The 57,671-nt window shown below is 65.3% G+C and carries 41 protein-coding genes and 4 pseudogenes (2 of these 45 running past the window's edge); 20 read left to right on the top strand and 25 right to left on the bottom strand.

Annotated features, from left to right (window positions below; translation table 11 throughout):
- Positions 1-6,044, top strand: partial view of an autotransporter-associated beta strand repeat-containing protein gene (locus WIX41_RS17310; protein ID WP_339449769.1) — the end only. Its footprint begins 8,011 nt before the window's first position; the window shows 6,044 of its 14,055 coding nt (coding positions 8,012-14,055); its start codon lies beyond the left edge, outside the window; it ends in the stop codon at positions 6,042-6,044.
- 35 nt (positions 6,045-6,079) lie between these two features.
- On the opposite strand, the gene WIX41_RS17305 is transcribed toward WIX41_RS17310, so the two are convergent.
- From WIX41_RS17305 to WIX41_RS17295, 3 genes are all read right to left on the bottom strand, one after another.
- A complete protein-coding gene (locus WIX41_RS17305; RefSeq protein WP_409187535.1) occupies positions 6,080-6,754 on the bottom strand; it encodes a hypothetical protein in 675 nt (224 codons plus the stop codon).
- A gap of 159 nt (positions 6,755-6,913) precedes the next feature.
- Positions 6,914-7,186 (bottom strand): hypothetical protein, encoded by a 273-nt coding sequence (locus WIX41_RS17300; RefSeq protein ID WP_339449767.1) that lies wholly within the window; start codon positions 7,184-7,186, stop codon positions 6,914-6,916.
- A gap of 137 nt (positions 7,187-7,323) precedes the next feature.
- On the bottom strand, positions 7,324-8,100 hold the full coding sequence (locus WIX41_RS17295; protein WP_339449766.1) for a hypothetical protein: 777 nt from the start codon (positions 8,098-8,100) through the stop codon (positions 7,324-7,326).
- Positions 8,101-8,417: 317 nt separating this feature from the next.
- Here WIX41_RS17295 and WIX41_RS17290 point away from each other — a divergent pair, with 317 nt between their 5' ends.
- Positions 8,418-17,129, top strand: coding sequence for a GH36-type glycosyl hydrolase domain-containing protein (locus WIX41_RS17290; protein ID WP_339449765.1), 8,712 nt, complete (start codon positions 8,418-8,420; stop codon positions 17,127-17,129).
- Positions 17,126-17,386 (top strand): hypothetical protein, encoded by a 261-nt coding sequence (locus WIX41_RS17285; protein ID WP_339449764.1) that lies wholly within the window; start codon positions 17,126-17,128, stop codon positions 17,384-17,386. The genes WIX41_RS17290 and WIX41_RS17285 overlap by 4 nt, the downstream gene beginning before the upstream one ends.
- 32 nt (positions 17,387-17,418) lie before the next feature.
- Here WIX41_RS17285 and WIX41_RS17280 read toward each other — a convergent pair whose 3' ends face one another.
- Both WIX41_RS17280 and WIX41_RS17275 read right to left on the bottom strand, forming a co-directional pair.
- Complete coding sequence (locus WIX41_RS17280; RefSeq protein ID WP_339449762.1) at positions 17,419-18,411, bottom strand: aldo/keto reductase; 993 nt, start codon at positions 18,409-18,411, stop codon at positions 17,419-17,421.
- 87 nt (positions 18,412-18,498) lie between these two features.
- Positions 18,499-18,630 (bottom strand): annotated as a pseudogene (locus WIX41_RS17275) (flavodoxin); the annotation flags it as partial.
- A gap of 95 nt (positions 18,631-18,725) precedes the next feature.
- On the opposite strand from WIX41_RS17275, the gene WIX41_RS17270 reads away from it, so the two are divergent.
- Positions 18,726-19,619 (top strand): LysR family transcriptional regulator, encoded by an 894-nt coding sequence (locus WIX41_RS17270; protein WP_339449760.1) that lies wholly within the window; start codon positions 18,726-18,728, stop codon positions 19,617-19,619.
- A gap of 10 nt (positions 19,620-19,629) precedes the next feature.
- Here WIX41_RS17270 and WIX41_RS17265 read toward each other — a convergent pair whose 3' ends face one another.
- The 14 genes and pseudogenes from WIX41_RS17265 to WIX41_RS17205 all read right to left on the bottom strand — a co-directional run bounded on the left by WIX41_RS17265 (position 19,630) and on the right by WIX41_RS17205 (position 32,994).
- Positions 19,630-20,070: a carboxymuconolactone decarboxylase family protein gene (locus WIX41_RS17265; RefSeq protein ID WP_431197076.1), complete on the bottom strand. Its 441-nt coding sequence runs from the start codon at positions 20,068-20,070 to the stop codon at positions 19,630-19,632.
- 15 nt (positions 20,071-20,085) lie between these two features.
- A pseudogene (locus WIX41_RS17500) lies at positions 20,086-20,265 on the bottom strand (carboxymuconolactone decarboxylase family protein); the annotation flags it as partial.
- 30 nt (positions 20,266-20,295) lie between these two features.
- Positions 20,296-20,784, bottom strand: a pseudogene (locus WIX41_RS17260) ((R)-mandelonitrile lyase); the annotation flags it as partial.
- Positions 20,781-21,839, bottom strand: coding sequence for an alpha/beta hydrolase (locus WIX41_RS17255; protein ID WP_409187528.1), 1,059 nt, complete (start codon positions 21,837-21,839; stop codon positions 20,781-20,783). The pseudogene WIX41_RS17260 and the gene WIX41_RS17255, both read right to left, overlap by 4 nt.
- Positions 21,836-22,951: an alpha/beta hydrolase gene (locus WIX41_RS17250; protein ID WP_409187527.1), complete on the bottom strand. Its 1,116-nt coding sequence runs from the start codon at positions 22,949-22,951 to the stop codon at positions 21,836-21,838. Before WIX41_RS17250 ends, WIX41_RS17255 begins: the two co-directional genes overlap by 4 nt.
- 311 nt (positions 22,952-23,262) lie before the next feature.
- The gene (locus WIX41_RS17245; protein ID WP_409187534.1) at positions 23,263-24,111 is read right to left on the bottom strand and encodes a S1 family peptidase; all 849 of its coding nucleotides are present in this window, start codon (positions 24,109-24,111) and stop codon (positions 23,263-23,265) included.
- Positions 24,112-24,278: 167 nt separating this feature from the next.
- A pseudogene (locus WIX41_RS17240) lies at positions 24,279-24,781 on the bottom strand (hypothetical protein); the annotation flags it as partial.
- A gap of 140 nt (positions 24,782-24,921) precedes the next feature.
- Entirely contained in the window at positions 24,922-25,569 is a 648-nt protein-coding gene (locus WIX41_RS17235; RefSeq protein WP_339449754.1) for a response regulator transcription factor, read from the bottom strand.
- 10 nt (positions 25,570-25,579) lie between these two features.
- Positions 25,580-28,624, bottom strand: coding sequence for a sensor histidine kinase (locus WIX41_RS17230; RefSeq protein ID WP_339449752.1), 3,045 nt, complete (start codon positions 28,622-28,624; stop codon positions 25,580-25,582).
- A 190-nt stretch (positions 28,625-28,814) separates the two neighbouring features.
- Positions 28,815-29,426: an isochorismatase family protein gene (locus WIX41_RS17225; protein ID WP_339449751.1), complete on the bottom strand. Its 612-nt coding sequence runs from the start codon at positions 29,424-29,426 to the stop codon at positions 28,815-28,817.
- A gap of 10 nt (positions 29,427-29,436) precedes the next feature.
- On the bottom strand, positions 29,437-29,904 hold the full coding sequence (locus WIX41_RS17220) for a cupin domain-containing protein (RefSeq protein WP_339449750.1): 468 nt from the start codon (positions 29,902-29,904) through the stop codon (positions 29,437-29,439).
- Positions 29,901-30,818 (bottom strand): alpha/beta fold hydrolase, encoded by a 918-nt coding sequence (locus tag WIX41_RS17215; protein ID WP_339449748.1) that lies wholly within the window; start codon positions 30,816-30,818, stop codon positions 29,901-29,903. The genes WIX41_RS17220 and WIX41_RS17215 overlap by 4 nt, the downstream gene beginning before the upstream one ends.
- 449 nt (positions 30,819-31,267) lie before the next feature.
- Entirely contained in the window at positions 31,268-32,203 is a 936-nt protein-coding gene (locus WIX41_RS17210; protein ID WP_339449746.1) for a patatin-like phospholipase family protein, read from the bottom strand.
- Between the two features lie 47 nt (positions 32,204-32,250).
- The gene (locus WIX41_RS17205) at positions 32,251-32,994 is read right to left on the bottom strand and encodes an SDR family oxidoreductase (RefSeq protein WP_339449744.1); all 744 of its coding nucleotides are present in this window, start codon (positions 32,992-32,994) and stop codon (positions 32,251-32,253) included.
- 98 nt (positions 32,995-33,092) lie between these two features.
- Between WIX41_RS17205 and WIX41_RS17200 the strand changes: the two genes are divergently transcribed.
- Positions 33,093-34,013, top strand: coding sequence for an AraC family transcriptional regulator (locus tag WIX41_RS17200; protein WP_339449742.1), 921 nt, complete (start codon positions 33,093-33,095; stop codon positions 34,011-34,013).
- Between the two features lie 214 nt (positions 34,014-34,227).
- Positions 34,228-34,398, top strand: a complete 171-nt coding sequence (locus WIX41_RS17195) for a LysR substrate-binding domain-containing protein (RefSeq protein WP_409187526.1) — start codon at positions 34,228-34,230, stop codon at positions 34,396-34,398.
- A 349-nt stretch (positions 34,399-34,747) separates the two neighbouring features.
- Here the strand turns inward: WIX41_RS17195 and WIX41_RS17190 are convergent, their stop codons facing one another.
- From WIX41_RS17190 to WIX41_RS17170, 5 genes are all read right to left on the bottom strand, one after another.
- On the bottom strand, positions 34,748-35,038 hold the full coding sequence (locus WIX41_RS17190; RefSeq protein WP_339449740.1) for a hypothetical protein: 291 nt from the start codon (positions 35,036-35,038) through the stop codon (positions 34,748-34,750).
- A gap of 118 nt (positions 35,039-35,156) precedes the next feature.
- The gene (locus tag WIX41_RS17185; RefSeq protein WP_339449738.1) at positions 35,157-35,777 is read right to left on the bottom strand and encodes a hypothetical protein; all 621 of its coding nucleotides are present in this window, start codon (positions 35,775-35,777) and stop codon (positions 35,157-35,159) included.
- Positions 35,778-35,899: 122 nt separating this feature from the next.
- Positions 35,900-37,282 carry an aldehyde dehydrogenase family protein gene (locus WIX41_RS17180; RefSeq protein WP_339449736.1) on the bottom strand — a complete coding sequence of 461 codons (1,383 nt, stop codon included), beginning with the start codon at positions 37,280-37,282 and terminating at the stop codon, positions 35,900-35,902.
- Between the two features lie 35 nt (positions 37,283-37,317).
- Positions 37,318-38,973, bottom strand: coding sequence for an acetolactate synthase large subunit (locus tag WIX41_RS17175; RefSeq protein ID WP_339449734.1), 1,656 nt, complete (start codon positions 38,971-38,973; stop codon positions 37,318-37,320).
- Positions 38,974-39,424: 451 nt separating this feature from the next.
- A complete protein-coding gene (locus WIX41_RS17170) occupies positions 39,425-40,426 on the bottom strand; it encodes a glycoside hydrolase family 43 protein (RefSeq protein WP_339449732.1) in 1,002 nt (333 codons plus the stop codon).
- Positions 40,427-40,536: 110 nt separating this feature from the next.
- On the opposite strand from WIX41_RS17170, the gene WIX41_RS17165 reads away from it, so the two are divergent.
- The 12 genes from WIX41_RS17165 (at position 40,537) to WIX41_RS17110 (ending at position 54,360) form a co-directional block, all read left to right on the top strand.
- Positions 40,537-41,466 (top strand): 2-dehydro-3-deoxygalactonokinase, encoded by a 930-nt coding sequence (locus WIX41_RS17165; protein ID WP_339449730.1) that lies wholly within the window; start codon positions 40,537-40,539, stop codon positions 41,464-41,466.
- A 94-nt stretch (positions 41,467-41,560) separates the two neighbouring features.
- The gene (locus WIX41_RS17160; RefSeq protein WP_339449729.1) at positions 41,561-42,706 is read left to right on the top strand and encodes an aldose epimerase family protein; all 1,146 of its coding nucleotides are present in this window, start codon (positions 41,561-41,563) and stop codon (positions 42,704-42,706) included.
- Between the two features lie 113 nt (positions 42,707-42,819).
- Positions 42,820-43,968 (top strand): cellulase family glycosylhydrolase, encoded by a 1,149-nt coding sequence (locus WIX41_RS17155; RefSeq protein WP_339449727.1) that lies wholly within the window; start codon positions 42,820-42,822, stop codon positions 43,966-43,968.
- A 73-nt stretch (positions 43,969-44,041) separates the two neighbouring features.
- Positions 44,042-46,786 carry a TonB-dependent receptor gene (locus WIX41_RS17150; protein WP_339449725.1) on the top strand — a complete coding sequence of 915 codons (2,745 nt, stop codon included), beginning with the start codon at positions 44,042-44,044 and terminating at the stop codon, positions 46,784-46,786.
- 102 nt (positions 46,787-46,888) lie between these two features.
- Positions 46,889-47,605, top strand: a complete 717-nt coding sequence (locus WIX41_RS17145; RefSeq protein ID WP_339449723.1) for a FadR/GntR family transcriptional regulator — start codon at positions 46,889-46,891, stop codon at positions 47,603-47,605.
- Between the two features lie 10 nt (positions 47,606-47,615).
- The gene (locus tag WIX41_RS17140) at positions 47,616-48,251 is read left to right on the top strand and encodes a 2-dehydro-3-deoxy-6-phosphogalactonate aldolase (protein WP_339449721.1); all 636 of its coding nucleotides are present in this window, start codon (positions 47,616-47,618) and stop codon (positions 48,249-48,251) included.
- Positions 48,248-49,396: a galactonate dehydratase gene (dgoD, locus tag WIX41_RS17135; RefSeq protein WP_339449719.1), complete on the top strand. Its 1,149-nt coding sequence runs from the start codon at positions 48,248-48,250 to the stop codon at positions 49,394-49,396. Before WIX41_RS17140 ends, dgoD begins: the two co-directional genes overlap by 4 nt.
- A gap of 5 nt (positions 49,397-49,401) precedes the next feature.
- Positions 49,402-50,166 (top strand): SDR family NAD(P)-dependent oxidoreductase, encoded by a 765-nt coding sequence (locus WIX41_RS17130; protein WP_409187525.1) that lies wholly within the window; start codon positions 49,402-49,404, stop codon positions 50,164-50,166.
- Positions 50,163-51,167: an SMP-30/gluconolactonase/LRE family protein gene (locus tag WIX41_RS17125; RefSeq protein ID WP_339449715.1), complete on the top strand. Its 1,005-nt coding sequence runs from the start codon at positions 50,163-50,165 to the stop codon at positions 51,165-51,167. Before WIX41_RS17130 ends, WIX41_RS17125 begins: the two co-directional genes overlap by 4 nt.
- Entirely contained in the window at positions 51,164-52,723 is a 1,560-nt protein-coding gene (locus WIX41_RS17120) for a sodium/sugar symporter (protein WP_339449713.1), read from the top strand. Before WIX41_RS17125 ends, WIX41_RS17120 begins: the two co-directional genes overlap by 4 nt.
- A 5-nt stretch (positions 52,724-52,728) precedes the next feature.
- A complete protein-coding gene (locus tag WIX41_RS17115) occupies positions 52,729-53,778 on the top strand; it encodes a sialidase family protein (RefSeq protein ID WP_339449711.1) in 1,050 nt (349 codons plus the stop codon).
- A gap of 135 nt (positions 53,779-53,913) precedes the next feature.
- Positions 53,914-54,360, top strand: a complete 447-nt coding sequence (locus tag WIX41_RS17110) for a hypothetical protein (RefSeq protein WP_339449709.1) — start codon at positions 53,914-53,916, stop codon at positions 54,358-54,360.
- A 141-nt stretch (positions 54,361-54,501) separates the two neighbouring features.
- Here the strand turns inward: WIX41_RS17110 and WIX41_RS17105 are convergent, their stop codons facing one another.
- Positions 54,502-55,467, bottom strand: coding sequence for an alpha/beta hydrolase (locus WIX41_RS17105; RefSeq protein ID WP_409187524.1), 966 nt, complete (start codon positions 55,465-55,467; stop codon positions 54,502-54,504).
- 113 nt (positions 55,468-55,580) lie between these two features.
- On the opposite strand from WIX41_RS17105, the gene WIX41_RS17100 reads away from it, so the two are divergent.
- Together WIX41_RS17100 and WIX41_RS17095 are read left to right on the top strand one after the other, a co-directional pair.
- A complete protein-coding gene (locus WIX41_RS17100; protein ID WP_339449705.1) occupies positions 55,581-57,002 on the top strand; it encodes an FAD-containing oxidoreductase in 1,422 nt (473 codons plus the stop codon).
- 5 nt (positions 57,003-57,007) lie between these two features.
- Positions 57,008-57,671 carry the 5' portion of an alpha/beta hydrolase gene (locus tag WIX41_RS17095; RefSeq protein ID WP_339449703.1) on the top strand. 434 nt of this gene lie beyond the right edge of the window, so 664 of the gene's 1,098 nt are visible here — the first part of the coding sequence; its start codon is at positions 57,008-57,010; its stop codon lies off the right edge, out of view.

Genomic DNA, 57,671 nt, shown 5'->3' with positions numbered 1-57,671 from the left:
GTGCCGGTTACGTTGCCACCCTCAATACCGTGCTCAGCGGCCCGGTGGGAATCAACAAGACCGATCTCGGCACGCTGGTGCTCGGTGGCGCCAACACCTACACCGGCGGCACGACGATCTCTGGCGGCACCGTGTCGGTGGGGGCGGATGCAAACCTGGGGGGTGCCGCAGGCATCGTGACGCTGGATGGCGGCACACTGGCGACCAGCGCCAGCTTCACCCTGCCCCGCGCCTTCACGATCACCGCCAACAATGGCAGCCTCCAGACCGATACCGGCACCACCCTGACCTCCAACGGCATGATGTCCGGCCCCGGCGGGCTGACCAAGACCGGTGCCGGCACGCTGCTGCTGATAGCGGACAACACCTACGGCGGCGGCACCACGATCACTGCAGGGACCCTGCAGCTGGGTAACACGACCGGCCTCACCGGTTCCCTCACGGGGGATGTCGTCAACAATGCCACGCTGGCGCTGGGCCATGGCAATGCCTGGACCTTCGGCGGTGCGATCAGCGGTTCGGGCAACGTCAATCAGACCGGCTTTGGCACCACCACGCTGACCGCGGACAACACCTACACCGGCGGCACCACGATCAGCGCCGGTACGCTGCAGATCGGCAACGGTGGCACCACTGGTTCGGTCGTGGGCGACATCAGCAACAACGCCGCGCTGGTGTTCAACCGCAGCAATGCGCTGAGCTACGCGGGCACCCTCACCGGCACCGGCTCGCTGACCCAGGCTGGCGCCGGCACCACGTCGCTGACCGGCGCAGGTTCCTCGGTCGGCAGCGCAAACGTCACGGCCGGTGTACTCAGCCTGGAGAATACCGGCGCATTCAACGTTGCCGGCGGCTATGCGACCGGTACCGGGGCGACCACCCGGATCGCGGCCGGTACCACGCTGTCGGTGGGCGGTGCGTTCACGCAGGCAGGCACCAGCACGCTCGATGTCGCATTGGGCGGCGCCCAGCCGCTCATTTCGGCGGCCACGGCCACTCTAGGCGGCGCCCTCACCATCACCGGGTTCAGCGCGGGCGCGCCGGCCAGCGCCAGTGCGCTGCCCAGCACGTACTACAACGTCATCCACACCACCGGTGGCATCACCGGCGACTTCGCGACCGTCAACCTCGGCAGCGCGGCAAGTCCGGCCGATTACCTCACCCTCTCGGGCCAGGTATCGGCCGATACGCTGGACTACGACGTCGGCCTGCGTCTGACCTGGCTGGCCGGCGCGACGCTGGGCAACGGCGTGTTCACCCTGGCCACTGCCGGTGACACCTTCAATGTGGACGTGGCGCTGGCCAACCAGGCCGCCTCGGCCACCGGCTGGGACGGCACCACGCTGACCAAGGAAGGCGCCGGCACCCTGGTGCTGTCGGCGGCCAACACCTACACCGGCCCGACGTTGATCAATGCAGGCACGCTGCAGACCGGCATCGCCGATGCCTTTGCCTCCAGCAGTGCGGTGAACGTGGCCAGTGGTGCCACGCTGGACCTGAACTCCTTCAACCAGACCGCCAACAACCTCACCGGTGCCGGCAACGTGGCGCTGGGCAGTGCCGCACTCACGGTCAACAACAGCGCCGATACCACCTTTGCCGGCGTGATCGGTGGCGGTGGCCAGGTGATCAAGGCCGGCGCTGGCACCTTCACGCTCACCGGCAGCAACACCTACACCGGCGGCACCACCATCAATGCCGGTACGTTGCAGGTCGGTGCCGGCGGCACCGCCGGCACCCTGGTCGGCAACGTCACCAACAACAGCATCCTGGCCTTCAACCGCGCCGACGCGCTGACCTTCGGCGGTGTGCTCAGTGGTGCCGGCATTCTCAACCAGATCGGTGCGGGAACCACCCTGCTCACCGGCAACAGCAACGCGTTTGCAGGGACCACCAACGTCACCAACGGCATCCTGCGCGTGGATGGAACGCTGGGCTCGGCAGCCAGCACGATGCTCGTCTCCAATGGCGGCACGATCGGTGGCAATGGCACCATCGGTGGCAACGTCTCGATCACCGACGGCATCCTCGCACCCGGCGCCTCGCCCGGCACCCTGACCATCGGCGGCGACCTGGCGCTGGCCGCCCCGTCGATCCTCAACTACGAGCTGGGACAGGCCAATGTCGTTGGCGCCGCGCTCAACGACCTGACCGTGGTCGGGGGCGACCTGACACTGGATGGAACGCTCAACATCACCGCGTCGGCGGGCGGCAGCTTCGGGCCGGGCTTGTACCGCATCATCTCCTACGACGGGGCGCTGACCGACAATGGACTGGACCTGGGCGTCATTCCCGCTGGCACGAGTGTCTTCGTCCAGACCGGTTTTGCGGGCCAGGTCAACCTGGTCAACAGCGCCGGGCTTCTGCTCAACTTCTGGGATGGCGCGGGCCCGAAGTTCGATGGCGTGGTCAACGGTGGCGACGGCGTGTGGCAAGCCAGCGCAGGCAACGACAACTGGACCGAGGCCACGGGTTCCCTCAATGCCTCCTACGAGAACGGCGCCTTCGCCATCTTCGCCGGTGCACCGGGTACGGTGGACGTCGATGACAGCCTCGGGGCGATCACCTCCTCTGGGATGCAGTTCGCCACGGGCGGCTATGTCATTGAAGGGGCGCCCATCAGCCTGGTGGCAGGGGCCAACACGTTCCGTGTCGGTGACGGCACCGCGGCAGGCGCCGGCTACGTGGCAACCATCGTTTCCGCGCTGACCGGCGCAGGCGGCGTGGACAAGACCGATACCGGTACGCTGATCCTGACGGCGGACAACACCTATGTGGGCGGCACGACGATTTCTGCGGGTACGCTGCAGCTGGGCGATGGCGGTACCACCGGCACCCTCCTGGGCGACGTGGTCGACAACGGCACATTGGCCTTCAATCGTTCCGATGCCGTGGCGTTCGGCAGCGTGATCAGCGGCTCCGGCACACTCCACCAGATGGGCGCTGGCACCACCACGCTGACTGCGGACAACACCTACACCGGTGGTACGACCGTCTCGGCCGGCGCCCTGCAGATCGGCGACGGGGTGTCGTCAGGCTCCATCGTGGGTGATGTTGTCGACAATGCCACGCTCATCTTCAACACCCCGCTGGATGCCGCATTCGCAGGCGCGATCAGCGGCACCGGCGAGGTGGTCAAGTCCGCGACCAACGTGTTGATGCTTACCGGCGAGAACACCTATAGCGGCAGTACGACCATCAATGCCGGCACCCTGCAGATCGGCGATGGCGGCACCAGCGGCAGCATCGTGGGTGACGTCACCAACAACGGCACGCTGGCCTTCAACCGCTCCGATGCGTTGATCCATGCAGGCGCCATCAGTGGCGGCAACGTGGTGCAGGCCGGGGCCGGAACGACCACGTTGACCAACGCGGGCAGCGCGGTGACCAGCACCCAGGTCAACGCCGGCACGCTAGACCTCGCGCAGGCGGGCGCCTTCACTACGGGCACCCTCACCACCGCATCCGGCGCCACCACCCGCATCGCCGCCGACGCGAGCCTGGCCGTCGCAGGCGCGTTCACCCAGGACACCGGCAGCACGCTCGCCATTGCGCTGGGCAGCACCCAGCCCGTCGTCTCCGCAGCCACCGCCGATCTGGGTGGCACGCTGGACATCGTGGGCTTCAGTGCCACCCTGCCCGACACCGCCAGTGCCCTGACCAGCACGCTGTTCAATGTGATCCACACTACCGGCGGTATTACCAACGACTTCTCGACGGTCACCGTGAGCGGGTCCGGCGATGATCGCGATTTCCTCACGTTGTCGGGAATCACCTCCGCCGATGCGATGGACTACAACGTGGGCGTCGGCCTGACCTGGCTGGCGGGTCCGACGCTGGGCAATGGCGTGTTCACCCTGGTGGATGCGTCTGACACCTTCGATGTCGATATCGCGCTCGGCAACCAGGCGTCTTCCAGTACCGGATGGAACGGCACCACCCTGACCAAGAACGGCGCAGGCACCCTGGTGTTGTCGGCAGCCAACACCTACACGGGCGCTACCCTCGTCAATGCAGGCACCTTGCGGGCGGGCACCGACAACGCATTGGCCAGCAGCAGCGCAGTGAACGTTGCCAGCGGTGCCACGCTGGATCTGGACGGGTTCGACCAACGGGCGCACGACCTCGCCGGCGACGGCAGCGTGACCCTTGGCAGCGCGGCCCTGACCGCACAGAGCGATGCAGACACCACCTTCGGCGGCGTGATCAGCGGCACAGGAAGCCTGGTCAAGGACGGCGCCGCCACACTGACGTTGACCGGCGACAACACCTATGCCGGTGGCACTGTCGTCAACGCCGGTACCCTGCAGCTCGGCAATGGCGGTACCGGTGGCAGCATCGTCGGCGACATCACCAACCATGCGGCGCTTGTCATCAACCACTCGGGCGCGGTGGATATGGCCGCCGTCATCACCGGCACCGGCTCGCTCACTACGCTGGGCACGGGCGTGGTGTCCCTCACTGCGGTGAACACCTACAGCGGCGCAACCCAGGTCCAGGTCGGCACCCTCAAGGCCGGTGTGGTCAATGCCTTCAGCGCCTCCTCCGCGCATACCGTGGCCAGCGGGGCCACGCTGGATACCGGCGGCTTCAACCAGACCCTCGCGGCGTTGGACAACGCCGGCACAGTGCGCCTGCGCAGTGCAACGCCGGGCAGCACCCTTACCATCACCGGCGCCTATGTGGGCCGCGGCGGCACCCTGCAGCTGGGTACCCGGCTGGATGGCAGTGGCAGCCCGAGCGACCGACTCGTGATCGATGGTGCGGGTGCGAGCGCCAGCGGTACCACCCGCCTGGCGATCACCAACCTCGGCGGCCTTGGTGCCCTGACCAGCGGCGACGGCATCGAGGTGGTCAGTGCCCTCAACGGCGCCACCACCACCGCACAGACCAGCAAGGACGCCTTCGAACTGGCCGGCGGCTCGGCCATCGCCGGTGCCTCCATCGGTGGCATCACGCTGCAGGTTCCCCACATCGATGCCGGCGCCTACGAATACCGCCTATATGCCGCCGACGCCAACGGCGCGGGCCAGAACTGGTACCTGCGCTCGACCTCGACGGACGGTCCGCCGGGGCTCCCGCCTCCCACCTACCGTGCCGAAGTCCCCATGTTTGCCAGCATGCCTTCGCTGCTGCGCCAGACCGATCTTGCGATGCTCGGCAACCTGCACCTGCGGGTCGGCGACGAGGATACGGCCGGGTCGGAGGCCTGGCGCGACCGGCGCGCCTGGGCTCGCGTGGTCTACACCGATCTCGACATCCGGCAGGAAGGCACGGTCGGCCCGCGCAGCGACGGCCACGCCGGCGGCATGCAGATCGGTACCGACCTGTGGGCCGACAGTGCCTGGCGCGCGGGCGTGTACCTGGGCTACCTGCAGGGCGGGTCCGACATCACCGGCGATGCGCGCGGAACCTTCGACCGCGTCGGCCACGGCGACTGGCGGTCAAGCACGCTGGGGGGTTACGCCACCTGGCTGCGCGATGACGGTCTGTATGTGGATATGGTTCTGCAGGGCACGAGCCAGCGCTACACGCTGCGGCCGGATTTCAATCCCAACGTGTCGGGCAAGGCCACCAGCCTTACCGGCTCGATCGAAGCGGGCGCGCCCTTCAAGCTGTCGGACACCTGGAGCCTGGAGCCGCAGCTGCAGGTGATCTATCAGGGGAGCGATTTCGATGACGTGGAGATTGGTGGGGCAACGGTGGAGCAGCACACCGACGGCGGCTGGATCGGCCGGCTCGGCCTGCGCATCAAGGGCGACATGGCCACCTCTGGCGGTCGCTTCCAGCCCTACCTCCGCGCCAACCTGTACTACGGCACCGCCGGCACGGATGTCGCACGCTTCATCTCGTCAGGGGCCGTCACCGACATCGCCAGCCGCACCGGCTATACCTCCACGGAACTGGCCGCGGGCATGACGCTGACGGTCAACGAGCACGCCAGCCTGTATGGCGAGGTGGGACACCTGTTCAGCAATTCCGGCGATGCGCGCGTGCGTTCGTCCGTGCTGGGCAGCGTAGGCGTGAGAGTGTCGTGGAAGTAAGGCGGGCGCGACTGGGAACAGCGCGCCGGCCATACTCACCTGGGGGCGGTGCGCTGTTCCGCCCCACGGCTCTGCGCGAAGTCCGGGAAGGTTTCCGCAAGGGACTGTTTGTCCGGCAGGATGTAGAACACGCCGCCCTTCTCGAACGTCGGCTGGATGATCCGGGCGTAGAAATCCGGATTGACATTGATGCAGCCATGCGTGACGCGATTGTCGTCCGGCGAGGGCGAAGCCAGGCGCTCGACACGTTTTTCGGCCGGAACGCCCGTAGCGGTGGGATGTATGGAAACCGCGGTGTCGTAGTCCACCCACAGCACGCGACCGGCGTCGAGTGAGGGACCGTAACCGCCGATGAAGCGGCCCGCTGGGGTAGTACGGTCGCGGCCCGGAATTTCCTTCAGTGCCAGACCGGCCACGCCCGGTGCCGAATGGTCGCCGACGGCAGAGCCAAACAGGCCCGGTGCGGCGCCGAGAAGTCGGCCTTTACCGTCGAATACGAAGATCTGGGCAGCGGTCTTGTCCATCACCGCGAACGGATAGCCCTCGGTGTCCCTGCTTGCCTTGATCCAGCCGGCAAGCTGAATGACGGTGTCCGAAACGGCTTGGTCCGGCGGCAATTGATCGTTGGGCGCGGCGGGCTGCTGCTCGGCGGGCTGCTCGGCCGGATCCTGTGCGCGGGCCAAGGCGGAGCCGGCGAACACCAGCGTCAGCGCCAGTGCGCCACACGTGGCGCGGATAGCGGGAGGAATAGGCATGTTGATGGGGGAATTCCTTGGAGCGACGACAGAGTAAAGCAAAGAAACCGGTGGCCAGTAAAGGCCACCGGGTCCCGGGTTCCAGACATTCGTTACACAGTACGCAAAAACCGATTAACCGCGCGGCTGACGCTTCGCCGGGACCGACTCAAGCCGCTGCACACGGCTTTCGATCTGATCCAGGCGCTGGTTGGCCTGCTGCGCCGACTGGTTGGCCGATTCGGCGCTCTGGGCTGCGCCCTGCACCTTCGTGTCCAGCGAATCGAGGCGTGAGTTGATCGTTGCAAACTCATCCTTATACGTGGCGCAACCGCCAAGGCCCAGGGCGGCGACGAGTGCCACGCCCAGCGTACGCGTCACCACCATATTCTTCTTGGTCATAATCATTCCAGTGCTCCTTCTCGGGTCTCGGTCAAACGGTTAAATAGCGCCCCCTCTGCCGGACCAATCATGACTCTGCGATACGTAGATGGATTGTGAAGAAGCTGAACGTTGCAAATTCCGGCCATCACGCTGGTCAGGCATCACTGCTGCGCGGCTTCCGGTGCCAGCGTATGGATCACCTTGCCCTGCGCATTCAGGAACTCGATGGCCCCGTACCCCTCCGGGGTCACGGTCAGGCGAAGCCTGGCGCGATCCTGCTGGTCATTGAGCGCGATGGCCGGCGTGCCATCGGCCGCTACCACCATCTGGATCCGCGTCGGCGTCTGCACGCCGGGAATCAGCCGATTGTCCAAGCGCGGCTCGCGAATCAATGGCGGTGCCTGGTTGATCGAGAACCGGACCTCACCATCCGGCGAAACGCGCCAGCCAATGGCATCCATGGCGGGGTGGTCCAGCGCGAGCACGGCCATGCCGCCCTCCACGTCTGCGGTACCAAAGCCGCCGCGCTCACTGCCCTTGTCGTCGTACAGCACCATGCCCGCAACGTTGAAGGCGCGCTTGTACTGGATGCCGTCGATGATGGGCGCTGGGGTCTCGCCCGAGAGGGTCATGCGGATCACCCCCTTCTCATCGACGATATCGATACGGCGCGCGGTAATGCGCTCGCTGTCCGGCGCTTCCACTCGCGTCTGCGGTGACTTGCTGATGATGACCTTCTGCAACTGCTCAACGGAAGGACGCTTGGGGCCGGCCGCTTCCTGCGCGTGTGCATGCACGGTCAGGAAAGACAGGGCGATGGCGATGATGCAGTTCAGGGATTTCATAGGCTTGCGCTTGCCACCGGCGGCGTGACGGTTCATTGCCACCAGCATGCCCAGCACGCCAACCGCCACCACTCCACAGATCTGCTTCGCCATCATGGGCGTTCCTTGCGTGTGTCCGGCCGTCATGATATCCCGCGACGGTCGGACATGCGAAAGTGATTCAGAGCATCTTGAGCTCCCTGAGCCGTCGCAGAACCCACGCGGGGAAGAATCAATAGGCAGAAAGCCGCAAGTGCGGCAAGACAGGCAGCGCGCATCCTCGTCGATTCCTTTATCGCGGCGAACCATCGCCCGGCGCTGCAGATCAGGCCGTATCGAGCACCAACGGCGCCAACCGAGGCCGGCCTTCACGGCTTCCACGGCACCTCAAATGCAACTATGCAGGACGCAATCTGCCTCCTCGGTAACCTATGCCCCACCTTCGTCGTCTTTTTGGCCGTTGGCTGCGTCTGCGTCGTCGCGTGCGTTGGCGCTGGCGTGAGCGCCAAGCGTCGGCCCCGGCCATCGAGGCCACCGAGGGCCCACTGCGTGCCGCGCTGTACAGCGTTGAACAGATGGAGGTGTACGGCCGCGCGCTTGCGCGCCAGCATCGCGTGCGGACCCGGCCTGGCTCGGAGCGCTTGCTCGATCGCCTGCAAGCCAACGAACGTGTCCTGGAAGACGCCAACACTCTGCTCAGTAGCGTGGTGCGCGAGCAGCGGCCGGTTACCCCGGCTGGGGAATGGCTGCTCGACAACTACTACCTGATCGAAGAACAGATCCAAACCGCGCGACGCCACCTTCCGCGTGGCTACAGCCGGCAATTGCCTTCGCTTTCCTCCGGCCCATCTGCCGGGTTACCACGCGTGTATGAACTGTCGATGCAGGCCATCGCGCACGGCGATGGCCGCATTGACGCCGATACGCTGGGCCGTTTCATCGCCTCGTACCAGTCGCTCGCGCCCCTGAGTCTGGGCGAACTGTGGGCAGTTCCCATCATGCTGCGCCTGGCACTGCTGGAGAATCTGCGGCGCATGGCTGCGCGGGTGATGCGCGATGGGACTGACCGTCGCTTGGCTGCGCAATGGGCTGACAACCTCAATCGCGCGGCTTCCGACACCCCTACCGATGTGGTCCTGGTGGTTGCCGACATGGCACGATCCGCGCCGCCCTTGACCGGCGCGTTCATCGCCGAGCTGACTCGCTCGCTGCATGGGCGCGGCGGCGCCTGGGCCATGCCCATCGCCTGGCTGGAACAGTGGGCGGCAGCGGCTGGGCAGCGCATCGACGAACTGGTCGCCGCCGAGGGACAGCAGCAAGCGGCCGATCAGGTATCCATCGGCAACAGCATCGGCAGCCTGCGCTTTCTCTCCACCATGGATTGGCGCACCTTTGTCGAAGATATGAGTGTGGTCGAGCAGCGGCTACGGGAAGACCCCATGGCCGTCTATCCGCAGATGGATTTCGGCACTCGCGACGCCTATCGCCACGTGGTAGAGAAAATCGCTCGCGGTAGCCGCGTAGCGGAGGAGCGCGTTGCAACCATCGCGCTGGACCTGGCACGCGCGGCTACGCCGCTCGACGGGCCACGCACGCACGTGGGCTACTGGCTCGTTGGCGAAGGCCTGCAATCCACCGTTGAAGCGGTGGCCGACGCGGCACCGCACCACCGCAAGGCGCGGCGACTGGCTCATCGCGTGCCGCTTGCGCTGTACCTGCTGCCGATCGTCCTGCTGGCGGTGCTGGCCACCCTTGGCCTGCTGGCAACCGGCAGTGGCCCGGTACCCGTCTGGCTGGCCGCGCCACTCGGGCTGCTGGTGTTCAGTGAGCTGGGCATCGTACTGGTGAACTGGACCGCGACGGTGCTGGTCGCACCCAGGCCGCTTCCCAAGCTCGATTTCAGCAAAGGTATCCCTGCCGCCTGCGCCACCGTGGTCGCGGTCCCGTCGATGCTGTCCAGCATCGACGGAATCGACGTTCTGGTCGAAGCGCTGGAGGTCCGCTTTCTGGCCAACCGCGATCCTCAGCTGCGCTTCGTGCTGCTGACGGACTTTCTCGACGCCGCGGCAGCCAAGGTGCCGATGGACGACACCCTGCTTGCGCACGCCGTGGAGCGGATCGAGGAGTTGAACAATCGTTACGCGTCCGAGCGCGGCGATCGCTTCTACCTGCTGCACCGCCCCAGGCAATGGAACCCAGGCGAAGGTGTGTGGATGGGACACGAGCGCAAGCGCGGCAAGCTGGCAGCGCTCAATGCCCTGCTCCACCAAGGCGATGCGGCCGCGTTCATGCGCATCGTCGGTGACGCGGCTGCCCTGGTCGGCGTCCGCTACGTCATCACCCTGGATGCGGACACGCAACTTCCGCGAGATGCGGCACGTGCTTTCGTCGCCACCTTGGCGCACCCGCTCAACCGCCCGCGCTTCGATCCGAAGCTGCAACGCGTGGTGGAGGGCTACGGCATCCTGCAGCCCAGCGTCGGCACCAGCCTGGGCAGGCGCCGCACCTCGCGTTTTGCCAGGATGTTCGGCAGCGAGCCCGGCATCGATCCGTACACGCGCATGGTATCGGACGTCTACCAGGACCTGTTCGACGAAGGCTCGTTCGTGGGCAAGGGCATCTATGACGTCGAAGCCTTCGAGCATGCGCTCGAGGGCCGCCTGCCCGAGAACCGCATCCTCAGCCACGACCTGCTGGAAGGCTGCTATGCACGCGCAGGCCTGGTCAGCGACGTGCGCCTGTACGAGGACTATCCCGAACGCTATGCCGCCGACGCCAAGCGCCGTGCGCGCTGGATCCGCGGCGACTGGCAGCTGTTGCCCTGGTTGTTGCCGTGGACACCGCGCCCGGGATCAGGATGGGAACGCAACCGGCTCAGTCTGCTGGCGCGCGGCAAGTTGCTGGACAACCTGCGCCGGAGCCTGGTGCCGATCGCTGCCCTGGCCTTGTTGGTGACGGGCTGGCTGTATGCCGAAAACGCTGCTGCATGGACCGCATGGGTGTTGGCACTGTGGTTCGCGCCGCCGCTGATAGGAATGCTGCGCGATGCCCTGAGCGTTCCGGAAGACACACCGCTGGAAGCCCATTACATCAAGGTCGGGCGCGGTACGCTGCAGTCGTTGCTGCGCGCATCCACCCAGATTGCCTGCCTGCCCTACGAAGCGCTGCTGGCCGGTGGCGCGGTGCTGCGCACGCTTTGGCGCATGGCCATCACACACCGTCACCTGCTGCAATGGAACCCCTCCAGCGAAGTCGAGCGCGGCCTCGGCGCCGACCGCGGCGCGGAATGGCGGGTGATGGCGCCGGCGTCGCTGTTGGCGCTCGCACTGGTGGCTGTGGTGGCCGGCCTGCGTCCGCAGCTGCTGCCGCTTGCCCTGCCCTTCCTGTTGGCGTGGACCTTCGCGCCCGCGTTGATGGCTTGGCTGGGCAGGCCGCCGGCCGCGATCGTGGCCGAACTGTCCGGTACGCAGCGGGCGTTCCTTGGCCGGCTGGCGCGGCGCACCTGGTCTTTCTTCCAGGCCTGGGTACGCGAGCAGGATCATTGGTTGCCGCCGGACAACATCCAGGAGCATCCAGCGCAGGTGGTCGCGCGGCGCACCTCGCCGACCAACATCGGCCTGTCCCTGCTGGCCAATCTGTCTGCGTGGGATTTCGGCTATCTCCAGCAGGGCGCGGTAGCTGAACGTACGGCCCGCACGTTCGATACGCTGGACCAGCTGCCGCGCCATCGCGGCCACTTCCTGAACTGGTACGACACCGAAACCCTGGCGCCGCTGCCGCCGCGCTACGTCTCCACCGTGGATAGCGGCAACCTTGCCGGCCACCTGCTTACGCTGCGCCAGGGCCTGCTCGCGCTGGCGGACGCGCCGGTGTTGGCCCCGCACACGTTCGAGGGCTTGGCCGATACGCTCGGCGTGCTGGAAGAGGAACGGCAGCGCCATCGCCCCGGCGATGCGCAACTGGGCGAGGCGCTCAACCACCTTCGCCAACGCCTGGTGTCAACCCGTGTCGACCGCCCCCGCGGGACGGCGCAGGCGCTCGCCCGGTTGCAGGAGCTGGTCGGTCTGGCCGACGCCGTGCTGGCGCAGTGGCCGGCACCGCAATCGCCCGAGGAAGGGGAGCTGCACTGGCCGGCCCTGTTCGCTGCCGAATGCCATGCCGCCCAGGCTTCGCTCGCCGACATCCCTGCCGATGCCAGCGCGGCCGTCGATGTGTCGGTGCCAAGCCTGCGGCAGCTGGCCGCCCTGCCCGGTACGGCCGGTGAGGACGCACGCGCGCGCATCGAGCAACTGCAGGACCTGGCGCACCGTGCCGGGCAGTTTTCGCTGATGGAATACGGGTTCCTGTTCTCCCGTACCCGCAACCTGCTCTCGATCGGATACAACGTAGACGATCACCGCCTCGACAACAGCTTCTACGACCTGCTGGCCTCTGAAGCGCGGCTGTGCGCCTTCGTGGCCATCGCCCAGGGCCAGTTGGCACAGGAGAGCTGGTTTGCGCTCGGCCGGATGCTCACCGAGGTCAACGGCACGCCGACGCTGTTGTCATGGAGTGGCTCGATGTTCGAGTACCTCATGCCGCAGCTGGTGATGCCCAGCTATCCGGACACGCTGCTCGACCAGACCGCGCGGCACGCGGTCGAGGCGCAGATCGTCTACGGTCGTACCCTGAACCTGCCGTGGGGCGTGTCCGAGTCCGGCTATAACGCCGTCGATGCCCGCCTGAACTACCAGTACCGAGCGTTCGGCGTGCCGGGATTGGGTCTCAAGCGCGGTCTGGGCCAGGATCGGGTCATCGCGCCCTATGCCAGCATGATGGCGCTGATGGTGGCGCCGGAAGCGGCCTGCCAGAATCTCCAGGCGCTTGAGGGATTGGGGTTTGCCGGGCGCTTTGGCATGTACGAGGCGATCGACTACACCCCCGCCCGGGTGCCGCCGGGGCAGGATCACGTGCTGCTGCGTTCGTTCATGGCCCACCACCAGGGCATGGGCCTGCTGTCGCTGGATTACCTGTTGCGCGACCAGCCGATGCAGCGCCGGTTCGTGGCCGATGTCGAGTTCCAGGCCACTCTGTTGCTGCTGCAGGAACGCATTCCGCGCATCGGCGTATTCCATCCGCATGAGGTCGAGGCCCTGGGCGAGCACGCCGCCATGGCCCAGGACGAGACATCGCTGCGCGTGCTGCGCAAGCCGGGTGGCCCGCGCCCGGAAGTGCAGCTGCTGTCCAACGGCCGCTACCACGGCATGCTCACCCATGCTGGCGGCGGCTACAGCCGCCACGGCGACCTGTCGCTCACCCGCTGGCGTGAGGACGGCACCACCGATGCCTGGGGGACGTTCTGCTACCTGCGCGACGTGGACAGCGGCGAGTTCTGGTCTGCCGCGTACCAGCCCACCTGCGTGGCGATGGACAATTACGAGGCGATCTTCTCTGACGCCAAGGCAGAATTCCGCGGCGCGCACCACGGCTGCGAGAGCCACCTTCAGGTTGCCATCTCCGCCGAGGACGACATCGAGCTCAGGCGCCTGCGCCTGACCAACCGCAGCCGTCGCCCGCGCACGGTAGAGATCACCACCTATGCCGAAGTGGTACTGGCACCTGCGGCGGCCGACGATGCGCATCCGGCCTTCAGCAACCTCTTCGTGCAGAGCGAGATCCTGGCGGCCAAGCAGGCCGTGCTATGCACGCGCCGGCCACGTTCGCACGACGAGGTGCCACCGTGGATGTTCCATCTGGTCGCGGTGCATGACGCGGAGGTGGTGGCGATCTCCTACGAAACCGACCGTGCGCGCTTCCTGGGTCGTGGCAACACACCGCGGACGCCGCGGGCGTTGACCACCGATACCGACCTCTCCGGCACTGACGGCTCGGTACTCGACCCGATCGTGGCCATCCGCGTCCGCGTGGTGCTTGAGCCCGAGCAGACCGTGCAGCTGGACATGGTTTATGGCATCGGCGCCGACCGCCCCGGCTGCGAGGCACTGGTAGACAAATACCGTGATCGCCGCCTGGCCGACCGCGTCTTCGACCTGGCCTGGACGCACAGCCAAGTGGTGCGCCGGCAGATCAACGCAAGCCAGGCCGAGGCGTCGCTATACGAGCGCCTGGCCAGCCACGTGTTGTATGCCAGTCCGCTGCTGCGCGCGGGCGCCGGCGTCCTCCAGCAGAACCAGCGAGGACAATCCGGACTGTGGGGCCATGCCATCTCGGGCGACCTGCCCATCGTCCTTCTCAAGGTAACCGACGCGGACAACGTGGAACTGGTCAGGCAACTGGTGCAGGCGCATGCTTATTGGCGCCAGAAGGGACTCAACACCGACCTGGTCATCTGGAACGACAGCAAGGCCGGCTATCGGCAGGAACTGCAGGACCAGATCCTGGGGATGGTGGCCGCCAGTTCGGAGACGGGCCTGCTCGATCGCCCTGGCGGAATTTTCGTACGGCCGGTGCAGAACATGACCCACGAGGACCGCATCCTGTTGCAGGCGGTGGCACGGGTGGTGATCAGCGACGAGGACGGCACGCTGGTCGCGCAGGTGGGGCGCCAATCCCCGCCCGCGCGCCGGATCCCGCCCCTGGTGCCGCTGGCGGTGCAGGAGGAACTGGCACTGTCGATGGAGGAGACGCCTGGGCTGCCCACCGCCGCCGACCCGGGACCCAACCCCGGAATGCCCTCGGGCGCCGAGCACGACGAAGACGTGGACGACCCGTGGCCTTTCCTTCCGTACCGCGGCGCAGGCCAATTCGACAACGGTACCGGCAGTTTCAGCGAGGACGGCCGCGAATACGTCGTAGTGCTGCGCGAAGGTGCCCCGACACCGGCGCCATGGGCCAACGTGATCGCCAATGCCCGTCTGGGCACGGTCGTCAGCGAAAGCGCGCCGGGCTACACCTGGTTCGAGAATGCACACGAATTCCGCTTGACGCCCTGGCTCAATGACCCGGTGTCCGACACGGGTGGCGAGGCCTTCTACGTGCGCGACGAGGACACAGGCCGTGTCTGGTCGCCGATGCCGCTCCCGCGCCGGGGTACCGGGGGGTACCGTACGCGTCACGGATTCGGCTACACGGTCTACGAGCATATCGAGGATGGCATCGTCAGCGAGTTGTGGGTTTTCGTCGACGTCGCCGCACCACTGAAGTACTCGGTCCTGCGGTTGCACAATCTGTCGGGCAGGCCACGGCGGCTTTCCGCCATCGGTTACGTTGAATGGGTCATGGGTGACCTGCGCGCGAAGTCGCGCATGCATGTGGTCACCGAACGCGACTCGCAGACAGGCGCGCTGCTGGCGCGCAATACCTACAGCACCGATTTTGGTGGCCGCATGGCGTTCTTCGACACCGATGCCGAGGGCTGCGGCTGGACCTGTGACCGCCTGGAGTTCATCGGCCGCAACGGCGGCCTGCACGCACCGGCGGCGTTGCGTCGCGAACGTCTGGGTGGACGCGCGGGCGCGGGCCTGGATCCCTGCGCGGCGCTGCAGGTGCCGCTGGAGCTGGCGCCGGGCGAGCGCAGTGAAACCACGTTCCGCCTTGGCGCGGGCCGCGACCGCGAGGAAACGCTCGCGTTGGTACGAGGCCGCCAAGGCGCCAATGAGGCAAACGATGCGCTGGACGCGGTGCGCATCCACTGGCGCCATGTGCTGGCCAGCGTCCAGGTGCGCACGCCGGACCCGGCGTTGGACGCTCTGGCCAATGGCTGGCTGGTCTACCAGACCCTGGGCAGCCGCTACCTGGCGCGCAGTGGCTACTACCAGTCGGGCGGCGCGTTCGGCTTCCGTGACCAGCTGCAGGACGTGCTCGCGCTGGTACACGCCCGCCCGGAACTGGCCCGCGAACACCTGCTGCTCTGCGCTGCACACCAGTTCGCCGAAGGCGATGTGATGCACTGGTGGCACCCGCCGCAAGGTCGTGGCGTGCGCACCCGCTGCTCGGACGACTATCTCTGGTTGCCCCAGGGCGCATGCCGCTACCTGGAGATCACCGGCGACACCAGCGTGCTGGACGAAATGGTTGGCTTCATCGAAGGGCGCGCGGTGACACTGGAAGAGGAAGGGTATTACGACATGCCCACCCTTTCGGCACTGCGCGGCACCCTGTATGCACACTGCGTCCTCGCCCTCGAGCGCGGTTGCCGGTTGCTCGGCGAGCGCGGTCTTCCGTTGATGGGCAGCGGCGATTGGAACGACGGCATGAACCGCGTTGGCGACCAACAGCGCGGCGAAAGTGTGTGGCTGGGCTTCTTCCTCCATGACACGCTTCGCCGCTTCACCGCACTGGCCAACGCGCGCGGCGATGAACACCGTGCGCACTGGTGCCAGGAGCAGGCCGACAGCCTGCGCCAGAACCTGGAACAGCATGCCTGGGACGGGGAATGGTATCGCCGCGCGTGGTTCGACAACGGCATCCCGTTGGGCTCGGCGCAGAGCGAAGAATGCCGCATCGATTCGATCTCCCAGAGCTGGTCGGTACTGTCCGGCGTTGCCGCGCCCGATCGTGCCCGGCAAGCGCTGGATTCGCTCTATACGCACCTGGTGCGCAAGGACGCCAAGCTGATCCAGCTGCTCGATCCGCCCTTCGATAGAACCACGGAGGACCCCGGTTACATTCGGGGTTACGTGCCGGGCGTGCGCGAGAATGGCGGCCAGTACACCCACGCGGCCGTGTGGGCGGCCATGGCATTTGCACACCAGGGAGATGCGACGCGAGCCTGGGAACTGGCCGGCATGATCAACCCGCTCAACCATGCACTGGATCCGGAGGCGGTCCAGACCTACCGCGTCGAACCCTATGTGTTGGCGGCGGATGTCTACGCCGTGTCTCCGCACGTGGGGCGAGGCGGCTGGACGTGGTACACCGGCTCGGCCGGTTGGATGTATCGCCTGCTGGTCGAATCCCTGCTCGGCATACGTCGCCAGGGCGATCGTCTGTCGCTTGCACCTTGCCTGCCGGATCACTGGCCGTCATTCGAACTGAGCTACCGCTTCGGCCGCAGCCGCTACGAGTTCGTGGTGACGCGGAATGCGCGGGATCAGCCGACGCTGCATGTGGATGGCGTGTTGCAGCCGGACCTCACCGTCCTGCTCCGCGACGACGGTCATCATTACCGTGTGGCGCTTGACCTGGGTGCGCCCCCGGGATGAGCGTTCGCCCCGAAATACAGGCACGGCTGGATGCGCTGGATGAAATGCTGGCGCACTGGTTGGCGCAGGTGCGCCATCCGGCGCAGTTCTGGCCGCAGTTTGAAATGCTGGCTGCAGAGATTCTGGACCAGTGCACGTACACGGAGAGGGTCCAAGCGCGTGCGCGCATCGAAGCCATGCTCAAACGCCACGCGCTGGAGCTCCCGCCCTGGCACGAACGTGACGACAGCCCGCCGCCGAGGAAGCCAGGAGAGTGATGCCCAGTACCATCCGCCAGACAAGTACACACCTAGTTGCCCGTCATCTTCAGCGCAGCGTCCGGCAAGCGCGCGCCAGTGATGCGGATCTGAGCAACATCCTCATCGATGCGTATCAGGTCGGCCTGGTCCAGCATCAGATCCAGGGCACCCAGGTTCTCGTCAAGGCGATGCAGCTTGGTGGTCCCGGGAATCGGTGAGATCCACGGCTTCTGCGCCAGCAGCCAGGCTAACGCCACCTGCGCAGGCGTGACGCCCTTCCCAGTTGCCATCGCTTTCACCACGTCCACCAACGCCATGTTGGCCCGACGTGCCTCAGCGGAGAAGCGCGGCACCACGTTGCGGAAGTCGCTCGCGTCGAACTGCGTGTGCTCGTCGATCTTGCCCGTCAGGAAACCCGCCCCCAGGGGACTGAACGGCACGAAGCCAATGCCCAGCTCCTCCAGCAGCGGCAGCAGCTCATTTTCCGGCTCGCGCCAGAACAGCGAGTACTCACTCTGCACGGCAGTCAGCGGCTGCACGGCATGCGCCCGGCGGATGGTCTGCAATCCTGCTTCGGACAGCCCGAAGTGCCCAACCTTTCCTTCCGCAATCAGTTCCTTCACCGCACCGGCTACGTCCTCAATCGGCACTGCCGGGTCTACCCGATGCTGGTACAGCAGATCGATGCGGTCGGTGCGCAACCGCTTGAGGCTGGCCTCCACCGCCGCCTTGATATGCGCCGGCTGGCTGTTGGTGCCCGGCCCGCGCGCACCGGTCACCGGGTCGATATCGAAGCCGAACTTGGTGGCGATCACGACCTGATCGCGCACCGGCGCCAGCGCCTCACCCACCCGTTCTTCATTGGCGAACGGACCATAGGCTTCAGCGGTGTCGAAGTGGGTAATCCCGCGCTCCACCGCTGTGCGGATCAGCGCGATCATCGCGCGCATGTCCGCCGCCGGGCCATAGCCCGAACTCATGCCCATGCAGCCCAGGCCGAGGGCGGAGACTTCAAGGCCTTGTCCAAGAATGCGGGTTTTCATCGTGGGTTCCTCATCGAACAGTGGGCGGAGTGTCCAACCAGGCCTTGACGGTCTCCATGGTTCTGCGCTCCTGAACAGCAGCGTACAGATGATCGGCGGCGCGGTTTCACCCCAGATCGGAAAGCCCAGGTACACCGTGTCGTAGCGGGCGATATCAGCAATGCCTGCGCGCAACGCAGGCTCAACGCCGTCGTCGCGCTCCTGCCGCCCGGCGGCCAGGGTTTGGGGATGGAATCGTCATGGATGCAATCTACGCCCCACGATGCATGCTTGCAGAGGCATAATCGGATATCGCTTATATCCGGAGCGCATCAATGAGTGTCGAGAACTACGACCAACTGGCGATGTTCGCCCTGGTGGCACGTGAGCGCAGTTTTACCCGCGCCGCCGCCCAGCTGGGCATGTCCCAGCCGGCGCTGAGCCGGTCCATGCGCCAGTTGGAAGAGCGCCTTGGCGTGCGCCTGCTCGCCCGCACCACCCGCAGCGTTTCCCCCACCGAAGCGGGCGAGCAGCTGTTGCGGGTGATCGCGCCGCGCTTCGAGGAAATCGATATCGAGCTGGCCCAGCTCAACGCCTTCCGCGACAAGCCCGCCGGCCGCCTGCGCATTACTGCCGGCGAACACGCCGCGCTCACCGTCATGCAGCCGGTGCTGGGCAGACTGCTGCCCGGGCACCCGGACCTCAACATCGAAGTGATCGTCGACTACGGCCTTACCGACATCGTGGCCGAAGGCTTTGATGCCGGCATCCGCATGGGCGAACAGGTGGCCAAGGACATGATCGCCGTGCGCGTCGGGCCCGACCTGCGCATGGCCGTGGTGGGCTCGCCTGCCTACTTCCAGCGCCACCCGAAGCCGAAGTCCCCGCACGATCTCACCCGACACAACTGCATCACCATCCGCCTGCCCACCCACGGCGGCATCTTCGCGTGGGAGTTCGAGAAGAAGGGCCAGGAGCTCAAAGTCAGGGTGGAGGGCCAGCTGGTGTTCAACAACATCGCCCTGCGCCTGGGCGCGGCACTGGAAGGGCTGGGTCTGGCCTACATGCCCGAGGACCTGGTACGCCCACACGTGCAGGCCGGCACACTGGTGCACGTGCTGCAGGACTGGTGCCCCTCCTTCCCCGGTTACCACCTGTACTACCCCAGCCGCCGGCAATCCTCGCCGGCGTTCACGCTGTTGCGCGATGCGCTGCGCTACCGGAGCTGAGTGCAGTTGATCAGGGCGAAGGTGCCCGGGTTTGTTCCAGCGCCTGCGCGGCACGGACGGATGCCGCTGCGTCGCCGCTATGGGCCAGCAGCTCGGCTACATGTTCCAGCTGCGCCCGGCTCAGCCCCACGCGCTGGCTGGCCGCCATGTGCGAACGCAGCTGCGCCTCCACGCCGGGCATGGCTGCCAGTGCGCCCACCGTGGCCAGTTCGCGGCTTTGCCAGTCCAGGTTGTCCCGCTCGAAGATGTCGCCGAACAGGTGCGTCTGCAGGAACTGGTTGATGACCGGCGCGAACGCCATGACCGGCCCCTTTACCGGGGCACCGGAAATGCGGGTCTGGTTGGCGGTGCCCACTGCACGCAGCGCGTCGCCCACCGGAATCTCGCCGCTTGGCGGCTGACCGGGTGCGTCGGCAATGCTCTGCGCCTTGCGCGTCTCCACCACTGCCATCAACTCATTCAAGGCGTTGAGGCTCTTCGGGAAACCGGCATAGGCATACACCTGTACCAAGATCTCTTTAGCTTCACTGATGCTGAGCCCGGCATCCAGCCCCCGGTTCAGCGCTGCGTTGAGCTGGGGTATGTTGCTGGTGGCGGCGGCAGCGGTGATCAGCGGTATCGCTTGCTGGCGGGCCGACAGCGCGCCCGCAACCGGCGCATCGACAGTCGCAGCCGCCTCGCCGTACTGCGCATCGCTGACCTGCTCCAGCCAGATCACCGTCTTGCCCTCGGCCACGCCGGTCACCGCCAGATGGGTCATGGCGCTGTGCGGCGCCGCACCGTGCCAGTGCTTCACGCCGGGCGGGCACACCACCACATCGCCCGCGTGGATCTGCTGCACCGGTTTGCCCCACTCCTGGGTGAGCCCAACACCGGAGGTCACCACCAAACGCTGGCCGGCTGGATGGGTGTGCCATGCCGAATGCGCCCCAGGCGCGAAGCTGACATGGGCGGCCGAGGCCTGCACGTCTTTATCGGCCGCGAACAACGGGTCCACTCGTACCTTGCCGACGAAATTGTCTGCAGCGCCAGCGAAGGACGTCTGCGTGCCGGCACGGGTGATCTGCTGCGTTGGCGATTCAGCCGCGCCGGCGAACGGTGCCGCCACGCTCAATGCCAGGCCAAGCACCGCATTGCGGCCGGAGGATGTACGTTGGTGGGTCATGGCGTGAGGGTCCGGGCGTAGAAGGTAGTCAGCCTGCCCACTGCGGCGTCCACATAACGCGGTACCCAATAGGTCTCGATATGCGTGGCGCCGTCGAGCAGCACCAGCTCCCTGTCGTTGGTGCCGGTCGCCCTGGCGAAGGCGTCCTGGGTCATGTACAGGCTGTCGGCCTTGCTGCCGGCAATCATCAGCAGCGGCTGGTTGATCAGCTCGATCTGGTTGGTGGCGTCGAACCGCATCAGGTCCAGCAGGCTGCTGGTGGTGTAGCGAAAGGTGGAGTTGGGGTGGGCGTGGGTCTTCCAGTAATACTCATAGCCCTGCCGGTACAGGTCATAGGGCAGCTTGGCGATCTGCTCATCTGTAAGGTTGGCATCGCCTGAGTACAGCACCTCACCGCCGGCCACCTCCTGCGCGCGTGCATCCGAGGCCTGCTGCAGCCGCTGTTGGATCGTCTGCAGCTGCGAATCCACGTAGCCGTTGCGGCGCACGCGGCCGGAATTGAACATGCTGATCGTTGCCACGGCCTTGAAGCGCTTGTCGGTCTGCGCCGCCGCGAGTGAGTAACCCCCGCCACCGCAGATGCCCAGCAGACCCAGGCGTGCGTTGTCCACCCAGGGGAAACGGCTCATGTAGTCCGCCATGCCATGGATGTCTTCAATGCGGTGGGAAGGTTTATCCACGCTGCGGGGCTGGCCGCCGCTTGCGCCCTGATAGGCCGCATCGGCGGTAATCGCGATGTAGCCCTGCTCGGCCAGGCGCTGCGCGTACAGGCCGGCCACCTGCTCTTTCACCCCGCCATTGGGGTGGGCGACAACGACGGTTGGGTATTTCCGCGAAGGGTCAAAGTTGGCCGGCGTGTAAAAGTTGGCCGCGATCTCGATGCCATCCAGCGAATAGGTCACTGGATGGATGTTCACTTGATCGGGCGTGTTGCGCGTGATCGCCCCGTCATAGGCCAAGGTGTAAGGGTTCAGCTTGTAGTCGGCAGCAGAGGCGTTGCCTGCCACCAAGCCTAGAGACATCGCCAACAGCGTGGCGCGCATGAGGTGCTTCATTCGGGGTGCTCCCCGTCCGGGCGGTCCAAATGTTTCTTCTCCAGGAAATCGCCCACCAGATCGGCGATCTGGACGCTGTTGAGGTCCGAGAACAGGAAGTGGCTGTTGCCGTGAATTCCCATGTCCGGCAGATGGATCAGGGTTACATCACCACCTTGCCGGTTGACGGCGTCGCGCCATGCACGGGCCATTTCGAGGCGTGCCCGCCAGCTGTCCTGCGCGGGTAGGCGAACGGGTTTTTCGGGGATGTTGTCGCCGTAAAGCACCAGGATGGGGATCCGTGCCAGCGCCTTGAACTCCTCAGCCGATACCACGACCGGTGCGACGGTGTCGAAGGCGCTGGGGATCGGTGCCGGTGCGTCGTCCCTGGCGAACACGAAACTGCTACCGGGCTCGAAGGCAACGATGGCGCGCACGTTCGGGCTCTTTATCGCCGTCATCCAGCCCGGGCCTCCCGCCTGCGAATGCGTAAACAGGATCGCTGGCCCGGTCTTCTGCAACAAAGCGGCTACCCCCTCGGAGACCACCCCGATGTCATACGGCCCGGTATTGGGCGTGATCGAGCGGAAGAACTGGTCAAGCGTGGTCTCGCCCTTCGGGAACTGGCTGCCAGCAAAGTAGTCGGGCCAGAGGCCAATGCGGAACTGGTTGAACCACATCTGATCGTCCGCTACCGGCTTGAGCGTGGACCCGACCATGCTTCGGCCGGCTTTGCCGCGCCTTGGCTGATCGATCAGGTAGGTCGTGAAGCGACGACGCAGGAATAGATTCTGGAAGCCTTCGCGGCCGTCGGCGGTCGTTTCCCAGCTTTTAGACGACTGGCCAGCGCCGTGCCACATCACGATCGGCAGCGGGCGCGCATCTACCGGCACCTGGTAAAAGGCATAGACATGATCGCCGTGGTAGCTCTGGCCATCCGGCTTGGTGGGTATCAACGGATCGAAAGCGCCGGGCTGCTGCTGCGCCGTGCCGCCGGCGATGAAACTGCCTTGCGATTGGATCTGCAGCGGCTCGCTGGCCATGGCGGTCGCGGCAAAGAGCAGGACCGTAATGCAGGTCAAGGTAGCCCCCAGGCCGGGCCCCACAGTGCGGGGGATGGTGCGAGTCTGCATGGACCACTCCGTGACCGATAGTCAGGAGAATCTACGTGCGGGGGAATGATAGAAAAAGCGCAGGAATGGCATATGACTAATGCATGGGAGATATATATTCCGGCCTATGATATGGCTCTGCACATCTGCGCCGGTCTTCGAGCCGCTCTTCACTACAGAGCCGTTTGGCGGGGCAGCGGGCTGGGGTGGAGCCGGCGCTTCGGGTTTACGACCTATTTTGGGGAATTCCGCAACTGAGCAGTGTTTCTGGAGAAGGCACATGCCCGTTTCGGCCATAAACGGCCCTCGCGGTGGTCTTCACCCAGCACGCTTTAAGGGTTAAGGGGTTGGCCAGCCTTTGTACAAGAGCCGCCATCCGCCGCGCACATCACGCCATCGATCCACGTCACATATCGCGATATGCGGACGTTGTAGACCATTTGTCCATAGAAGCCGGCCTCCAGGGCGTGCTCTGGAACCGCCGTGATCCACGATCCCAGGCCAATGAGTTGCCAGGCACCCTGCCTATGCACAACGAGCGGGCCACCGCTGTCGCCGCTTCCCAACACACCCTCGAGCGGCAGGCCTTGTGCGGGGGGATCGAATCGATACCAGACATAGCGATCGTCAGCTCCAGTAATGGAATTGTAGGCCCGCCTCATCACGCCACGATGTGGAGCGTTGGGACTCTGCCCTTCGATGCCATTGCCGGTTGCCCCTTTCCCTACAAACATGGCGACTTCCGTGACTTCATCGCTGCCGCGATAAAGAGCTACCGGTGTAATTTGCTCCACTGGCGTTTCGAGCTCGATCAAAGCCATGTCATCCGAACCTGCCAGAAAGGCGTGAATCCTGGACGGATCGCCCGTCTTCAAGGCCTCCTGGCCCAACGCGTCGGGCATGCGTTTGTAGCCAGGATGGACGATTACCCGAGCTACTTTGTACCCCTTTCCGTTGACCGAAATCTCGGCGTCCATACCTTCCATGGGAGCCGCATGTGCTGCGGTGACGACCCACTTCCGCGCGATGAGGACGCCATGCCCTTCGCCGGGCATGTCTGCCAGCGCCGGAAATTCAGATTGCGCTATCCGATACTTTGAATCGTCAACATCGCTACGGATGACGACGGCGTTCGCCGCGAACGGCAGGATGAAAAGAGCAACCAAAAGCCCGCGATTCATGTGTCCGCTCTCCTTGCAGGTATTCATCGGATGACCACCCGCAATGCCTTGCGAGGCTCGTCGCACTATAGCCGGAGCGGCCTCAACGCCGGACCTGTTTCTGACAAGACGAGGTTGGCTGCGACGAAAGCCAGGAAATGAGGTCTGAGGCCAGGAACCCATCCCTTGCCACGCGCATCACGCATCCGCCCCACCCGGCGATGGTTTTCCAGTTGTCTGGCGCTGGGAGGTCGCTGATTCCACTCGTAGTAGCCGCTGGCCGGCACCTTCAGGCATTGGCACATCAGCCGATTCGGAAACTCATCGCGGCAACGTTCGATCACCTGATACTCAGGGTGATCCCTTTGCAAAGAACGTCGCCGCTTCTCGCAAAAAATCCCGTTCCTTCTTCACCCGCGCCTACTCGCGTTTGAATCGGACCAACTCTTCGTCTCGGGGCGTTCCGGTGCCAACGAAAGCGACCGCTCCCGGTTTCTGCACCTCCCGCTTCCAGCGGGTCAGAAGGGTACTGTGGATGACCCAGTATACGGGCCACCTGGGCCATTGAGTATGCCCGTGGTGCGCCAATCTGCACCAATCTGATACCTGCCTCGCTCCAGAACCGGCGCTCGCGCACTTCATAGGCCAGCTCGGTGTGCCATTGCGCTGCGACTTCGTAGCGGTTGCCCATGGCATGATGCTGCTGCCACATGCTTGCGCGGGTGGGTCGAAGGCGTGGCGATGCCTCGGCAAAGGCGTCTCAGGCGGAGTGTACGTCCCGCAGGGCGACTGGCGGCCGTACGGAACAAATGGTGCGCGTCTCCGGCGGCTTCAAGCGAATGGGTCGATGTAACCGCGGCGCGCGGCCAGTGTCACTGCATGCGTGCGGTCATGTACGCCGAGTTTGCTGAAAATCATCTTCAACTGTGCCTTGATCGTTTCGACCGAAAGGTTCAGGTGCACGGCTATCTGCTTGTTCGCGTGCCCGCTGGCAACCAGCCGAAGAATAGCGATTTCCCTCTGGGTCAACGGCTCGTCAAGCGCGTGCGTCGCGATCTCCTGTGCAATGCCCGCAGAAACAGCGCGGCGACCCAAATGCACCGAGCGAATCGCGTCGACCAGTTCGGACCGGATTCCGTTCTTCAGCAGGTAGCCCGCAGCGCCGGCGCGTAACGCCCGCACAGCGTTCGCGTCGCCGGGATAAGTCGTCAACACCAGGATTCTGGCATCAGCGGCGAACCGACGGATCTCGACGATGGCTTCAACGCCGCCAACACCGGGCATCTGCACATCCATCAGCGTTACGTCGGGAGACAACTGTCGAAACTGCGCGATTGCTTCGGCGCCGTTGGCGGCTTCCCCAACCACCTCCATGTCCGTCTGCCGGTTAAGAAGCGTGCTGATGCCGTCGCGCATCATCACGTGGTCGTCAACGACGAGGACGCGAATGGGCGGCGGATCCAAGGCTGCATGCGACATCAGGAACTCCTCATAGTCCGAAGCGCCCGAAGGAGCGCCGCTCTTCGCGTTTGTAGGCGATGGACCCCGGTACTGTCAGCACGACCTCCGTTCCGCCGTCGGCGCCAGCTCGTACGACCAGACGGCCGCGAAGCTTCCGCGCACGCTCGGCCATTCCAACGAGCCCGAAATGTCCTTCCTTGGCACCATGTGCAGCGATAGGCGCATCGATCCCCACCCCGTCGTCCGCCAGCCGCAGGACGAAGCTCGAACCAAACCGGATCTCCACGGTGACGCGGGTCGCCGCGGCATGTTGTCGAATATTGTGGAGGGCCTCCCCCGCGATGCTGCTCACCTCTTCCAGCGCGAGAGGATCCAGTCCGCGCGGCGACCCGCCAACCGAAATGGCGAAGTCGATGGCGGGATCGAACCCGGTTCGCCCAATCAAATCGCAGATGACCTGCTCGACGTTGCCCTCCTGTTGCGTCCGCAGCTCCCGTACACGGTCGCGCCCTTCGGCGATCACCTGGTCGGCCATGTCGATCGCCGCGACGAGTGATGCGCGACCTGCCAATCCGGGCGGCAGGTCGTCAGCGGCGAGCTGAAAACGAAGGGTGAGGGCCTGGATGGCCTGGAGGAGCGTATCGTGCAGCTCGCGTGCGATCCGTTCGCGCTCCTCGATGCGCTCGGCCATTCTCAATCTGACGCCGCGCGCCACGACGCGCAGCCGCATCGAATAGGCGAGCCACAGAAGCGCTGTCAGCGCGAAGGCGCACAACAGCCTGAACGGCCAACTTTCGACGAACGTCGGTTGGATCTCGAAGTTGAGCCCCGCGCCGGTCTGGTTCCAGACGCCGTCGTTGTTCCTGGCCATGACCTGGAAACGATATTGTCCCGGCCCGAGGTTTGAGTAGGAAACCATACGTCGAGCGCCCGCATCGACCCAATGTTCGTCAACGCCCTCCAATCTGTACCTGAAGCGCACCCGCTGCGGTACGGTGAAACTCAACCCGGCGTAAGTGATGTCGATAGTACGCGTTCCGGCTGCAAGAGCAAGGTTCGCCGGGTCGCGCCAGATGCGCCCCCCACTGGCAAGGGAGCGAATGGTGACCGGTGGCGGAAGTTTGTTCGACGGAAGATTTTCCGGGTCCAGGAATGCCGCGCCCTGCCGGTTTAGAAACCAGATCCTGCCATCCCCGGCCAGAACGCTTTGCGCACCCGCGAACCCGCCGTGCTGAACCGTACTGGCCAGGCCATCCAGCGCGTCCAGTTTCGTGAAGGGAAGGGGTGCCTGCGGGTCGTCAAAGGCGCGATCGAAGTCGACGGTAGCCACCTTGTAGGCGCCGTTACGGTTGAAGAGCCAGGTTTCGCCGTTCGCAGTCTGCTGCAGCGTCCGCATCCAGGTGATCCAAGGAAATCGCTTCCCATCCAACTGGCGTAATTGATTGCCACGCAGCCTCGTCAGTCCGGCGCTGCCGCTGACGAAGAGATCCCGGGAGCCGGGAAGATTGCCGGGGAGGACAGCCCATGGCGTGCCGATGCCGGTGGGGCTGAGCGGGATGGTTTCGAGACGATCACCATGCAGGAGGACAGCACCCGGTGGCACGATCACGGCAAGGTCGCCGGCTGGCGTGGTGGTGAGGTCCCAGACATCGAGCCTGGCCAGCTCGCCTTCGGGCTCGTGCCAGCCATCTCCGTCGCGCCAGATGAGCTTGCCGCTGGTGAGCCCCAGCCAAAGGCGCCCGGCGCCATCTTCCGCGCAGGCGATCTTGGCGTCGCCACCGGGGTGCCCGGCTGTGACGGTCGTCTGTGAGCCGTGAATCGAGAGGGTACGCCCTCGCTCCAGCACCCATACGCCGCCATCGCGCGCGGAGCATATCGACACCTCGTCATTGTCCAACGTCCGGATCGGCTTCGGATTCCCTCCCGGAGGTACATGAAACAGTGTTCGCTGCGATGCGATGTAAACACTGCCATCGCGTGCTTTCGCGATGGTCAATCCATGTGCTGGATCTGCCGGGACAGCCGCATCCTGTATCGCGCTGGCGCGCCGGAACTGATCTATTCCGCTCTCCGTGGAAATCCAGACATTGTTCTCCCGATCCACAAATGGCGCATAGCTGATGTCGGAAGTAAGGCCATCGGCGGCACGAAACCGGCGAATGCCGGAGTCAGCCGCGCCGCGTGGCGAAAAGGGCTCCGCTACGTGGAATATTCCAACTGCCCCGGTCGTGCCCCAAAGCCCGCCGTAGTGGTCGAACGTGAAGGCGGCTCTCGAAGCTCCGGATACCGCAGGGAAGACGATGCCCGCCTTGGACGGCGCGCCATCGGGGCCGAAAAGCATGCGGGTGCCGGCAGCATCCGACGCCCACAATGTGCCATTCCGGTCGAGGCCGATCTTGGGGCGTCCGGACAACCGTGCCTCCATTTTGCGGAAGCGGTCTGCACCGGGTGCAAGGAGCGCCAGCACGCCGCTTCCCCCATCTTCGGCACCCAATGCGATCCATAGCCCGCCATCACGGGCAACGACCAGGTCCATGATGTACCCGGGGGGCAGTTCCAGTTGTTCGTCCACGCGTTCCCAGCGGGAGCCGCGCAGGCGGAGCAGTCTCTTATCCAGTCCAAGCGAGGACGCCCAGATTGTCCCATCAGGCGTTTTCGCAAATGCGGCCAAGCCTCGCGGAGGGTCGGGCATGTGCATGTCGTGGAGGGCTCCATCACGATACACGGCCACCCCTTCGGCATCCCGCAAGCCTACCCATAGCTCCCCGCGCTCGCCGGCCATGAGCGCCGACGGAGATGCATGTCGCTTCCCCGATCCTTCGCGCCAATCGATCAGTTCGAACGTGGCGCCGTCGAAGCGATAAAGCGAATCGCCCGCGAGCCACAGATACCCATCATCGGTCTGCGCGATCCGCAGCAGGCCATCGGGCGCGCCGTCGTCTGCGGCGGCCCGCACATGCTTGAACCTCGCAAAGCCAGGCGGGGACATCTGCGCATGGGAAATCGACGTGAAAGACAACCCTGCCACCAGGAGCAGCACCAGGCCCATCGAGACTGTGCGGGACGGGGTCATTGCACTGCCACCCTTATGCCTCGTCGGCAGCTGCCGGAGCCCTTCAGTGATGCCGGTACTGGAGGTGCCCATAGTTTCCACAATTGCCCAGGCCTATTCAACTGCGCTCCGGGGGCCAACGACACACTTGCTCCTTCCCTGACACGACCGGTCAACCCATGTACCCTCGGCGACAAAAGCCCCCACCATTTCAGGGATGGATTGAGGAGAAGACCACGTCGACGAACCCGGCCCTGGTTGCTTCCCTGGCCCAGTCGCGCTGCAGCTCGCAGGCCAGCTGGATCCAGGTGATGGGTCGCGCGCCGGCCTGCGCGATCCGCTCGAGTCCGGCGCGGTGGGCGACTACCGATGTGCCGCCTACGGCATCCACTACCGGATAGACATCGAAGCCCTCTTCAAGCGCATCCAGGGCTGGAAAGGCAAGGCAGACCTCGGTCCACAGCGCGACCATGATCAGCTTCTTCCTGCCGGTCGCCTTGACTGTGGTGACGAAATCCTCGTCCTCCCACGCGTTGATCGAAGTACGGTCGATGGCTTCAATCTCGCCCAGCACGTCCGTGAGCTGATGGATGGTCGGCGTGTTGAGGCCGGTGGCGACGTTGACCGTCGACAGGACAATGGGCAGACCATAGAGCTTCGCCGCTCTGGCCACGGCGACGACATTCGCGATCAGTTCGCGACGTTCCATCGACACGATCGAGGCGACCTGGACCGGTTGGAAGTCGATGATCAGCAGCGCTGCGTTCTGCGGCGTCAGCAGCTTGTCCTCGATTGGATCCCGGACATTCTGTAGGGTTCTCATGGCGACTCCTTCAGTGAACCTTGGTGAAGTGCGTGTCTGTCGGTCCTTCGCCGGTGATGTAGACCACCGCCGATTCGTCGCGGGTTATTGCGAAGTGCGCGTCGCCCGCCGGCTCGGTGTAGAAACCGCCCGCCGGCAGCAGCTTGAGCCGGTCGTCGCTCAATGCAGTGCCGTAACCGAAGTACCAACTACCGCTGACCACCACCGCGCTGCGTCGGTCGCGGTGCGTATGTGCCGCGATCCGGGTATGCGGCGGAACACGAATCTCTATGGTGTAGGGGCCCGACCTGGTGGGGTCGCCAAACAGAACGGTCGTGCGGATGCCCGCAACGCCGGAAGTCCCAGGCCCCGCACCGCCCTTGCCCAGGCTGGCGATCTCGGCCGGCGAAAGCCGGGCTCGCTCTACCCCGGTATCGGCCGCCGCCGTGAGAGCCAGGACGACGCCGCACAACGCGGCGCAGAGCGAGCGCGTGCTCACGGTTCATTCCCCAGGAACGATACGATCCGGCTAACCGTTGCCTGCGGATTCTCCTCCATGATCCAGTGGCCGGAGTCCGGGATGATGCCCTCGGTGACGTTCGATGCGGCGGCGCGCATCACCACGGCCATGGTCGCACCGAACGATTTTTCGCCACCGAGTGCAAGGACCGGCATGGAGAGCCGATTGCCTGCCGCCAACCAAGCCCGGTTGTCGACGGCGTCCTGGTCGAAAGCAGCGAACTGCGCGAAGCCCGAGCGCATTGCGCCGGGACGGGCGTAGAGCGCGGCATAGTGTTGGCGCGATTGCTCGTCGAAACGGTCGGGATGCGCCGAAAACTCGTTCCAGAACCGGTCCAGGTAGATGCGCTCGCGTCCGGCGACCAACCGCTCCATATCCGGGCCGCCAAACCGGAAGTGCCACAACATCGGCATCTTCAGGATTTCATCCCAAGGGCCGACGCCAGGGACAGGCGCGTCGATCAAGACCAGGTGACCAATTCGATCTGGCTGCTGGGTTGCCAGCGCAAAGGCGACCATGTTGCCGATGTCGTGCGCCACCACGTCGAAATGCTCGACTCCAAGCCCGGTGAGTAGTGCCTGCATGTCACGGCCCTGGGTCAGCTTGTCGAAGCCGTCGGCTGGATGCGATGAAAGCCCCATCCCTCGCAGATCGGGCACGATGACCGTGTGATTGTCTTTCAACGCTGCTGCAAGCGGTGCCCACATGTCGCCGGACTCACCATATCCGTGCAGCAGCAGCACCGCCGGCCCCTCCCCTCCCACATGCACATGGAGCGTCACGCCATTCGCGGTCACGTCACGGGACTGGAACCCGGCAGGAAACGGTGGGACCTTCGCGACCGCGGATGCCGAGATGCAGAGCGCCATTGCCAAGAACATAGATCTGAACATCACGTCTCCCTCGAGCCAGCAAGGCTCTGCGAATGTGATGCTCAGTATCCTGCTGCGCGGGGCTGGGCCCTACCCCAACCTGGGTCTGATCGCAGTACCCGAATGGGTATGGCGCCCCTGCGCGCCTCCTCAAAGTACTTGGCCGAAGCAGCCTAAGCCCGCTGTGCGTTGTGCGGGACCCAACGTAACGACACACTGATACGACGGTATCGGCTGGAAATGGTCATGCGTGCCGACCACGATGGTTCGCTTCCGCCGGCGATGCCGTTCGGTGACGAGCACGTGGAGGACTCGCGGAGCGCTCCGGCGTGCTGAGGTAAGGCCCGGCTCAACTCCGCCATTTCAGTGACCGGGCAGCAACAGTGTGATCTTCAGGTCCAGCACTTCAATCAGCTGCGGATCCATGAAGCGGCGCCTCGACCGGTTGAATCCAAGGCCAGAAGCGGACGCTAGCCCTGAAAGTCCAAAGATGCCCTCGGATACGAAGCGCTCCCATGCTTCTCCAGGGTCGCACTGGCAGCTTCATAACCCGCATCCATCGCCTTTTGCCTTGAACTGGCCTCGGACATCTTTGGCATTGGCACAGTTGCCCGGATGACGATGTCGGCTTCGCTCAATTCCGGATCCGCCAACTGACACGTCTGCAGGTGCATGGAGCGTCGGAGCACGCCAGCGGCTGACAGCGTCATGGGCTCGCCGTCATTGCAGTAGATGTCCACCGCAATGACGGCACGGGCGCCCATCGCGCGCGCAAAGCGCACTGGCACCAGACTGCTGACGCCACCGTCCACGAGACTGCCGCCGGGATAGACTACGGGCACGGTCGCGCCTGGTACGGCCGCCGAAGCGCGAACAGCATCTCCAGGCGCGCCCGCTGCCAACACAACGGCATCACCGCTCTCGAGATCGGTCGCGACAGCACCGAAGCGTATTGGGAAATCCTCGATCCGCCTCCCTTGAGTTGCGCCATCCACCCAACGCGCAATCTCGTCGCCGCGCATCAAGCCGCCCTCGTCCAGGGTCAAGTCGATCAGCGCGGGCACGTCGATGCTCGTTGCAGCGGCTTCCAATTGTTCGACGGTCGCGCCGCTGGCGTAGGCGGCACCTACGAGCGCGCCCGCGGAGGTGCCGACCACGATATCCGGTCGGATCCCGTGCTCCTCGAGCGCACGCAGCACGCCGATGTGTGCGAAGCCGCGCAGTCCACCGCCACCGAGCACCAACGCGACGGGCTGGTCGGTATTGGACGCCGCAACGGCGTGTTGACGAACCGTCTCCAGCCTGAGCGGAGTGAGCGGTCGTACCCTAGCTTCGCGGGAATGTCCTGCCGCTGCCAATGCAGCGGCGGCGAGTGCCGCTGCCAGAAGCGATCCGAGAGCCGACATCCAATACTGCGGCCGCTTTCCAGACCGAGCCAGTTGTGCCGCCGCGTTCACTGCGGCCCCGCCAATGCGACGGCATCGGCCCCAGCCGGAAAATGAAACTGGTCGGTAGCGTCGTGCACGGCCCGCCACACCGCTTCGGCCACATCCTGGGGTTGCGTCGTCGCCTGCGGACGGGCGAAGGCTTCGAAGATCGGACGCGCGAAGTCCGCATAGGTGTCGGGGATGAGACCGTTCATGCGCTCGGCCCCGTTCTCGGCGAACCGCGTCGTCGGGCCGTAGCCGGGTTCAACCAGCTTGACCCGGATGCCGAACGCGCTCAGTTCATGCGCCAGCGAACCCGTGAAGCCTTCGACTGCGGTCTTGCTGCCCGTATAGGCGGCAGCGAGCGGCATGCTGGCCAGGGTGACGCTCGAGGTGACATTCACGATCGTGCCTGCCCGGCGCTCGCGCATCTGCGGAATCACGGCCTGCACCATCGCCATCGTGCCGAACGTGTTGGTCTCGAACACCTCGCGCACCGATTGCATCGACGTAGCCTCGAAGGCGCCGACGACACCGATGCCCGCGTTGTTGACGAGCACATCAATCGGACCAGCCTCGGCGACGGCCCGCGCGATGCTATCGGCATCGGTGACATCCAGCGCGACCAGCCTGATGCGGTCGGACGCGGGCAGGAGGGCGGGATTGGGCCGGCGCATCGTTGCGACGACCTTCCATCCGCGCTCGTGGAAGTAACGGGCGGTTTCCAGCCCGTAGCCGGAGGAACAACCCGTGATCAGGACAGTCTTCATTGCAGGAACTCCGTGGTGGTTGGGTGTGACCACGATAGGTTCACGACAAAGGACTATCGATACTGTAGAGTCCGCGAAACATTGGCCATAGTCCTGCCATGACCGACCCCCTCGCCGAACTGATCACCCTGCTTCGACCCGCCAAGGTCATGGGCAAGAGCATTTCCGGCGCCGGGCAATGGGGCGTCCGCTACGCGCCATTCGGACACCCTGGCTTTTGCGTGGTGACCGACGGTACGTGCCTGCTGCAGGTCGGCGGTGCGGACCCGCTGCGCCTGGAAGCGGGCGACTTCGTGTTCCTGCCCGCGACACCGGGATTTGTTCTGTCCGGGTTCGAGCCTGTCGAGCCGCAGGACATCGACCCCGCCACCGTCATGGATCAAGGTCATGAAATGCGTCATGGCGCCCTTGAGGGAGAGCCAGAGGTGCGCATGCTGGGTGGCTATTTCGTCTTCGATTCGCCGGACACGGCGTTGCTGGTAACACTGCTCCCACCGGTCATTCACGTCCGGGGCGAAGACCGTTTCGGTGTGCTCGTGCGCCTTGTGCGCGAGGAAGCCATGCAATCGCGGGCGGGGCGCGACCTCATCCTGACCCGACTGGTCGAGGTCCTGCTTATCGAAGCCTTGCGCGCGGCACCGGGCGACGCTGCGCCGGCAGGCCTGCTGCGCGGCCTGGCGGACGAGCGCCTGGCCCTGTCGATCCGCGAGATGCACCGCGATCCTTCGCGTGCCTGGACGGTGGAGCAATTGGCCAAGGTCGCGGCGCTGTCGAGGTCGGCCTACTTCCAGCGCTTTACCCGCGCGGTCGGCATGCCGCCGATGGAGTACCTGCTCGCCTGGCGCATGGCGATCGCGAAGGACATTCTCGATCGTCAGGACTTGGTAATCGAGAAGGTAGCCGAGCGCGTTGGCTATTCGTCGGCGAGTACGTTCAGTACGGCCTTCACTCGCTACGTGGGTCGCTCGCCGAGTGGCTACGCCCGGGAGAGACGCCAAGTACGCTCCCGTGCGCCCTGACGTCCGCTTCGGGTCGGATGATGCCCTGCGGCCGAGAATGGACATCCACCCTCCCCGATAATAATCCCCCTCCTCGATGATGGGCTCCTGGTAATCAGGTTGCGGGTGCCAATGTTGTCGCGATTGTTGATCCCCGTTTCCGAATCAAGGAATACGTAGGACACCGCCGAGAAGCCAGCATGAGGATGTGGCGGAGCGGTGGCCTCATGCCCCTATGCCGGAGGAAATCGTTGCCGATGAGCTAGCCAGCGGGAAACTGCGTCGGATCCTGCCCGCATGGCACGGCAAGCCCATGTCGGTCTACGCCATCACCGAAACCCGCCTGCTTCCGGCAAAGACGCAGCGGTTCATCGAGTTTCTGCGTGAGCGGCTTGCACGGACGTGATACCACGGAATTCGAATGGAATGGCTGCTATGCGTCGACCGGTTGAATCCAAGGCCAAAAGCGGACACTCAACGACTCGTGCGACTGCACCTTCACTGCATGTCGAGTGTGATGTGACCGCGCTCCAGCTTTCGATATGCAACCGCAGTTGCACTGGCTGTGGCTGGCGCATCCACCGAAAGCACAATGACCCCTGGCTTTGTCTCGACATAAAGCCGGGTGCCAGGCTCGATGCCCAGGGCATGGAGCCAGAGGCCGCAGAGCTTCAGGCAGGGAATGGGCGGAAAGGACGTCGCGTAAAGCAGCGGACCAGCAGTCCGCTCTACCCCCGTGTCGGGATTCCGGGTAGTCAGGCGCGGGTCAGCGCAATCCAGCGGTAGCCTACGTATACGCCGCCCGCGACAACCGGCACCAGGCTCAGCCACGGCGGCAGTTTGAGCATGAAGAACATCACGCTGCCGGCGGCGAGGGCCAGGACTGACAGGCTGATTACCCAGGCGTTGAACACAGCAGTATCTGCCGCATCCTGGCCCCAGGCGTTCTGTGCCCGATTGTTCGCGGCGCGCTGCCGGCGAAGCACCCAGATGTCGGTAACGAAATCGACAATGCCTTCCAACAGCTCACCGATGAAGCCAGACATGGTCGATCCTTGGACGGCAGGCTGAATGCGCCGATCTTCAAGGCAATGTCCTGGGCCGTCAAGGGCCCCACCGGAGCAGGGATGCACTCACCTGCCCCGGGCCTCCCCCGCCGTTGTTTCAGGGGCTGTCGCGGCGAATGCCCAGCGCGACCGCTTCGGTATAGGAGATTCTCAGCAGGTCGCCCCGCTTCACGCTGGGCAGCTTTGCGCGCAGGTCTTCGCGTTCGACGGCGATGAGCTGGGTGTTTCCGCTCGGCCCTCTGAGGGCAATGGTGTTGGCTACCGGGTCCACGGCCACCACTTCGGTGACGATGTTGACGGTGTTGGACCTGGCCCCGCCCGGGGTGGCGCCCCTGACCGGAACGGTGCCGGCCTGCGAGGTGGTCACGCCCACTTCGCCGCTGCCGGCCGGTTGCAGATCCAGCGCGACGGCTGCCCGGTAATCGAGGGTTACATTGTCGCCCACCTTCAACTGGTTGAAGTTGCGCACGTCGGGGCCGGCCACGAAGGACAGGCTGCTGCCATCGGCGCCGGTGACCGTCACCGCACGACTACTCTTGTCGAGGGCGGTGATCTGGCCCTGTAATGTCACCCCGGCGGACGCGGCGGTGACCGGGCCAGGCAGCGACCGGGCCGGCGGCGGCGACTCTGTTTGAGCCGAGGGGGTGCTTTGGCACCCGCCGGTGGCGAGCGCAACGACGATGAGCGTGACGGAAGACGACAGGGCGAGGATGCGCATGGAAATCTCCAGAACGGGGGCCGGGCGGCGGATGCCTACCTATTGCATCAGCTGCCCTACCCCTGCGCGCCCGTACAACTACTGTGCGCCACCCAGAAAACATACGGTTTCTGGGCTTGAACTCAGCTCCTGCGCATGAGGATCATCTTCTCCTGCGACATGTCCCGCATGGTGTACGGAATGCCGCCGGTGCCGTAGCCCGATTCCCTGCGGCCCGCGAACGGCATCCAGTCGGTGCGGAAGGCGGTGGGGTCGTTGATCATCACCGCCGAAGCATCCAGGCGGTTGGCCGCGCGCATGGCAACATCGATATCCTGGGCGAAGATGCTGGCCTGGAACGCGGTGGGCAGGGCGTTGGCACGGGCAATGGCCTCGTCAAGCTCGGCATAGCGATATACCGCCACCACCGGGCCGAAAATCTCCTGCGTGGTGATGCGTGCATCGTTGGCCGGGTTGAGCAGCACGGTGGGCTGCAGGGTGGTCTCGGAGAGGCGTTTGCCGCCGGTGGCGAGCTGCGCGCCGCCCTTCACCGCTTCGTCGATCCATTCGGCCACCCGGTCTGCCTCACGCGGCTGGATCAGCGGACCCACTTCGGTGTCTTTCAGGGTGGGGTCGCCGGTACGCAGCGTCTCGACGCGGGCGATGAGTTCCTGGGTGAAGTCTTCGGCGATGTCGTTGTGCACGAAAATACGCTGGGTGGAAACGCAGACCTGTCCGGCATGGTAATAACCGCCCTTGACGATGGGCTCGATGATCCTGGCCAGGTCCGCGCTGCGGTCCACGATGGCCGGCGCAACGCCGCCATGCTCCAGCGCCGAGCGTGCGCCGTGTGCGAGCTTGGCATGCAGCGACCAGCCCACCCGGGCCGAGCCGATGAAGCTCAGGAAACCGACGCGCTTGTCGGTGGCCAGTGCTTCGGCCAAGGCGTTGCCTTCCGGAACGAAACTCTGGCACCAGGGCTCCGGCAGGCCGGCCTCGTGGACCATCGCCACGAACTCAAGGCACGACAGCGGCGTGGTGGAGGCCGGCTTGATGATGACCGGGCAGCCGACCGCGATGGCTGGCGCAACCTGGTGGACGATGAGGTTCAACGGGTGGTTGAACGCCGAGATGGCGGCAACGATGCCGATGGGCTCGCGGGTGGTGAACGCCCAGCGGTTCTCGGCCGCCGCCGACAGGCCCATCGGAATTTCGCGGCCGGCGAAGTTGCGCAGCTCGTCTGCGGCGTTGTGCACGCCGTCGATGGCGCGGTTGGTTTCGATGATGGCATCGGGCAGCGGCTTGCCGCCTTCACGTGCGATCTGCATGGCGAGGTGGTCGCGCCGGGCTTCCATCAATGCAGCCAGCTTGCGCAGGATGGCGATGCGCTGGTGCGGCTTGAGCCAGCCGTCGCGGTCCTTGAACACCCGCCCGGCGGCGCTGAGCTTGCGCTCCAGTGCGGTGGCATCGTCGAAGGGGATTTCCTGGATGGGGGTGCGGTCGAAGGCTTGTACTACGGTCAACATCGGGGATTCCTTGTAGTGGGCGTCAACGGCACCGCTCACGCACAACCCACGTCGGGTGTGCGGTTGCGCAGTTCGTCGACCAGTACGCGGGTGTTTTCGGAATAATCGATGGGCACATCCAGCAGGTGAACGCCACCGCCGGCGAAGGCGGCCTCGATCATGGGCACCAGTTCATCTATCGCCGTTACCCGGCTGCCCTTGGCGCCATAGGCTTCTGCGTAGCGTACGAAATCGGGGTTGCCAAAGCGCATGCCGAAATCCTCGAAGCCATCCACCGCCTGCTTCCAGCGGATCATGCCGTAGGCGCTGTCGTTGAGGATGATCACCACCAGGTTCAGGCCCAGCCGCACGGCGGTTTCCATTTCCTGCGAGTTCATCATGAAGCCGCCATCGCCGCAGACCGCCAGCACGCGGCGCTCTGGATACAGCATCGAGGCCATCATGGCCGATGGGAGCCCTGCCCCCATCGTTGCCAGCGCGTTGTCGAGCAGCAGCGTGTTGGCCACATGCGTGCGGTAATTGCGGGCGAACCAGATCTTGTACATGCCGTTGTCCAGGCAGACGATGCCGTCTTCGGGCATGGCCTCGCGCACGTCATGCACCAGCCGCTGCGGGGTAACCGGGAAGCGGTCTTCCTCGGCGCGGTCGTTGAGGCGGGAGAGGATCTTCTGACGCAGGTCGACCATGCCCTGGTCTTCCGCGAGCTTGCCTTCCAGCCGCTCGGCCAGGCCATCGACGGCAGCGCCGATGTCACCAATCACCTCGATATCCGGGTGGTAGACCTGTTCGACCGTGGCGGACTGGAAGCCGACATGGATGACCTTGGGCCCGCCCTTGCCCTTCATCAGGAACGGCGGCTTTTCGACCGTGTCATGGCCGATGGCGATGATCAGGTCCGCGCGCGCCACGGCCTCGTGGACATAGTCGCCTTCGGAAAGTGCGGCCGTGCCCATGTACAGGTTGGAACCGCCGGTAACGGCGCCCTTGCCCATCTGGGTGTTGAAGAACGGCAGCCGGGTGCGGGCTACGAAGGTGGAGAGCGGTTCGGTCAGCCACGGCCGGCTGCAGGCCGCGCCGATCATCACCAACGGGCGCTTGGCGGCCAGGATCGCTTCTGCTGCCCGGTCGAGCGCGGCGGCGTGGGCAATGGGGCGCTCCAACGGGTGGACCGGAACGACCGGAACGTCTTCCACTTCCTCGCCGGCGATATCCTCCGGCAGCTCCAGGTGGACCGGGCCAGGCCGCTCTTCCATGGCCACACGGAAAGCGTCGCGCACGGTGGCGGGAATCGCCGCAGCGCTGACGATCTGGCGGGTCATTTTCGTGAGCGGCTTCATCGACGCCACGATGTCCACGATCTGGAAGCGGGCCTGCTTGGCACTCATTACCGCCTTCTGGCCGGTGATGAGGATCATCGGCCAGGCGCCCAGGTGGGCGTAGGCGGCACCGGTGGAGAAGTTCAGTGCGCCAGGGCCGAGGGTAGCCAGGCAGACGCCGGGCCTGCCGGTGAGGCGACCGTGGGTGGCGGCCATGAATGCCGCGGCTTGTTCGTGCCGGGTGAGCACCAGTTCGATGCTGGAGTTTCGAAGCGATTCCAGGAAATCGAGGTTCTCCTCGCCCGGTACGCCGAAGATGCGGTCGACGCCCTCGTTTTCGAGTGCGGCGACCAGTAGGTCTGAGCCCTTGGGCATTGCGTCGATCCTTGCGGTGATGAACTACGGAGAGTTCGGTGCCATGGGGAAACGTAGTGTGGATCGACTATACGCCCGGGGCTGTGTAAGGCCGTATGAACCGTGGCACCACCCGGCAGGACGGTGCGGTCCATGGCTGGGGGCTTGTGTTGGCGCGAACGGCGGCAGGCTGACCGTCTGCCCTATCCAAGAAGCCACGTTCAATCACTGTGCACAGATCGAACAGGTCACGCGCCGTAGCTTGCTGTCCTCGGTGGTACATCTTCTTCGCGATGATCTCCGCACGGTGCCGCCTCCAAATGTCCAGAACGGATCACCAGCTCCGCCTACCGCCTTGAGTTCCTGCATAAGCAACATGGCGTTCGCAAAGAGTGACTTCCATGGCCCATCGGGCAGTGCGGCAACCTCCCCTCGTGGTTCGGGCGCCGCGTTGAAGGGTTGCCCCGCCCGGTCAGTTGCCCGGGCCGCGGCCTACCGGCAAATCCAGCACGGGCCTGCCCTGCTCGTCCCAGTGGACCGGCTGCACGCGCGGCGAGCGCTTCGCCGTGCAGCCCATGTCGGGGCCCAGGTTGGCGTGGTAGATGATCCACGGGGTGCCATCGCTCATCCGGAAGAATCCGTTGTGGCCCGGGGCGTACACATTGCCTGCCGGGTTCTTGGCAAGGATGGGTTGGTTGGCCTTGGACCAGGCTTTTGCATCCAGCGGATTGGCCCCCGCCCCGGCGTGCAGCAGGCCAATGGCATAACCATCGGACCAGCAGGCGCTTCCTGAGTAGGTCAGGAACAAATCGCCCTTTGGGCCCTGCAGGAACTCCGGGCCTTCCAGGATCTGGCGGCCGCCTTGCCGTTCCCATGCCTGGTCGGGGCGCGCGATGATCGTTTCGTCACCAGTGAGCGTCCATGGATTGGACATGGCCACGATGGCCAGCACGCTGTCCGGGCCGACATACGGCGAATAGACGAAGTAGCGCTTGCCGTTGGTGGTGAATGTGGTGCCATCGATGCCGGGGTGCGCGGTGGCCAGGTGGCCCCGGTCGTGCCATTCGCCCTTGGTGGGATCGGCACCGCTGTTCTCCAGCACGAACACGCCGCGATGCGCGTCTTCCTGCCCTTCGGCGGCGCCGCTGGCGGCGGCTGTGTAGTAGATGTACCACTTGCCATCGATGCGGTGCAGTTCGGGGGCCCAGATCGACCTGGCATTCGGTCCTGTTGCCGGCGGACGCCACACAGTGACTTCCTCGGCCTCGGCAAGTCTGGACAGCTCCGTGGTGGCACGAATCGCCAGGCGATCGCCGTGGGTGCCCATGTAATAGAAGACCTGCCCTTCCTTGGTGATCCAAGGATCCGGGCCCGAGTCCAGCAGCGGATTGTCCTTCGCCGGATCGAGGGCGGATGCGCCTGCCGATGCCTGCATAAGCGCCGCAACCACCAGCGCACCAAGCGTGCCGTTCACCATGTTCCCCTCCCGTGGGATGCCGCGCTGGCGGGCTTGCCAGCGCCGCGCAACCAAACCATATAATCAGACAATAGGCAACCGCCACCCATTACGTCCAAGGATCCGCCATGCCGCAGCACGACATCGACAGCATCATTGGCATCAACTGGGGCAGCTCGAACCTGCGGGCCTACCTGCTCGGGGCGGATGGCCGGATGCTGGATTCGCACGAGGCGCCCGCCGGGGTGGCAATGTTGCAACGGGAGGGCATGGCGGCCGCCGCCGACGAGATCCGTGTGCGCTGGCCCAACGCGGGAAGCGCGTACGCCGCCGGCATGATTGGCTCCAACGTGGGCTGGGTGGATGCGGGCTACGTGGACTGTCCGGCGGGTGTGGAAACGGTGGCGCAGAGCCTGGTGCCAACCCGCATCGGCACACTGGACGTGAGCATCGTGCCGGGCATGGCGTGCGTGCGCGCTGTCGATGGCGCGCCGGATGTACTTCGCGGCGAGGAAACCGAGCTGCTGGGTCTGCTCAGCGGCGGCAACGTAGGCCCCGACGCCCTCGTGGCCCTGCCCGGCACGCACACGAAATGGATCCAGCTGAACAACGGTCGCGTGGAGAGCTTCATGACCTCGATGTCGGGCGAGCTGTTCGACCGTCTGGCCAGCGGCGGCCTGCTCGCCTCTGTACTGGAGGGCCCGGGAGCGCCCGGGCCGGCCTTCGCACAAGGCGTGCGCACGGCAGCAAATGGCATGCTCGGGCTCGGTGCCCTGCTCTTCGGGGTGCGGGCTCGCATGATTCGCGGTGCCCTGCCCCGCGACCAGACCAGTTCCTACCTGCGCGGCCTGCTGGCGGGTGCGGAAATTGCCGATGCATTGGCCCTGTTCCCTGCGCTGCGAAGCGCTTCGGTGCCATTGGTGGGCTCTGGCCCGGTCACGCGCCTCTACCAGGCAGCGTTGGCCGAACTGGGCATCGAAGCGCACGCGATTGCATCAGCAGAAGCGGTAATACGCGGCTTTTCAGCCATCCACATCATGGCCGGCACTGCTCGCTGACCCACTGGCCCACGACCCTTGCTGCGTCGCAACGTGCCTATTGTCTGATTATATGTTTTTGTACGCTCCACGACATCGAGAGGGGTCTTGAGCAATGCGTGTTGGCAAGGGGAAAACTGCAGGGTTGATGGGCGTACTGGCGCTTTCCGCAGTGGCTGCAGCGGCTGCCCAGGAGCGCACCGTGGTGGGCAGGACCGCCGACGGGACGCAGGTGGAATCGATCCTGCTGCGCGATGGCACGGGCATGCAGGCCCGGGTGCTGACACTCGGCGCGGCACTGCACTCGCTGGAAGTGCCTGACCGCGATGGCAAGTACGCCGACGTGCTGCTGGGCGACAAGGATCTTCAGGCCACGCTGGACAAGCCGCAGTACTTCGGCACCATCGTCGGCCGCTTTGCCAACCGTATTGCCAAGGGCCGTTTCACGCTGGATGGCAAGACCTACCAGGTACCGGTCAACAACGGCGTCAACAGCCTGCACGGTGGCACCCGCGGCTTCGACAAGGTGGTCTGGAAGATCGTGGAAGCCACGCCCGACCATGCCACGCTGCGGCACGTAAGCCCGGATGGCGACATGGGCTTCCCCGGCACGCTGACCGTGACCGCCACCTATGCGCTGAAAGGCAATGGCCGGCTGGAGATCGACTACAGCGCCACCACCGATGCACCCACCATCGTCAACCTGAGCAACCACGCCTACTGGAATCTTTCCGGCGAGGGCTCCGGCTCGGCGATGGAACATGAGCTCACCATTCCGGCCAGCGCCTATACGCCGGTGGATGCGACCTTGATTCCGACCGGAGTGCTGCAGCCGGTGGAAGGAACGGCGTTCGATTTCCGCAAGGCCAAGCCCATCGACCGCGACCTGCGCCGGGGCGATGAACCGCAGTTGCTGCACGGCCAGGGCTATGACCACAACTGGGTGATCAGCAAGGCGCCGGTGCGTGAGCTGCGCGAAGTGGCGCGCGTGCACGATCCGCGCTCGGGCCGGGTGATGACGCTGCTGTCCACCCAGCCGGGCCTGCAGTTCTATTCGGGCAATTTCCTGGATGGCAGCACGGTGGGCAAGAGTGGCCGCGTGTACCGCCAGGGCGATGCCATCGCGCTGGAACCCCAGCTGTTCCCGGACACGCCCAACCAGCCGGCCTTCGGCTCGGCGCGGCTGGCGCCGGGTGAGACCTATCTGAACCGGATCGTCTACGACTTCTCTACGGACCGCGACGCCAGACCGCGACGCTGATCCCGCGCACCGCGCACCCGCCGGTCACCGTACCGGCACCGCTACCACCACGTAATGCCCGCCTCCCGGTTCACGCCAGGACGGGCAGTTCATGACCCAAGGAGATGCATCCCATGCGAAAGTGGCTTTCCCCCTTGCTGGCGACGTTGCTCGCCGTGGCGCCGATGGCGCATGCGAACGAAAGTGCGCGCTGGACACCGGCCGAAGCCGACGCATGGTATGCGAAGCAGGAATGGCTGGTCGGCGCCAACTACACCACCTCCAACGCGATCAACCAGCTGGAGATGTTCCAGGCTGAAACCTTCGACCCGGAAGCGATCGACCGCGAACTGCGCTGGGCGCACGAACAGTTCGGCATGAACACCATGCGCGTGTACCTGCACGACCTGCTGTGGCAGCAGGACCCGCAGGGCTTCATCAAGCGCGTGGATACGTTCCTGAGCATCGCTGAAAAGCACGGCATCCGCCCGATGCTGGTGCTGTTCGACAGCTGCTGGGACCCGGATCCGGTGCTGGGCCCGCAGCACCGTCCGATTCCCGGCGTGCACAATTCCGGCTGGGTGCAGAGCCCGAGCCGCCACATGCTGGTGGACCCGGCCAATGACAAGCATTTCCGCGACTACGTGGAAGGCGTGGTCGGCGCGTTCGCCAACGACAAGCGCGTGCTGGCCTGGGACCTGTGGAACGAGCCGGACAACCCCGGCGGCGGCAACTACATGGACAGGCAGCTGAAGGGCGAGCAGGAACGCATTGCCGAACTTCTGCCGCAGATCTTCGATTGGGCCCGCTCGAAGAAGCCCACCCAGCCGCTCACCAGTGGCGTGTGGATCGGCGATGACTGGTCGCCGGGCGCAGCTTCGCTCACCTCGATCCAGCGCACCCAGCTGGAGCGCTCGGACGTGATCACCTTCCACAACTACGAACAGCCCGAAGCGTTCGTGGCCCGCATCGCCCAGCTGCGCAAGTACGGCCGCCCGCTGATCTGCACCGAGTGGCTGGCGCGCGGTGCCGGCTCCAACGTGGACACCATCCTGCCGATCGCCCGCCGCGAGAACATCGGCATGATCAATTGGGGCTTCGTCGACGGTGCCATCCAGACCCGCTTCCCGTGGGACAGCTGGCAGCGCCCGTACACGATGGAGCCGCCCACCATGTGGTTCCACGACCTGCTCAAGGCCGATGGCACCCCGTACCGGGCCCGCGAGGCGGAGCTGTTCCGCAAGCTCGCCAGGACCCCGCGCACCTCCGTTCCCGCCTTCTGATACCCATCCGTCCGCCATCGCCCGATGGCGGACCACCCACCGCGCTCGCTTTCCGGAATCCGGAGATACCGCCATGAACCGTCGCTCTTCCCGCACCCTGCTTTCCCTGGCCATCCTGTCCGCCCTTGCCCTGCCCGTCATAGCGCAGGCGCAGGATGCCGGTGCGGCGAATGCGGCCACCCCCGACCCGGCCGCGCAACCCACGGCCGTTGACCTGGATACGGTCACCGTGACCGCACTGCGCCAGAGCCTGCAGACCGCACAGACGATCAAGCAGGAAGCGGCGATGGTGGTCGATTCCATCGTGGCCGAAGACATCGGCAAGCTGCCCGACAACAGCGTGGCCGATGCGCTGCAGCGCGTGACCGGCGTGCAGATCGCCCAGGGCAACCAGGGCGAAACCACCGGCGTGGTGATCCGCGGCCTGCCCAATGTGATCAGCACGCTCAATGGCCGCGAGATCTTCAGCAGCTCCGGCCGTGGCTTTGCGTTCCAGAACCTGCCGGCCACCGCGATCAAGAGCCTGAACGTGTACAAGAGCAGCGAGGCCAGCCTGCCGCTGGGCGGCATCGCCGGCCTGGTGGACATCCAGCTGCGCCGCCCGCTGGATTTCGAAGGGGCGCAGGTTGCCGGCACCGTGACTGGCACCCACAGCAAGTACACCGGCGATATCGACCCCTCCGCCAGCCTGCTGCTGAGCGACCGCTGGGACACCGACGCCGGTGAAATCGGCGCGTTGGTCAACTTCGGCTACATCGGCAAGCGCTATGCGTACGATGCGGTGTGGGGCGATTTCCCGAAGGTGCTGGAGAACCCGGACGGTACGCCGATGCGTACCGATGACGGCAACCTGATTGCAGCGCCGAACGGCTGGGGCACCAACTACAACCACGGCGACCGCAAGCGCAGTTCGTTCAATTACGCATTGCAGTGGAAGCCGACCGAGAACACCGAGGTGTATGTCGAAGGGCTGTACGACTATGTGCGCGACGACTACGACCAGGCCTTCCTCTTCAGCTTCCCGGTCGGCGTGGTACCGCCCACCGGGCTGCAGGTGGGCAGCAACTGCTACCCGAACCAGCTGGACGGCCCGCTGGCCGGGCAGACCATCTGCGACGCCACCAGCGGCTCGTGGACCGGCGATACCTATGCCGCCAGCAGTACCCAGGCGCACAAGCAGCGCGGCCAGGACATACAGAACGCGCTGGGCTTCAAGTGGAACGGCGACCGGCTGCACCTGTCCACCGAGGTGACGCGTACCTCCGGCTATTACCGCGATGAGAACTTCATCATCGATACGTTCATGCGCGGGCCCATCACCACCGTATGGGATGGCACGGCAGGCAAGCACCAGAACTGGTACCTGGCCGGCGACCCGGCCATGGACCCGTCGCGCTTCTACCTCAACGGCCTGTTCCAGACGTGGGGCGAATCGCGCGGTGAAGAGAACAGCTGGCGCGGTGATGGCAAGTTCGATTTCCTCGACGGCCCCATCGCTTTCCTGCAGTTCGGGCTGCGTTATGCAGACCGCAGTGCCAGCGCCAAGGGCAGCGTGGAAATCAGCACCCCGCCGCCGGGCGGTGCCGGCACCGGCAACATCACCGCCAACCCGAACCCGGCCAACCAGGTGGTGGGCCTGTTCCCGGCCAACAGCTTCTTCTGCACCAAGCGGGGCAACTCGGCGCTGAGCCAGTCTTTCCTCACCCCCTGCTACGACTACCTGATCGACAATGCGGACGAGCTGCGTGCCTTCTACGGCCTGCCCGACGGCCTGGCGCCGGAGAACCCGGGCCGCTTCTTCGATATCCAGGAGCGCAAATCGGCCGGCTACGTGCAGGCCAAGTACGATTTCGATGTGTTCGGTCTGCGCGTGGACGGCCTGCTGGGCGTGCGCGCGGAGAAGGTCAAGCGTGAGCTCAATGCATTCTCCTTCGATGCCAGCACCGGGGTGTACAGCGCCATCACCCGCAACACGCAGGACACCAACACCCTGCCCAATGCGAGCATGAACCTGCACTTCAACGACGAATGGCAGCTGCGCCTGCTGGCCGCCAAGACATTGAGCTACCCGGACTTCGGCGCGTTGAACCCCTCCATTTCCCTCAACCCGGGCACCGTGAACCGTGCCGGCGTGGCCAGCAGCGGCAACCCGGACCTGAGCCCGATCGAGTCGACCAACTACGACCTGTCGCTGGAGTGGTACTTCTCGCCGGTGGGGTACGCCAGCGCCGGTGTGTTCTACCGCGATATCGACGGCTACATCCAGAACTACATCACCAATGTGGTCATCGCCGGGGAAGACTATGAGCTGTCCTCGCCGCAGAGCGCCGGCAGCGGCCACCTGCAGGGCGTGGAGCTGGCCTACCAGCAGACCTTCGACTTCCTGCCCGGTGCGTGGGGCGGTCTGGGCGCGCAGTTCAACTACACCTACATCGACGGCGACACAAAATCGCCGGAGTTCATCGGCGGCCCGATCATTTCCCGCCCGCTGCAGAACGTATCGAAGAACAACTACAACGCAGTGCTGTTCTACGAGAACTTCGGCCTGTCCGCGCGCCTGGCCTACGGCTACCGCAGCCGCTACATCGACTTCTTCACCCAGCCCACGGTGGCCGGTACCGAAGACCAGGTGGAACCGGCCAGCTCGCTGGACTTCTCGATCAGCTATGACGTCACCCCCCGCGCCACCGTGGTGTTCTCGGCCACCAACCTGCTGGGCAACAACCTGCACCAGTACTGGGGCAGCGGCGATACGCGGCCGCGCGACATCCGCTACCAGGACAAGACCGTGGCCATGGGCTTCCGGTTCAAGCTGTGATGATGACCTCCCCCATGTCAATGCACACCACCCTGCCGCAGCCCTTTTGTCGGATAATAGGAGTGACCGCAGTCTGCGGAGCACCAAGCCAAAGGGACGCCTGTGAAACGGATCGAGGTACGCAACCTTTACGACCAAGTCACCCAGGAGATCGGGCAGCGCATCATCAGTGGCACGATCAAGCCGGGCGAGTACCTGCCCAAGGAAGAGCTGTTGGCGCAGACCTTGTCGGTGAGCCGGTCGGCACTGCGCGAGGGGCTGAAGGTGCTGGGCTCCAAGGGGCTGATCGAAACGAAGCAGAAAACCGGTTCGCGGGTGCGCGAACCCCGGTTCTGGAAGCAGCTGGACAGCGACATCCTGGCGTGGCGCTGCGCGTTGATGCCCACCCAGGACTTCGTGGACAAGCTGGTGGAAATGCGCGAAGTGATCGAACCTGCGGCAGCCGCCTCGGCAGCGCAGCGGCGTTCGCCCGCGCAGCTGGCCAAGATCAAGGCGGCGTACCAGGCGATGGCCGACGCGCCCGACCAGGACGCGTGGGCCAAGGCGGATCTCTCCTTCCACGAGAGCCTGCTGGAAGCCACCAACAACGAGCTGCTGGGGTCGTTGTTCTCGGTGATCGACGCGGCGCTGGGCACGTTCTTCCTGCTCTCGGCGCAGACCGCCAAGGACTTCAAGTACTCGCTGCCACGGCACTTCGACGTGTACGACGCGATCCGGCTGAAACAGCCGGAAGCGGCGCGCTCGGCCATGCTGGACATGATTGCCGATTCCCGCGCCAACCTGAAGGGAATCCGCGCCCCACGCAAACCCACTCGCTGAAGGATTCGCCATGAGCACCGCCTGGATGCAACCCCTCCCATTGGTTGCCATCCTGCGCGGGCTCACCCCGCAGGAGGCGCCCGCCATTGGTGCCGCATTGGCCGATGCCGGCTTCCATATCCTGGAAGTGCCGTTGAACTCTCCGCAGCCGCTGGAGAGCATTGAGCTGTTGACCAAACAGCTGGGCGACCGCTGCCTTATCGGTGCGGGCACCGTGCTTACCACCGCCCAGGTGGATGACGTATCGAACGCTGGCGGCCGTCTGATCGTGATGCCGCATGCCGACGTTGAGGTCATTGCCGCCGCGCACGCCAAAGGCATGCGCTGCACCCCCGGTGTAGCCACGCCCACCGAAGCGTTCGCCGCGCTGCGTGCCGGTGCCGACGCACTGAAGCTGTTCCCTGCCGAACAGCTGCCGCCGCCGGTGCTGAAGGCCTGGTCCAGCGTGCTGCCCGCCGGCACGGCGCTGCTGCCCGTGGGCGGCATTACCCCCGAACGCATGGCGGCCTACCGCCAGATGGGTGCGGCGGGCTTCGGCATCGGCTCCGCGCTCTACGCACCCAAGACCCCCGCAGCGGAAGTGGCGCGCCGTGCGCGCGCGTTCATCGACGCCTGGAACAGCTCCAACACGGACCCCCACGCATGAAAATCACTGCCATCACCACCTATCTGGTGCCCCCGCGCTGGCTGTTTGTCCGTATCGACACCGACGCCGGTATCAGCGGCTGGGGCGAACCCATCGTGGAGGGCCGCGCGCATACCGTAGCGGCCGCGGTGGAGGAACTGTCGGACTACCTCATCGGCAAGGATCCCCGGCACATCGAGGATCACTGGAACGTGCTCTATCGCGGTGGCTTCTATCGTGGCGGCCCGATCCTGATGAGCGCGCTTGCCGGGATCGACCAGGCGCTGTGGGACATCCATGGCAAGGCGCTGGGCGTGCCGGTGCACGCGCTGCTGGGTGGCCCGGTGCGCGAGCGCATCCGGGTGTATTCGTGGATCGGTGGCGACCGCCCGGCCGACACTGCCCGCGCGGCCAGCGAAGCGGTGGCACGGGGCTTCACTGCGGTAAAGATGAATGCCACCGAGGAAGTACAGTTCGTCGATACGCATGACAAGGTCACGCGGGTGCTGGAAAACGTGCAGGCCGTGCGCGATGCGGTAGGCCCGGACATTGGCCTGGCGGTGGACTTCCACGGCCGGGTGCACAAGCCGATGGCGAAAGTGTTGATGCGTGAGTTGGCCCCGTTCGGGCTGATGTTCATTGAAGAACCGGTGTTGTCCGAACACCTGGAGGCGATTCCGGAACTGGCGGCCCTCTCCCCCGCCCCGATCGCGCTGGGTGAACGCCTGTACTCCAGGTTCGATTTCAAGCGGGTACTGCAGGCAGGCGGCGTGGACATCCTGCAGCCCGATCCTTCGCATTCCGGCGGCATCACCGAAACCCGCAAGATCGCGGCCATGGCCGAGGCGTATGACGTGGCCATCGCCCTGCACTGCCCACTGGGGCCGATTGCATTGGCCGCCAACCTGCAGCTGGATGCGGTGTGCTACAACGCCTTCATCCAGGAGCAGAGCCTGGGCATCCACTACAACGCCAGCAACGACCTGCTCGATTATCTGGTGGACCGTTCGCCGTTCGATTACAAGGAAGGCTTCGTCAAGATTCCCGATGGCCCCGGGTTGGGCATCGAGATCAACCAGGCCTATGTGGACGAGCGTGCTGCGGAAGGTCACCGCTGGCGCAACCCCATCTGGCGTCACGCCGATGGCAGTGTGGCCGAGTGGTGAGCGCGATGATGCCCATGACCCGTTACCCCAGTTTGAACGGCCGCGCGGTGTTGGTCACCGGCGGCGCCACCGGCATCGGTGCCGCCTTCGTGGAGCATTTCGCCCGGCAAGGTGCGAAGGTGGTGTTCCTGGACATCGACGACAGCGGCGCGCAGGCACTGCTGGACACCCTGCACGATGTCGAGCCCGCGCCGCGCTATCTGCGCTGCGACGTCACGGATATCGCCGCCTTCCAGGCCACCATCGCCGAAGCGCGGCAACTGGTGGGGCCGTTTTCGGTGCTGGTCAACAACGCGGCCAACGATGCGCGCCACGCGCTGGCCGACACGGATGTGGCTGATTTCGAACGCAGCGTTGCGGTCAATCTGCGCCACCAGTACTTTGCGATCCAGGCCGTGGCACCGGACATGCGCGCGTTGGGCGGCGGTTCCATCATCTGCCTGGGCTCGACCGGCTGGATGATCAAGAACAGCGGCTATCCGCTGTATGCCATGGCCAAATCCGCCGTGCACGGGCTGGTCAACGGCCTGGCGCGCGAGTTGGGGCACGACAGCATCCGCATCAATGCGCTGGTGCCCGGCTGGGTGATCACCGAAAAGCAGCAACGGCTGTGGCTGGATGCCGAAGGCGAAGCGCAGCTGCGGCGCTCGCAATGTCTGCCTGGTTATCTGCGTGCGGACGACCTTGCCCGCGCAGCGCTGTTCCTGGCCGCCGACGACAGCCGGATGTGTACGGGGCAGGATTTCATTGTTGACGGAGGCTGGGTGTGACCGGCCCGGTGAGCGTGGCGGTGCCCGCAGGCAACACACTGGGCGAAGGGGTGCTGTGGTGCGACCGCGAGCAGGTGGTGTACTGGACCGACATCGCGCAGTCCTGCCTGTGGCGGTACCGCCCGCAGGACGGTGCGGTGGCGCGCTGGCCGATGCCGGAGCGGCTTGCGGCGTTGGCGCTGTGCGAAGCAGACGGCTGGCTGCTGCTGGCCCTGGCCACGCGCCTGGCCTTCTTCCACCCCGAGCGCAACGAATTCCGCGACCTGCATGCGCTGGCGGACACGGTAGCGCCGGCCGTTGGCCGGCCCTTGGGATCTTCGGCACCCCGTGGAGCCGGCCAACGGCCGGCGCTACCGGAATTGCGCGCAAACGATGGCGCATGCGACCGCCAGGGGCGATTTGTATTTGGCCTGCTTCATGAACCTGCCGAGGGCTCGAAGCAGGCAGTAGCGCCCTTCCTTCGCCTCAACACCGACCTCTCACTGGAAATCCTGCCGCTACCAACCGTAGCCATTTCCAACAGCATCGCCTTCAGCCCGGCTGGCGACACGATGTACTTCTGTGACTCGCTGCAGAAGCAGATCCTGCGATGCGATTACGGCAATACGCTCGGCCCAGTCCAGCTTTTCGCAGATCTGCGTGCCGACGCCGGCGAGCCCGATGGCAGCGCCGTCGATGCCGAAGGCGGCGTCTGGAACGCCCGCTGGGGCGATGCCCGTGTGGTGCGCTACCTGCCCGATGGCCGGGAGGATCGCTCGATTGCCCTGCCCGTCAGCCAACCCACCCGCCCCGCCTTCGGCGGTGCACAACACCGCACGCTGTTCATTACCAGCGCGCACGACGGCCTGGATGCAGCGGCGCGTACGCAGGACCCGCTTGCAGGGCATCTGCTTGCCATCAACGTCGCCGGCATCGCCGGCCTTCCCGAAGCCCGGTTCGCCGGCGACCCCAACAGCTTGCCGCCCCGCGCACTGCGTGGGACTTCCGCGGAGATTCCATGAGCCTTTCCACCCTTGATATCAGCATCGTGCTGGCCTACCTGGCGGGCATCTTCATCCTTGCGCAGTGGGTGTCGCGCGAGAAGGCGGGCCAGCAGAAATCGGCACAGGATTACTTCCTGGCCAGCCGCAGCCTGCCGTGGTGGGCCATCGGCGCCTCGCTGATCGCCGCCAACATCTCGGCCGAACAGATCATCGGCATGTCCGGTTCGGGCTATGCCATCGGCCTGGCCATCGCGTCCTATGAGTGGATGGCGGCGATCACCCTGCTGATCGTGGGCAAGTGGTTCCTGCCGATCTTCCTGCGCAATGGCATCACCACCATGCCGCAGTTCCTGCAGGAACGGTACGGCAATCGGATCCGCACGGTGATGGCGGTGTTCTGGCTGGGCCTGTACGTGTTCGTCAACCTCACCTCGATCCTGTGGCTGGGTTCGATTGCCATTGCCGGTGTTGCCGGGCTCAACCAGGATGTGGCGCTGGTGCTGCTGGGTGCGTTCGCGCTGGCCTACCAGCTGTATGGCGGCCTGAAGGCGGTGGCGCTGACCGACATCGTGCAGGTGTGCCTGCTGGTGCTGGGCGGGTTGTTGGTAACCGTAATCACACTCAGCAAGATCGGCGATGGCAGCGTCAGCGATGGTTTCATGCAGCTCTGGCAGCAGCACCCGGAGCGGTTCGAGATGATCCTCAGCAAGGACAACCCGTTCTACAAGGACCTGCCGGGCCTGTCGGTACTGCTGGGCGGCATGTGGATCGCCAACCTCAGCTACTGGGGCTTCAACCAGTACATCATCCAGCGGGCGCTGGCCGCCAAGAACCTGCGCGAGGCGCAGAAGGGCGTGGTGTTCGCTGCGTTCCTGAAGCTGCTTATCCCGGCCATCGTGGTGCTGCCGGGCATTGCCGCGGTGATGCTCGCGCCGAACCTGGAGCGTCCGGATGAGGCTTACCCGACCATGCTGGCGCTCCTGCCGAGCGGCATCCTTGGCCTGGTGTTCGCCGCGCTGATCGCCGCCATCGTGGCGTCGCTGGCCTCGAAGATCAACTCGGTGGCCACCATCTTCACCCTGGACTTCTACGCCAAGCGCGCACCCGATGCATCACAGGCCAAGCTGGTACGGGTGGGCCGGATCGCGGCCTCCATCGCCATCATCGTGGCCGTGCTGACCGCACGCCCGCTGCTGGGTGGCTTCGACCAGGGCTTCCAGTACATCCAGGAATTCACCGGCTTCTTCACCCCGGGCATCGTGGTGATCTTCCTGCTGGGCCTGTTCTGGAAGCGTTCCAATGAAGCAGGCGCACTGGCTGCCGCCGTGGGGTCGTTCGTGCTGTCGCTGGTGTTCAAGCTGCTGTGGCCGTCGTTGCCGTTCCTGGATCGGATGGGGGTGGTGTTCCTGGCGACGCTGGTGCTGGCGGTAGGCATTTCCCTGGCAACCCGCGCTACCGGCGACCGCGACCGCATCCGCACCGACGATGTGGTGTATGCCACTGCCCCATCGTTCAATGCCGCCTCGCTGGCCGTGCTGGCGATCCTGGTGGCCCTGTACGCAACCTACTGGTGATGGCCATGCAGCTGACCCTTCCCTTGCGCACGATGACACTGGCCGTCCTGATCGCGGCCGCCGTTCCCGCCATCGCCACCGAGGTCACCTGGACCGATACCGCGACCGTGGATGCGGAAAAAGCCGGCTGGGGCCGCCTGGCACGCCTGCCGGACGGCCGCTGGCTGGCGGTGACCACACGCTACCCCGGCGGCGAGACCACCACGTTGCAGCTGTCTGTCAGCAGCGACAACGCCCGTACCTGGAAGCCGCTGTCGCGCGTGGCAGAGCCAAAGCGCAAGCTCGACAACGGCGAGCTGTTCGTGCAGCCCGATGGCCGCGTGCTGCTGGCCATGCGCTCGCTGGTTGATGGGGTGTCGTACCGGCTGAATGTGTATGCCAGTGACGACCAGGGAGGCAGCTGGAGTTTCCTGAGCACCATCACGCGTAACGAAAACCCCGCCGGCCGCAAGGACCGGGGCGTGTGGGAACCGGTGTTTACCCGGCTCGATGACGGCACCCTGTCCGTGGTGTACGCCGATGAAACCCGAGCCGACGAGACGCCCTCCTTCAACCAGGTGGTATCGCAACAGCTGTCCAGGGACGGCGGCCGGACCTGGAGCCCGGCAACGACCATTGCCAACCAACCCGGCGGCGGGCTGCTGCGGCCCGGCATGCCGGTGATGGCGCGGCGCCCGGATGGCGGTTTCCTGATGGTGTTGGAAACCTGCGGCGACGACCCGCAGTGCCCCGTCTCCTACAAGATCTCGCCGGATGGGCGCACGTGGCCAGCCGGACTGGGCACGCCCATGGCGGACCAGCGCTGCGGGCCCCACGTCATGAGCACCACCAGCGGCACGATGTTCGTTACGTCCTGCTTCAATGAGGTCAGCGCGAGCGACGACAACGGGAGTACGTGGAGGACCGTCAAGCCGCCGGCATGGCCGCTTGGCTTCCGACACTCCTGGCCGGCCGTGGTCGAGTTTGGGCCACAGGAGATCGGGGTGGTCAACGTGGTGGATGGCAGCGTCCAGATCCGGTTTGGGCGCTATGCGAGCGGGCGCAGCACCCCTTGACGGCCTGCCTGGATGCCTTGGGCTCCGTAGATTTACTGGGCGTCGCTCCGCATTGACACGCATGCGGCGCCCCCTCGCCAGGCAGCACAATCGTGGGTGCGGCGGCATGACTGCCGCCCCTATTGGAGCCTGGAGATGAACACCCTCCCGTTGCGTGCAGCCCTCACGTCGTTCGTTATCGCCGTTTCATCGGTTCTACCCCACCCGGCTTCCGGTCAGGCGACGGTCGACTCGCCTGCCGCAGTTGGCGCGCCCGAAGCCGAACGCCCACGCGCCTCCAACAAATGGCGGATCGTGTTCGATGAACGCGCCAAGTCCGATGGCACGATCACCTTCCGGGTCTGGCCCAAGGATGGCCAGCTGTTTCAGGTGGATGTGGCCGTGATCGATGGCCAGTCGGAGAACCATATCGCCTCGTCAGTGCGTGATGCGCTGCGGGTCGCGCTGGGCAAGGGCTTCCATGTCGAGACCGACGATGGCGAGGATGTGCTGGTGAAGGCACGGCACGGGACGGGAGCCTTCGGGCTGCAGCTGATCGGCAACACGGCGCGCGACGTGGATATCAAGCTCCGCCGCGAGTGAGCCGGCAGGGTCCGGGAGGTCGGTTTCAGGATAGACACGCGCCGCCGCATGCAACACATTTCCTGCGCCATTCCTGGCGAGAATGGTCCAACGGCGCCTGTAGACGATCAGACCTGATCGTCTACACACGCCATCCAGCCGTCAGCCGCCCGGCTTCCTACCCAGCAGGTACTTGAATCCATGAGTCAGCCCGCGCGGGGCCACGCTCAGGTGGTCCTCGTCATTGAGCACGTCCAGCTTCAAGCGTAGCGACGGGTAGTCATGCGCGCGCAGGGCCGCTTGCATGTTCTTCGCATCGGCCACCATGTCGGCATCGTTGCCGAAGGCCGGCGTTTCGTACTCACCGACGTACATGTACACCGATGCCTTCAAGTCACTGTGCCCGGCGGCATAGTCTTTCTCGTACCGTGACATGACATTGCGGTCGTACCAGAACGAAGGGCTGCCCACGATGTAGCCGGCGAACATGTCCGGATCCGTAAAGAGAATCTGGCTGCCCAGCAAAGCGCCGTAGGAATGGCCCAGCAACAAGCGTCGGGTTTCGTCGGTGCGGTAGTGGCCCGCTACGAACGGCAGCACCTGCTCGCGCAGATAGGTGATGTAGGGTGCGGCGCCCCCGTGCACGGCGTCGGCCGGCGCGCTGCTGGGACCGTTGGGTGTCGGGGTGTAGTCGCGCCGGCGGCTGGGCATGCCTTCGTCGCCCACCGAATAGGACAGGCCCACCAGGATGAACTCTTCCAGCTTTGGGCCTTCAACATTCAGTCGCCGGCCAATCTGCCGGGCCAACGGAAACGCGTAGTCGGCGTCGGTGACGTAGAGAACCGGGTACCTGCGATCCGGGCTGTCGGTGTAGGACGCCGGCAGCGCGACGAACACCTGGTACATCCGCCCGGAAACCGGATCGGGAACATTCCAGACCTCGCTGCCCACCACTTCATAGGGCGCGCCTTCGCCACGCTGGCCACCCAGTACGGAGGCCTTGGCCGGTACCTGTGTGGCCGCCACAGAAGCTTCAGCGACTGGCGTGGAACCCGGGGTCTCAGGCGTCTTGGCACACCCAGCGAGAATCAGTGAAAGCAGCACACCTGTAACCAGCTTGTTCAACACTACCTCTCCATGGTGATCCGAACGAAAATCATACAACGGGCATCTGATCTGCGTGGCGCTCACGCCAACGAGTGTATTGAATGGGCCCTGGCACACACAACAAGGGTCTTTCCATGTCGAACCCCTCTTCATCGCAGGACGGCGCGGCTGCTACCCGCGCGTTCGATGCCATCATCATCGGCGCCGGCCAGGCGGGACCGTCACTGGCCGGGCGACTGGACGCGGCCGGCATGCGGGTGGCCATCATCGAGCGCCACCTGGTGGGCGGCACCTGCGTCAACACCGGCTGCAAGCCGACCAAGACGCTGGTGGCCAGTGCGTATGCCGCGCAGATGGCCCGACGTGGCGGTGAATACGGCTTCTCCGCAGGCCCGGTGAGCGTGGACATGAAGGTGGTGGAAGCCCGGGCGCGCAAGGTCATCCTGGATTCGCGCAGGGGCAACGAGGACTGGCTGATCGGCATGGCCGGCGTGGAACTGATTCGCGGCCACGCCCGCTTCGATGGACCCGCTGCTGTGGTGGTCAATGGCGAACACCTCACGGCGCCCCGGATCTTCATCAACGTGGGCGGCCGTGCGGCCGTACCCGAGATGCCGGGCCTGCAGGACGTTCCGTACCTGACCAACAGCAGCATCGTGGCGCTCGATACCCTGCCCCGCCATCTGGTCGTGGTGGGAGGCAGCTACATCGGGCTGGAGTTCGCGCAGATGTACCGGCGCTTCGGCGCGCAGGTGACGATCATCGAGCGGGCGGACCGCCTGATCGCACGCGAGGACCCCGACATTTCCGAAGCCGTGCGCGGCATCCTGGAGGACGAGGGCATCGACGTGCGTACTGGCGCCGACAAGATCGCGTTCAAGCGGGTCGAGGGTGATGTCGGCGTCACGCTCCAGACCGGCGGGAAGGATGCGCTCGTGGTCGGAAGCCATGTGCTGATCGCCATCGGGCGTCGCCCCAATACGGACGACCTGGGCCTGGACACGGCCGGCATTGAACTGGACGAGCGCGGTTACATCAAGGTGGACGACCGCCTGCAGACCTCGGTCGCCGGTGTCTGGGCGCTGGGTGACTGCAACGGCCGCGGGGCCTTCACCCATACCGCCTACAACGACTTCGAGATCGCCGCCGCCAACCTGCTGGATGGGGAGGATCGCCGGGTCAGCAGCCGGGTGCCCGGCTACGCGCTGTACATCGACCCGCCGCTGGGCCGAGCGGGCATGTCCGAGGCCGAAGCGATGAAGTCCGGCCGGCCCCTGCTCTTCTCCAAGCGGCCCATGACCCGCGTCGGCCGTGCGGTGGAGAAAGGTGAATCGAAGGGCTTCATGAAGGTGGTGGCCGATGCCGAAACCCGTCGGATCCTGGGGGCGGCGATCCTGGGCACTGGCGGCGATGAGGCCATCCACGGCATCCTCGACATGATCAGTGCCGACCGGCCGCTCGATGAGCTGCGCTGGGCGGTGCCGATCCACCCCACGGTTTCCGAATTGATTCCCACACTGCTGGTCGATCTTGCGCCGGCACCTGACCGAGGATGATCTGGATGCGCACTGCTACGACCCTCTCGCTGTGCCTGGGGCTGTGCACGGCCCTGCTCTTCCCGCCGGCCTGGTCCAAAGCGCCGGCGGCGCCGGCAACCCATAGCGAAACGGGCACGTTGCAGGGCGCACCCTGGCGCATTGATGTGCCGGCCAACTGGAATGGCGAACTGGTGATGTATGCGCATGGCTTCGAGCCGGTCGGCACGCCGCGCCCGGATCCATGGCCGGGCAACGAGTGGAGCGAGGCGCTGGTCAAGGCCGGCTATGCGGTAGCGCAGAGCGGATATGCGAACCAGGGCTGGGCAGTGCGCGGGGCCATCGACGACCTTGAGCGGCTCCGTGCGCAATTCGTGGCCCGACATCCAGACACCCGGCGCAGCTGGATCCTCGGCTTCTCGATGGGCGGCGCGGTAGCCATCGGTACGCTCGAACGCATGCCGGAGCATTACAACGGTGGCATCTCGATGTGCGGCGCCAACCTGCCCGGCGATGTGCTGGCCACCGAGGTGCTGACCTCGCTGGTGGCGTTCGAGTACTTCTTCCCCGACGCGAAGGGACTGCCGGAAGGCGGTTTGAGCTCGCCTGCCGCTGCGGCGCTGCCGCAGGGGCAGATGTACGACGCCATTGCCGCTGCCGTGCAGACCCGTCCGGAAGCTGCCGCCCAGC

It is taken from the genome of Stenotrophomonas sp. AB1(2024) (genome assembly GCF_037482345.1).
In the GTDB taxonomy this organism is placed as follows: domain Bacteria; phylum Pseudomonadota; class Gammaproteobacteria; order Xanthomonadales; family Xanthomonadaceae; genus Stenotrophomonas.
Note: the sequence above shows the minus strand (reverse complement) of the source record. Positions and strands in the feature narration are given on the sequence as shown.

Coding starts and splice junctions, on each gene's coding strand:
- WIX41_RS17300 (WP_339449767.1), bottom strand. CDS start 7,186: ATGATTATGACCAAGAAGAATATGGTGGTGACGCGTACGCTGGGCGTG.
- WIX41_RS17295 (WP_339449766.1), bottom strand. CDS start 8,100: ATGGCGAAGCAGATCTGTGGAGTGGTGGCGGTTGGCGTGCTGGGCATG.
- WIX41_RS17290 (WP_339449765.1), top strand. CDS start 8,418: ATGCCCCACCTTCGTCGTCTTTTTGGCCGTTGGCTGCGTCTGCGTCGT.
- WIX41_RS17285 (WP_339449764.1), top strand. CDS start 17,126: ATGAGCGTTCGCCCCGAAATACAGGCACGGCTGGATGCGCTGGATGAA.
- WIX41_RS17280 (WP_339449762.1), bottom strand. CDS start 18,411: ATGAAAACCCGCATTCTTGGACAAGGCCTTGAAGTCTCCGCCCTCGGC.
- WIX41_RS17270 (WP_339449760.1), top strand. CDS start 18,726: ATGAGTGTCGAGAACTACGACCAACTGGCGATGTTCGCCCTGGTGGCA.
- WIX41_RS17265 (WP_431197076.1), bottom strand. CDS start 20,070: ATGGCAGTGGTGGAGACGCGCAAGGCGCAGAGCATTGCCGACGCACCC.
- WIX41_RS17255 (WP_409187528.1), bottom strand. CDS start 21,839: ATGAAGCACCTCATGCGCGCCACGCTGTTGGCGATGTCTCTAGGCTTG.
- WIX41_RS17250 (WP_409187527.1), bottom strand. CDS start 22,951: ATGCAGACTCGCACCATCCCCCGCACTGTGGGGCCCGGCCTGGGGGCT.
- WIX41_RS17245 (WP_409187534.1), bottom strand. CDS start 24,111: ATGAATCGCGGGCTTTTGGTTGCTCTTTTCATCCTGCCGTTCGCGGCG.
- WIX41_RS17235 (WP_339449754.1), bottom strand. CDS start 25,569: ATGTCGCATGCAGCCTTGGATCCGCCGCCCATTCGCGTCCTCGTCGTT.
- WIX41_RS17230 (WP_339449752.1), bottom strand. CDS start 28,624: ATGACCCCGTCCCGCACAGTCTCGATGGGCCTGGTGCTGCTCCTGGTG.
- WIX41_RS17225 (WP_339449751.1), bottom strand. CDS start 29,426: ATGAGAACCCTACAGAATGTCCGGGATCCAATCGAGGACAAGCTGCTG.
- WIX41_RS17215 (WP_339449748.1), bottom strand. CDS start 30,818: ATGTTCAGATCTATGTTCTTGGCAATGGCGCTCTGCATCTCGGCATCC.
- WIX41_RS17210 (WP_339449746.1), bottom strand. CDS start 32,203: ATGTCGGCTCTCGGATCGCTTCTGGCAGCGGCACTCGCCGCCGCTGCA.
- WIX41_RS17205 (WP_339449744.1), bottom strand. CDS start 32,994: ATGAAGACTGTCCTGATCACGGGTTGTTCCTCCGGCTACGGGCTGGAA.
- WIX41_RS17200 (WP_339449742.1), top strand. CDS start 33,093: ATGACCGACCCCCTCGCCGAACTGATCACCCTGCTTCGACCCGCCAAG.
- WIX41_RS17195 (WP_409187526.1), top strand. CDS start 34,228: ATGCCGGAGGAAATCGTTGCCGATGAGCTAGCCAGCGGGAAACTGCGT.
- WIX41_RS17190 (WP_339449740.1), bottom strand. CDS start 35,038: ATGTCTGGCTTCATCGGTGAGCTGTTGGAAGGCATTGTCGATTTCGTT.
- WIX41_RS17185 (WP_339449738.1), bottom strand. CDS start 35,777: ATGCGCATCCTCGCCCTGTCGTCTTCCGTCACGCTCATCGTCGTTGCG.
- WIX41_RS17180 (WP_339449736.1), bottom strand. CDS start 37,282: ATGTTGACCGTAGTACAAGCCTTCGACCGCACCCCCATCCAGGAAATC.
- WIX41_RS17175 (WP_339449734.1), bottom strand. CDS start 38,973: ATGCCCAAGGGCTCAGACCTACTGGTCGCCGCACTCGAAAACGAGGGC.
- WIX41_RS17165 (WP_339449730.1), top strand. CDS start 40,537: ATGCCGCAGCACGACATCGACAGCATCATTGGCATCAACTGGGGCAGC.
- WIX41_RS17160 (WP_339449729.1), top strand. CDS start 41,561: ATGCGTGTTGGCAAGGGGAAAACTGCAGGGTTGATGGGCGTACTGGCG.
- WIX41_RS17155 (WP_339449727.1), top strand. CDS start 42,820: ATGCGAAAGTGGCTTTCCCCCTTGCTGGCGACGTTGCTCGCCGTGGCG.
- WIX41_RS17150 (WP_339449725.1), top strand. CDS start 44,042: ATGAACCGTCGCTCTTCCCGCACCCTGCTTTCCCTGGCCATCCTGTCC.
- WIX41_RS17140 (WP_339449721.1), top strand. CDS start 47,616: ATGAGCACCGCCTGGATGCAACCCCTCCCATTGGTTGCCATCCTGCGC.
- dgoD (WP_339449719.1), top strand. CDS start 48,248: ATGAAAATCACTGCCATCACCACCTATCTGGTGCCCCCGCGCTGGCTG.
- WIX41_RS17130 (WP_409187525.1), top strand. CDS start 49,402: ATGATGCCCATGACCCGTTACCCCAGTTTGAACGGCCGCGCGGTGTTG.
- WIX41_RS17120 (WP_339449713.1), top strand. CDS start 51,164: ATGAGCCTTTCCACCCTTGATATCAGCATCGTGCTGGCCTACCTGGCG.
- WIX41_RS17115 (WP_339449711.1), top strand. CDS start 52,729: ATGCAGCTGACCCTTCCCTTGCGCACGATGACACTGGCCGTCCTGATC.
- WIX41_RS17110 (WP_339449709.1), top strand. CDS start 53,914: ATGAACACCCTCCCGTTGCGTGCAGCCCTCACGTCGTTCGTTATCGCC.
- WIX41_RS17100 (WP_339449705.1), top strand. CDS start 55,581: ATGTCGAACCCCTCTTCATCGCAGGACGGCGCGGCTGCTACCCGCGCG.